General features: G+C 61.3%; 59 protein-coding genes (2 of these 59 cut by a window edge). 37 read left to right on the top strand and 22 right to left on the bottom strand.

Annotated elements, in window-relative coordinates:
• The 3 genes from KCG87_RS20320 to KCG87_RS20310 form a co-directional block, all read left to right on the top strand.
• Nucleotides 1-457, top strand: the 3' portion of a protein-coding gene (locus KCG87_RS20320; protein ID WP_210558759.1) for an SDR family oxidoreductase. The gene continues 332 nt to the left of window position 1, outside the view; only the last 457 of its 789 coding nucleotides appear in the window; its start codon lies off the left edge, out of view; its stop codon occupies nt 455-457.
• Between the two features lie 82 nt (nt 458-539).
• Nucleotides 540-1409 carry an alpha/beta hydrolase gene (locus KCG87_RS20315; protein WP_210558758.1) on the top strand — a complete coding sequence of 290 codons (870 nt, stop codon included), beginning with the start codon at nt 540-542 and terminating at the stop codon, nt 1407-1409.
• A 67-nt stretch (nt 1410-1476) separates the two neighbouring features.
• On the top strand, nt 1477-2475 hold the full coding sequence (locus KCG87_RS20310; protein WP_210558757.1) for an NADP-dependent oxidoreductase: 999 nt from the start codon (nt 1477-1479) through the stop codon (nt 2473-2475).
• A gap of 31 nt (nt 2476-2506) precedes the next feature.
• Here the strand turns inward: KCG87_RS20310 and KCG87_RS20305 are convergent, their stop codons facing one another.
• A complete protein-coding gene (locus tag KCG87_RS20305) occupies nt 2507-3703 on the bottom strand; it encodes an MFS transporter (protein ID WP_210558756.1) in 1197 nt (398 codons plus the stop codon).
• Between the two features lie 242 nt (nt 3704-3945).
• Between KCG87_RS20305 and KCG87_RS20300 the strand changes: the two genes are divergently transcribed.
• The 5 genes from KCG87_RS20300 to KCG87_RS20280 all read left to right on the top strand — a co-directional run bounded on the left by KCG87_RS20300 (nt 3946) and on the right by KCG87_RS20280 (nt 10074).
• Complete coding sequence (locus KCG87_RS20300; protein WP_210558755.1) at nt 3946-4878, top strand: AraC family transcriptional regulator; 933 nt, start codon at nt 3946-3948, stop codon at nt 4876-4878.
• An 88-nt stretch (nt 4879-4966) separates the two neighbouring features.
• Nucleotides 4967-5422 carry a (2Fe-2S)-binding protein gene (locus tag KCG87_RS20295; protein WP_027613020.1) on the top strand — a complete coding sequence of 152 codons (456 nt, stop codon included), beginning with the start codon at nt 4967-4969 and terminating at the stop codon, nt 5420-5422.
• The gene (locus KCG87_RS20290; RefSeq protein ID WP_210558754.1) at nt 5422-7674 is read left to right on the top strand and encodes a molybdopterin cofactor-binding domain-containing protein; all 2253 of its coding nucleotides are present in this window, start codon (nt 5422-5424) and stop codon (nt 7672-7674) included. The genes KCG87_RS20295 and KCG87_RS20290 overlap by 1 nt, the downstream gene beginning before the upstream one ends.
• Before the next feature lie 17 nt (nt 7675-7691).
• Complete coding sequence (locus tag KCG87_RS20285; RefSeq protein ID WP_134786651.1) at nt 7692-9044, top strand: cytochrome c; 1353 nt, start codon at nt 7692-7694, stop codon at nt 9042-9044.
• A gap of 10 nt (nt 9045-9054) precedes the next feature.
• On the top strand, nt 9055-10074 hold the full coding sequence (locus KCG87_RS20280; protein WP_134786652.1) for an XdhC family protein: 1020 nt from the start codon (nt 9055-9057) through the stop codon (nt 10072-10074).
• A 27-nt stretch (nt 10075-10101) separates the two neighbouring features.
• On the opposite strand, the gene KCG87_RS20275 is transcribed toward KCG87_RS20280, so the two are convergent.
• A complete protein-coding gene (locus KCG87_RS20275; RefSeq protein ID WP_097090345.1) occupies nt 10102-11112 on the bottom strand; it encodes an NAD(P)-dependent alcohol dehydrogenase in 1011 nt (336 codons plus the stop codon).
• Between the two features lie 168 nt (nt 11113-11280).
• Here KCG87_RS20275 and KCG87_RS20270 point away from each other — a divergent pair, with 168 nt between their 5' ends.
• Nucleotides 11281-12177, top strand: coding sequence for a LysR family transcriptional regulator (locus tag KCG87_RS20270; protein ID WP_178083245.1), 897 nt, complete (start codon nt 11281-11283; stop codon nt 12175-12177).
• Between the two features lie 52 nt (nt 12178-12229).
• On the top strand, nt 12230-12709 hold the full coding sequence (locus KCG87_RS20265) for a GNAT family N-acetyltransferase (protein ID WP_098964342.1): 480 nt from the start codon (nt 12230-12232) through the stop codon (nt 12707-12709).
• 116 nt (nt 12710-12825) lie between these two features.
• On the opposite strand, the gene KCG87_RS20260 is transcribed toward KCG87_RS20265, so the two are convergent.
• From KCG87_RS20260 to KCG87_RS20250, 3 genes are all read right to left on the bottom strand, one after another.
• Nucleotides 12826-13779, bottom strand: a complete 954-nt coding sequence (locus KCG87_RS20260) for a helix-turn-helix domain-containing GNAT family N-acetyltransferase (RefSeq protein WP_210558753.1) — start codon at nt 13777-13779, stop codon at nt 12826-12828.
• 217 nt (nt 13780-13996) lie between these two features.
• Nucleotides 13997-14338, bottom strand: coding sequence for a hypothetical protein (locus KCG87_RS20255; RefSeq protein WP_095136448.1), 342 nt, complete (start codon nt 14336-14338; stop codon nt 13997-13999).
• An 86-nt stretch (nt 14339-14424) separates the two neighbouring features.
• On the bottom strand, nt 14425-15069 hold the full coding sequence (locus KCG87_RS20250; protein ID WP_135296037.1) for an ATPase: 645 nt from the start codon (nt 15067-15069) through the stop codon (nt 14425-14427).
• Between the two features lie 170 nt (nt 15070-15239).
• On the opposite strand from KCG87_RS20250, the gene KCG87_RS20245 reads away from it, so the two are divergent.
• The 6 genes from KCG87_RS20245 to KCG87_RS20220 all read left to right on the top strand — a co-directional run bounded on the left by KCG87_RS20245 (nt 15240) and on the right by KCG87_RS20220 (nt 22198).
• Nucleotides 15240-15488 carry a hypothetical protein gene (locus KCG87_RS20245; RefSeq protein WP_027613011.1) on the top strand — a complete coding sequence of 83 codons (249 nt, stop codon included), beginning with the start codon at nt 15240-15242 and terminating at the stop codon, nt 15486-15488.
• Nucleotides 15489-15591: 103 nt separating this feature from the next.
• Nucleotides 15592-16749 (top strand): GGDEF domain-containing protein, encoded by a 1158-nt coding sequence (locus KCG87_RS20240; protein WP_098964345.1) that lies wholly within the window; start codon nt 15592-15594, stop codon nt 16747-16749.
• An 8-nt stretch (nt 16750-16757) separates the two neighbouring features.
• A complete protein-coding gene (locus KCG87_RS20235; RefSeq protein WP_098964346.1) occupies nt 16758-17252 on the top strand; it encodes a thioesterase in 495 nt (164 codons plus the stop codon).
• Nucleotides 17253-17360: 108 nt separating this feature from the next.
• Nucleotides 17361-18233, top strand: a complete 873-nt coding sequence (locus tag KCG87_RS20230) for an AraC family transcriptional regulator (protein WP_098964347.1) — start codon at nt 17361-17363, stop codon at nt 18231-18233.
• An 88-nt stretch (nt 18234-18321) separates the two neighbouring features.
• A complete protein-coding gene (locus KCG87_RS20225; protein WP_210558752.1) occupies nt 18322-19866 on the top strand; it encodes a class I SAM-dependent methyltransferase in 1545 nt (514 codons plus the stop codon).
• Nucleotides 19867-20068: 202 nt separating this feature from the next.
• A complete protein-coding gene (locus tag KCG87_RS20220) occupies nt 20069-22198 on the top strand; it encodes a TonB-dependent receptor (RefSeq protein ID WP_210558751.1) in 2130 nt (709 codons plus the stop codon).
• 31 nt (nt 22199-22229) lie between these two features.
• On the opposite strand, the gene KCG87_RS20215 is transcribed toward KCG87_RS20220, so the two are convergent.
• Nucleotides 22230-22598, bottom strand: coding sequence for a hypothetical protein (locus tag KCG87_RS20215; protein WP_098964352.1), 369 nt, complete (start codon nt 22596-22598; stop codon nt 22230-22232).
• A 41-nt stretch (nt 22599-22639) separates the two neighbouring features.
• Here KCG87_RS20215 and KCG87_RS20210 point away from each other — a divergent pair, with 41 nt between their 5' ends.
• The 5 genes from KCG87_RS20210 to argE all read left to right on the top strand — a co-directional run bounded on the left by KCG87_RS20210 (nt 22640) and on the right by argE (nt 26856).
• The gene (locus KCG87_RS20210; protein ID WP_096796409.1) at nt 22640-22870 is read left to right on the top strand and encodes a hypothetical protein; all 231 of its coding nucleotides are present in this window, start codon (nt 22640-22642) and stop codon (nt 22868-22870) included.
• Nucleotides 22871-23120: 250 nt separating this feature from the next.
• Nucleotides 23121-24440, top strand: a complete 1320-nt coding sequence (locus KCG87_RS20205; RefSeq protein WP_210558750.1) for an NAD(P)/FAD-dependent oxidoreductase — start codon at nt 23121-23123, stop codon at nt 24438-24440.
• A gap of 58 nt (nt 24441-24498) precedes the next feature.
• The gene (locus tag KCG87_RS20200) at nt 24499-24915 is read left to right on the top strand and encodes a RidA family protein (RefSeq protein ID WP_003225869.1); all 417 of its coding nucleotides are present in this window, start codon (nt 24499-24501) and stop codon (nt 24913-24915) included.
• A gap of 118 nt (nt 24916-25033) precedes the next feature.
• Nucleotides 25034-25711, top strand: coding sequence for a DUF1028 domain-containing protein (locus KCG87_RS20195; RefSeq protein WP_134786662.1), 678 nt, complete (start codon nt 25034-25036; stop codon nt 25709-25711).
• The gene (gene argE / locus KCG87_RS20190) at nt 25708-26856 is read left to right on the top strand and encodes an acetylornithine deacetylase (protein ID WP_210558749.1); all 1149 of its coding nucleotides are present in this window, start codon (nt 25708-25710) and stop codon (nt 26854-26856) included. The genes KCG87_RS20195 and argE overlap by 4 nt, the downstream gene beginning before the upstream one ends.
• 19 nt (nt 26857-26875) lie before the next feature.
• On the opposite strand, the gene KCG87_RS20185 is transcribed toward argE, so the two are convergent.
• Nucleotides 26876-27787, bottom strand: coding sequence for a LysR family transcriptional regulator (locus KCG87_RS20185; RefSeq protein ID WP_210558748.1), 912 nt, complete (start codon nt 27785-27787; stop codon nt 26876-26878).
• Between the two features lie 417 nt (nt 27788-28204).
• On the opposite strand from KCG87_RS20185, the gene KCG87_RS20180 reads away from it, so the two are divergent.
• Both KCG87_RS20180 and KCG87_RS20175 read left to right on the top strand, forming a co-directional pair.
• Entirely contained in the window at nt 28205-29620 is a 1416-nt protein-coding gene (locus tag KCG87_RS20180) for a cytosine permease (RefSeq protein ID WP_096796404.1), read from the top strand.
• 104 nt (nt 29621-29724) lie between these two features.
• Entirely contained in the window at nt 29725-30348 is a 624-nt protein-coding gene (locus KCG87_RS20175) for a glutathione S-transferase (RefSeq protein ID WP_098964358.1), read from the top strand.
• 3 nt (nt 30349-30351) lie between these two features.
• Here KCG87_RS20175 and KCG87_RS20170 read toward each other — a convergent pair whose 3' ends face one another.
• Together KCG87_RS20170 and KCG87_RS20165 are read right to left on the bottom strand one after the other, a co-directional pair.
• Complete coding sequence (locus KCG87_RS20170; RefSeq protein WP_115989532.1) at nt 30352-31014, bottom strand: M24 family metallopeptidase; 663 nt, start codon at nt 31012-31014, stop codon at nt 30352-30354.
• A gap of 83 nt (nt 31015-31097) precedes the next feature.
• Nucleotides 31098-31976, bottom strand: coding sequence for a LysR family transcriptional regulator (locus KCG87_RS20165; RefSeq protein ID WP_134787600.1), 879 nt, complete (start codon nt 31974-31976; stop codon nt 31098-31100).
• 103 nt (nt 31977-32079) lie between these two features.
• On the opposite strand from KCG87_RS20165, the gene KCG87_RS20160 reads away from it, so the two are divergent.
• The gene (locus KCG87_RS20160) at nt 32080-33471 is read left to right on the top strand and encodes an aldehyde dehydrogenase family protein (RefSeq protein ID WP_210558747.1); all 1392 of its coding nucleotides are present in this window, start codon (nt 32080-32082) and stop codon (nt 33469-33471) included.
• Nucleotides 33472-33603: 132 nt separating this feature from the next.
• Here KCG87_RS20160 and KCG87_RS20155 read toward each other — a convergent pair whose 3' ends face one another.
• On the bottom strand, nt 33604-35148 hold the full coding sequence (locus KCG87_RS20155) for an MFS transporter (RefSeq protein ID WP_210558746.1): 1545 nt from the start codon (nt 35146-35148) through the stop codon (nt 33604-33606).
• Between the two features lie 102 nt (nt 35149-35250).
• Between KCG87_RS20155 and KCG87_RS20150 the strand changes: the two genes are divergently transcribed.
• The gene (locus tag KCG87_RS20150; RefSeq protein WP_210558745.1) at nt 35251-36147 is read left to right on the top strand and encodes a LysR family transcriptional regulator; all 897 of its coding nucleotides are present in this window, start codon (nt 35251-35253) and stop codon (nt 36145-36147) included.
• A 3-nt stretch (nt 36148-36150) separates the two neighbouring features.
• Here KCG87_RS20150 and KCG87_RS20145 read toward each other — a convergent pair whose 3' ends face one another.
• Entirely contained in the window at nt 36151-37320 is a 1170-nt protein-coding gene (locus KCG87_RS20145) for a DUF1624 domain-containing protein (protein WP_210558744.1), read from the bottom strand.
• Nucleotides 37321-37502: 182 nt separating this feature from the next.
• Here KCG87_RS20145 and KCG87_RS20140 point away from each other — a divergent pair, with 182 nt between their 5' ends.
• Together KCG87_RS20140 and KCG87_RS20135 are read left to right on the top strand one after the other, a co-directional pair.
• Nucleotides 37503-38099, top strand: a complete 597-nt coding sequence (locus KCG87_RS20140) for a paraquat-inducible protein A (RefSeq protein WP_003225887.1) — start codon at nt 37503-37505, stop codon at nt 38097-38099.
• On the top strand, nt 38096-38785 hold the full coding sequence (locus KCG87_RS20135; protein WP_210558743.1) for a paraquat-inducible protein A: 690 nt from the start codon (nt 38096-38098) through the stop codon (nt 38783-38785). Before KCG87_RS20140 ends, KCG87_RS20135 begins: the two co-directional genes overlap by 4 nt.
• On the opposite strand, the gene KCG87_RS20130 is transcribed toward KCG87_RS20135, so the two are convergent.
• The gene (locus tag KCG87_RS20130) at nt 38718-41744 is read right to left on the bottom strand and encodes an FAD-binding and (Fe-S)-binding domain-containing protein (protein WP_210558742.1); all 3027 of its coding nucleotides are present in this window, start codon (nt 41742-41744) and stop codon (nt 38718-38720) included. The genes KCG87_RS20135 and KCG87_RS20130 overlap by 68 nt on opposite strands.
• A 159-nt stretch (nt 41745-41903) precedes the next feature.
• Here KCG87_RS20130 and KCG87_RS20125 point away from each other — a divergent pair, with 159 nt between their 5' ends.
• On the top strand, nt 41904-42788 hold the full coding sequence (locus tag KCG87_RS20125; protein ID WP_210558741.1) for a LysR substrate-binding domain-containing protein: 885 nt from the start codon (nt 41904-41906) through the stop codon (nt 42786-42788).
• Between the two features lie 191 nt (nt 42789-42979).
• On the opposite strand, the gene KCG87_RS20120 is transcribed toward KCG87_RS20125, so the two are convergent.
• Nucleotides 42980-43585, bottom strand: a complete 606-nt coding sequence (locus tag KCG87_RS20120) for a DUF6338 family protein (RefSeq protein WP_210558740.1) — start codon at nt 43583-43585, stop codon at nt 42980-42982.
• Between the two features lie 182 nt (nt 43586-43767).
• Nucleotides 43768-44103 (bottom strand): hypothetical protein, encoded by a 336-nt coding sequence (locus KCG87_RS20115; protein ID WP_003225912.1) that lies wholly within the window; start codon nt 44101-44103, stop codon nt 43768-43770.
• A gap of 186 nt (nt 44104-44289) precedes the next feature.
• On the opposite strand from KCG87_RS20115, the gene KCG87_RS20110 reads away from it, so the two are divergent.
• On the top strand, nt 44290-44529 hold the full coding sequence (locus KCG87_RS20110; RefSeq protein WP_098964368.1) for a hypothetical protein: 240 nt from the start codon (nt 44290-44292) through the stop codon (nt 44527-44529).
• 61 nt (nt 44530-44590) lie between these two features.
• Here the strand turns inward: KCG87_RS20110 and KCG87_RS20105 are convergent, their stop codons facing one another.
• Entirely contained in the window at nt 44591-44788 is a 198-nt protein-coding gene (locus tag KCG87_RS20105) for a DUF2188 domain-containing protein (protein WP_096796397.1), read from the bottom strand.
• 222 nt (nt 44789-45010) lie between these two features.
• On the opposite strand from KCG87_RS20105, the gene KCG87_RS20100 reads away from it, so the two are divergent.
• Complete coding sequence (locus tag KCG87_RS20100; protein ID WP_098964369.1) at nt 45011-45373, top strand: NUDIX hydrolase; 363 nt, start codon at nt 45011-45013, stop codon at nt 45371-45373.
• A gap of 4 nt (nt 45374-45377) precedes the next feature.
• Here the strand turns inward: KCG87_RS20100 and KCG87_RS20095 are convergent, their stop codons facing one another.
• The 3 genes from KCG87_RS20095 to KCG87_RS20085 form a co-directional block, all read right to left on the bottom strand.
• Entirely contained in the window at nt 45378-45620 is a 243-nt protein-coding gene (locus tag KCG87_RS20095; protein WP_003225919.1) for a DUF1652 domain-containing protein, read from the bottom strand.
• A 109-nt stretch (nt 45621-45729) separates the two neighbouring features.
• Nucleotides 45730-46629, bottom strand: a complete 900-nt coding sequence (locus tag KCG87_RS20090) for a polysaccharide deacetylase family protein (RefSeq protein WP_098964370.1) — start codon at nt 46627-46629, stop codon at nt 45730-45732.
• A 131-nt stretch (nt 46630-46760) separates the two neighbouring features.
• The gene (locus tag KCG87_RS20085) at nt 46761-47708 is read right to left on the bottom strand and encodes an ABC transporter substrate-binding protein (RefSeq protein WP_210558739.1); all 948 of its coding nucleotides are present in this window, start codon (nt 47706-47708) and stop codon (nt 46761-46763) included.
• Between the two features lie 292 nt (nt 47709-48000).
• On the opposite strand from KCG87_RS20085, the gene KCG87_RS20080 reads away from it, so the two are divergent.
• From KCG87_RS20080 to KCG87_RS20065, 4 genes are all read left to right on the top strand, one after another.
• The gene (locus KCG87_RS20080) at nt 48001-48987 is read left to right on the top strand and encodes an aliphatic sulfonate ABC transporter substrate-binding protein (protein ID WP_098964372.1); all 987 of its coding nucleotides are present in this window, start codon (nt 48001-48003) and stop codon (nt 48985-48987) included.
• A gap of 60 nt (nt 48988-49047) precedes the next feature.
• The gene (locus KCG87_RS20075) at nt 49048-49893 is read left to right on the top strand and encodes an ABC transporter permease (protein WP_134786671.1); all 846 of its coding nucleotides are present in this window, start codon (nt 49048-49050) and stop codon (nt 49891-49893) included.
• Nucleotides 49894-49941: 48 nt separating this feature from the next.
• Entirely contained in the window at nt 49942-50622 is a 681-nt protein-coding gene (locus tag KCG87_RS20070) for an SOS response-associated peptidase family protein (RefSeq protein ID WP_135296055.1), read from the top strand.
• A gap of 278 nt (nt 50623-50900) precedes the next feature.
• A complete protein-coding gene (locus tag KCG87_RS20065; protein WP_097090314.1) occupies nt 50901-51173 on the top strand; it encodes a hypothetical protein in 273 nt (90 codons plus the stop codon).
• A 41-nt stretch (nt 51174-51214) separates the two neighbouring features.
• On the opposite strand, the gene KCG87_RS20060 is transcribed toward KCG87_RS20065, so the two are convergent.
• The 3 genes from KCG87_RS20060 to KCG87_RS20050 all read right to left on the bottom strand — a co-directional run bounded on the left by KCG87_RS20060 (nt 51215) and on the right by KCG87_RS20050 (nt 52443).
• Nucleotides 51215-51370 carry a hypothetical protein gene (locus tag KCG87_RS20060; RefSeq protein WP_167734154.1) on the bottom strand — a complete coding sequence of 52 codons (156 nt, stop codon included), beginning with the start codon at nt 51368-51370 and terminating at the stop codon, nt 51215-51217.
• Nucleotides 51371-51433: 63 nt separating this feature from the next.
• The gene (locus tag KCG87_RS20055) at nt 51434-51745 is read right to left on the bottom strand and encodes an AzlD domain-containing protein (protein ID WP_166497451.1); all 312 of its coding nucleotides are present in this window, start codon (nt 51743-51745) and stop codon (nt 51434-51436) included.
• Nucleotides 51745-52443 (bottom strand): AzlC family ABC transporter permease, encoded by a 699-nt coding sequence (locus KCG87_RS20050; RefSeq protein WP_135296056.1) that lies wholly within the window; start codon nt 52441-52443, stop codon nt 51745-51747. Before KCG87_RS20050 ends, KCG87_RS20055 begins: the two co-directional genes overlap by 1 nt.
• A 152-nt stretch (nt 52444-52595) precedes the next feature.
• On the opposite strand from KCG87_RS20050, the gene KCG87_RS20045 reads away from it, so the two are divergent.
• Nucleotides 52596-52982 (top strand): DUF2784 domain-containing protein, encoded by a 387-nt coding sequence (locus KCG87_RS20045; protein WP_027612976.1) that lies wholly within the window; start codon nt 52596-52598, stop codon nt 52980-52982.
• On the opposite strand, the gene KCG87_RS20040 is transcribed toward KCG87_RS20045, so the two are convergent.
• The gene (locus tag KCG87_RS20040; protein ID WP_134786673.1) at nt 52979-53506 is read right to left on the bottom strand and encodes a DUF3087 domain-containing protein; all 528 of its coding nucleotides are present in this window, start codon (nt 53504-53506) and stop codon (nt 52979-52981) included. The genes KCG87_RS20045 and KCG87_RS20040 overlap by 4 nt on opposite strands.
• A gap of 223 nt (nt 53507-53729) precedes the next feature.
• Here KCG87_RS20040 and ppnN point away from each other — a divergent pair, with 223 nt between their 5' ends.
• Both ppnN and KCG87_RS20030 read left to right on the top strand, forming a co-directional pair.
• Complete coding sequence (ppnN, locus tag KCG87_RS20035) at nt 53730-55103, top strand: nucleotide 5'-monophosphate nucleosidase PpnN (RefSeq protein ID WP_027612974.1); 1374 nt, start codon at nt 53730-53732, stop codon at nt 55101-55103.
• Between the two features lie 308 nt (nt 55104-55411).
• Nucleotides 55412-55611, top strand: the 5' end (the start) of a protein-coding gene (locus tag KCG87_RS20030) for a transporter substrate-binding domain-containing protein (RefSeq protein WP_210558738.1). The gene runs 535 nt beyond the window's last position; only the first 200 of its 735 coding nucleotides appear in the window; the start codon lies at nt 55412-55414; the stop codon falls past the right edge of the window.

Raw genomic sequence — 55611 nt, 5'->3', positions numbered from 1 at the left:
CAACACCACCGCACTGGTGCGCCTGGCCAGCGCCATCGCTCCACGTCTGGTCAAGGCCGGTGACGGCGCGATCATCAACATCGGTTCGGTGGTGGGTCTGGCACCGGAGTTCGGCATGACCGTCTACGGTGCGACCAAGGCCTTCGTCCTGTTCCTGTCCCAGGGACTGAGCCTGGAACTGTCACCTCAGGGCGTCTACGTGCAAGCCGTACTCCCCGCCGCCACCCGTACGGAGATCTGGGATCGCTCCGGCATCGACATCAACACCTTGAGCGACATCATGGAAGTGGGCGATCTGGTGGATGCCGCTCTGGTCGGCTTCGATCGTCGCGAACCGGTGACCATCCCGCCGCTGCACGAAGCGCAACGCTGGGATGATCTGCAAGGCGCCCGTCAGGGCCTGATCGGGCAAATCCGTCAGTCTGCGGTTGCCCAGCGCTACCTCGACCCACAGTGATTGTCTGGTAGCGAACACGCGCGGCGGATTCGATACAGACGCAAGTCACTGCATCGAATCCGGCCCGCGATCCGGAGCAGAAATGAATCAAACCCTGGCAAATAACCACACTGGCGTGTCGACGCCATTCAGCAACGCGGCGAACCAGTCGATCACGGTCAACGGCGTGCGCTTCGCTTACCGCGACATCGGCCCCGCGATCGGCGTGCCGCTGGTGCTGTTCAACCATTGGGGCGCCGTGCTGGACAACTTCGATCCCGCGATCATTGATGGCCTGGCACGAACCCGACGCGTCATTACCACTGACTATCGCGGTATTGGCGGCTCTGGTGGAACCGCGCCACTGACTGTCGGTGAAATGGCAGACGATGCCATTCAGTTGATCCGGGCGCTGGGCTTGGAAACCGTTGATGTACTGGGATTCTCGCTCGGCGGCTTCGTTGCTCAGGACATTGCCCTGAAGGCGCCTGATCGGGTGCGTCGCTTGATTCTGACCGGTACCGGTCCGGCCGGCGGCAGCGGTATCGACAAGGTCGGTTCGGTGACGTGGCCATTGATCCTCAAAGGCTTGCTGACCTTGCGCGATCCCAAGGTCTACCTGTTCTTCACCTCGACAGCCAATGGCCGTCGATCTGCCGCGCAGTATCTGCAACGCCTGAAAGCACGCAAAAACAATCGCGACAAAGGCCCGACACCGAGCGCTTTTCTGCGCCAGTTGAAAGCGATCACCGCGTGGGGCCAACAGCCGCCGCAAGACCTCGGACGCTTGCGCATGCCCACACTGATCGTTAACGGCGACAGCGACATCATGGTGCCCAGCGTCAACTCGATGGCGCTGGCCAAGCGTATTCCCAACGCACAACTGGTGATTTATGAGGATGCCGGCCACGGCGGGATTTTCCAGCACTGCGTTGATTTTGTCGCCAAGGCGCAGGCATTCCTCGACGCCTGACGACACGGCGCAGCAACACCGCAACGCGCCAGCTACCCTCCTTACAACCGCCAAGAGCCGCACTACGATGAAAGCATTTCTGATTGATCGCTATGGAAAGAACACCGGGCGCATTGGCGAAGCGTCTGCCCCTGTGGTGGGTGTCCGTGATGTCTTGATCGAGGTACACGCCAGCAGCGTCAATGTGCTGGATTCGAAGATCAGCAGTGGCGAGTTCAAGCTGATTCTGCCCTATGCATTACCGCTCATACTGGGCAATGATCTGGCGGGTGTCGTGGTTGAGGTTGGCTCACAGGTGACGCGGTTCAAACCGGGAGACGAGGTTTACGCTCGCCCGCCGGAAACGCGGATCGGAACGTTCGCCGAATGGATCGCCGTGGACGAAAACGCGGTCGCACGAAAACCTGCCAATACCAGCATGGCACAAGCCGCGTCCCTGCCTTTGGTCGCGTTGACGGCGTGGCAAGTACTGATCGAAACCGCACAACTGAAAAAGGGTCAGAAAGTACTGATTCACGCGGGTTCCGGTGGTGTTGGCAGCATTGCCATCCAGTTGGCCAGACACCTCGGCGCCTTCGTCGCCACGACCACCAGCACCGCGAACGTCGAATGGGTCAAGGCACTGGGGGCCGATCTGGTCATCGACTACAAACAGCAAGACTTCGAAAGCGTCCTGCACGACTACGACGTGGTGTTGAACAGCCTTGGCCCGGACGTTTTGCAAAAATCACTCAAGGTCCTGAAGCCCGGCGGCCAGCTCATTTCCATCTCGGGCCCGCCCACTGCACAGTTCGCCCAAGAACAAGGCTTGTCCTGGCCATTGCAACAGGTCATGCGCCTGTTGAGCTTCGGTATCCGGCGCAAGGCGCGCAAGCAGGCGGTCAACTACACGTTCGTCTTCATGCGGGCCAATGGTGCGCAACTGCAAAAAATTGCCACGCTGGTCGAGGAGGCAATCATCCGACCGGTGATTGACCGCAGCTTCTCGTTTGCCTCGACGGCAGAGGCGTTGAAGTACATCGAGCAGGGGCGCGCCAAGGGCAAGGTCGTCGTTACGCTCAAATGACAACGAGCCCCCCGGCGGCCGGCTGAACTCGTCAGCCGGCCGCGTTCGACTCGACCAGATGAACTTCAGTCGCACTGCGACCGGCGCACCAGGCGAGCACCGACGCAATCACTAACACCGCCGCGCTCAGCTCGAAGGTGGCTTTATAACCGCTCAGATCAAACGCCAGGCCACCGACGATGGCCCCTCCGGCGATGGCCAGTTGCACGATGGCCACGAGCAAGCCTCCGCCGGCTTCGGCATCCTCCGGCAGCGTCTGCGCCAGCCATGTCCACCAGCCCACGGGGGCCGCCGTGGCGACCAGCCCCCAGAGTCCGAGCAGCAACGCAGTCAGCAACGGCGAAGCACCGAAGTTGACCAGCGCCAATGCAATGACCGCCATTATCAGCGGGATAACTGTCAGCGTGCGGTACAGGCCGGTGCCGAGGAATCTTTCGATCACAAAGGTCCCGATGAAACCGGCAAGCCCCAGCCCCAGCAGCATTAACGACAGGGTTGCAACGCTGACCCCGGTGACGACCTCCAGAAAGGGACGCAGGTAAGTGAAAAGCATGAACTGCCCCATGAAAAATACGCTGACGGCGACCATTCCCAAGGCGACCGGCCATTGCTTCATCAACCGCAGGGCATTACCGCTACCGGCCTGACGCTCAAGCTTGAAGGACGGCAGACTGATCAGCAGCCACACGGCCGCCAGCGCGGCGACCGGAACCACACAGAAGAACGCGCCGCGCCAGCCTATCAACGCGCCGAGGAAACTCCCCGCCGGAGCGGCAATTACCGTCGCCAGCGCGTTTCCGCCGTTGACGATCGCCAGTGCCCGGGACACTTGGTCAGGCGGCACCAGACGCATCGCGGTTGCCGCCGACAACGACCAGAAACCGCCAATGGCGATGCCGATCAGGGCCCGCCCGACCATGAACGACGGATAGCCCGGCGCGAACGCGACCACCGTCCCCGAGACGATCATCAGCAAGGTCAGACCCAGCAACAGCTTCTTGCGCTCGACGCGAGCAGCGACCGCTGCAATCACCAGGCTGGTCATCAGGGCGAATGCACCGGACACGGAAATCCCCTGCCCGGCCTGGCCCTCGGTGATGTGCAGTTCGGCGGCAATCGGCGTCAGCAGGCTGACCGGCATGAATTCTGAAGCGACCAGGGCGAAGGCGGCCAGCGACATGGCCAGCACGGCGCTCCAGCCGCGTTGTTCTGTAGAAAGAGAAGTCATTGGGATTACCTGTATTGCGATAGGCGTCCGGGCGATTGCCCGGACCCACTGTTTTTCACGGTGCGAGGATCGCGTTGTCGAATCGCGGCTCTCCTGTAATGGTTTGACACATTCTCCCGGTCGATTCACCTCTGCCCTAGTGCATTCCTCTTGAATGCTTGCCTGATCCTCTGAGGATGCAGGGTGGTGTATAGGAATCGCCTGTGCAGCGGATTAGAGTTCGTTCAACAGGAGTTGCCGACATGATCCCTACCCCGCTGCGCCACGAATCACCTTTGGCGTTGAACATTGACTCGCGCGTGAGCGTAGCGGGCGACTTCGCCACTTCGATAGCCGGCCTGTCGCTGTTTCGTCGCGATCAGCCGGCGCCACCGACCGTGTGCATGATCGAGCCGAGCCTGATTCTGGTGGGCCGTGGGGAAAAGCGTTTGTGGGTCGGCGGTGAGGGTTACCGCTACGACCCTTCGCGGTTTCTGGTCACCTCGCTGGATCTGCCCGCCAACTCCGAAGTGCTTGCAGCCAGCCCCGAACAGCCCTGTGTCGGGCTGGTGCTGAAGCTGGATGTCGGCATGCTCGCCGAGATCCTCAGCAAAGGTGGCTTGCCTGCGAAACGGCAGCCGTCGATGAACACCGGCGCTGGCATTGGCAACATGTCTTCCGCTCTGGAAGGCGCGCTCGAGCGCCTGCTGGCATTGCTCGACGAGCCTGAGGCGATCCCGGTGTTGGCGCCGCTGGTGCTGCGGGAAATCCACTATCGGCTGCTCCATACCGATCAAGGCGCGCGGCTGCGGCAGATCACGGCCGTCGATGGCCAGGGTTATCGCATCGCCAAAGCCATCGACTGGCTCAAGGTCAACTACACCGAGGCGCTGCGCATCGATGAACTGGCGGCGCGGGTGCAGATGAGCGCACCGACCTTTCACCATCACTTCCGCCAACTCACCGGCATGAGCCCGCTGCAGTACCAGAAGTGGCTGCGACTGAACGAGGCGCGCCGGCTGATGTTGATGGAGCGTCTGGACGTTTCGCGAGCGGCATTTGCGGTCGGTTATGAAAGTCCCTCGCAGTTCAGCCGCGAATACGCACGCCTGTACGGCACCGCACCCAGTCGGGACATCGCGCTGCTGCGTGGCGACCCCTTCGCCGCAGAAGCACTGGGCAACGCGGCCAGTTGAGCAAAGAACACGCTTTACCGGTGAGGCGCCACGCAGCGTTTCACCGCTTATAAAAATGCACGTCAACCGATGATCGAGCGGGTGAACCATGGAACTACGAATCAACCAGAAAACCTATCAGGTCGATGCCGACGCCGATACGCCCCTGCTGTGGGTGATCCGCGATGATCTGGGCATGACCGGCACCAAATACGGCTGTGGACTGGCGCAGTGCGGCGCCTGTTCCGTGCTGGTGGACGGCAACGTGGTGCGCTCGTGCGTCACGCCGGTGGCCGGCGTGGTCGGCCGCGAGGTCACCACCATTGAGGCGATCGAGGCCGATGATGTCGGTAAACGGGTGGTCTCGACCTGGGTTGATCTGCAGGTCGCCCAGTGTGGCTACTGCCAGTCCGGGCAGGTGATGGCGGCCACGGCGCTGCTCAAGCAAAACCCCAAGCCAAGTGACGCGCAGATCGAGGCGGCGATGGTCAACCTGTGCCGCTGCGGCACGTACAACGCCATTCATGCCGCCGTGCATGAGCTGGCCGGCAAGGGAGATGCCTGATGAACGTGCGTATCGATCCGTCCCAGGAAGCATCAGCACTGGCTCTGCATGAACCGATCAATGTGTCGCGCAGACGTTTTCTGACCGGCACCGCCGTCGGCGCACTGGTGCTCGGTTTCGGCCTGCCGCTGGGCACGACTCGCGTGCAAGCGGCAGTGGCGGCCGCGACTGCCGAGCGTGGCACGCAGGTACCGGCGTTTCTGGAAATTCGCCCGGACAACCGCGTGCGCCTGCTCTGCCCGTTCATGGAAGGCGGACAAGGTACGTTCACCGCGATGGCGCAGATCGTCGGTGAAGAACTGGATGCCGACCCGTCGACATTCCTGGTCGAAGCCGCGCCGCCCGGCGAAGCCTATGTGGTGATGGAAAACGGTATGCGCATCACCGGCGGCAGCATGTCGGTGCGCATGAGTTACCCGGTGATGCGCCGCCTCGGCGCCCTCGCCCGCGCCATGCTGCTGCAGGCCGGTGCGCAGAAACTTGGGGTGCCGGTGGGTGAACTGAGCACCGAACCCGGCAAAGTCGTGCACGCCAAGTCGGGGCGATCCTTGGCCTACGGCGAACTGGCCGAGCACGCCATGGATCTGCCGGTGCCCGATCCGGCCTCGGTGCAACTGCGTGATCCGAGCCAGTTCCGCTGGATCGGCAAACCGGTGAAGCGCGTCGATGCCTACGACAAGTCCACGGGCAAGGCGCTTTACAGCATCGATCTGAAGGTCGACGACATGCTCCACGCCGCCGTTCAACATGCCCCGCGTTTGGGCATGACCGTGGGTAACCTGCGCAACGAAGAGCAGGTCAAGGCAATGAAAGGCGTGCATTCCGTGCATCGCCTGCCGGGGGCCGTGGCCGTGGTCGCCGAGCGCTGGTGGCACGCCAAACGTGCAGTGGAAGCAATACAGGTCGACTGGCAGGAACCCACAGCCGACAGCCAGGTACGCTCGATGCCTGCGGACTTTTCCAGTGACGCCTGGCTTAAGCGCCTGGCTGACGACAAAGGCCCGGCCAGGGATGATGAAAATGAAGGCGACGTGGCTGCAACTCTGGCAAGTGCCAAGACCCGGATCGACGCCACCTACCACAACCAGTACCTGAACCATGGCCAGTTGGAGCCGCCGTCGGCGCTGGCCCGATTCAATCCGGACGGTTCGCTGGAAGTCTGGCTGCCGAATCAGGCGCCGGACATGTTCCGTGCCGACATCGCCAAACGCACCGGGCTGGACCCGTCGCGCATCACCTTGCATTCGCCATTGCTCGGGGGCTTCTTCGGTCGGCATTTCCTCTACGACGCCGCCAGTCCCTACCCGCAGGCAATCGAGTTATCGAAAGCGGTTGGCCGCCCGGTCAAACTGATCTGGAGCCGCGAAGAAGAGTTCCTGCGCGATGTGCTGCGTCCGGTGGCAGCGGTGAATTTCCGTGCGGCGCTGGATAATGACGGCTGGCCGCTGGCAATCGAAGCGATCAGCGCCACCGAAGGCCCGACCGAGGCGCTGGCCGGCAAACAGGGTGAAAAACTCGACCCGACGGCGCTTGAAGGCTTGTCGGGCAAGTCCTATGCGATCCCCAACAAGCGCATCGCGCAGATCTACGCCAAAGGCCCGGCGATGCTTGGTTACTGGCGTTCGGTGGGCAATTCGCTCAACGACTTCTTCTACGAATCGTTCCTTGACGAACTGGCCGACAAGGGCGGCAAGGACCCGTTCGAATTGCGCCTGCATCTGCTGCGCGACAACCCACGACTGACTACGCTGCTGCACGCAGTGGGCGAGCTGTCGGGTGGCTGGAAGCGTGGGCCGTTCACCGCGGCGGACGGCAGCAAACGTGCGCGAGGCGTGGCGATGGCTTCGCCGTTCGGGACCCAGACGGCGGTGATCGCCGAGGTCTCCATCGAGCACGGTCAGGTCAAGGTGCACGACATCTGGCAGGCGATCGACCCCGGTAGCATCGTCAATCCGGCGATTGTCGAAGCACAGGTCAATGGCGCGGTGGCGCTGGGCCTGTCGCAGACCCTGGTGGAGGAAGCCGTGTGGATTGATGGCAAACCGCGCGCGCGCAACTACGACTTGTATCCGATCCTGCCGCCTGCGCGGATGGCCCGGGTCCACGTGCGTGTTGTCGAGAGCGGGGAAAAAATGGGCGGCATCGGCGAACCACCGTTGCCCGCTGTCGCGCCCGCCGTCGCCAATGCGGTGGCAACGCTGACCGGGCAACGGGTGCGCAGCCTGCCCATGAGCCGACACACCTTCACTTGATCAGCGCCGGAGCGTCCATGAATAACAGCCGATTCGCAAGAACCGCTGGCTGGCTGGCAGTGCCGTGCCTGGTCGCGGCAGGCCTGCTGGCCTGGTATGTCACCCGCGAGCCTGTCTCGCGCCTTGAAAACAACCACACCGCCGTGGCCGATATCGACCCGGCGCTGGTCGCTCGTGGCGAATACGTCGCCCGACTCAGCGATTGCGTGGCGTGCCACAGCGTGCCGGGCGGTGCGCCGTTCGCTGGCGGCCTGGAAATGGCCACACCACTGGGCGCGATCCACGCGACCAACATCACCCCGGAGCCGGAAACCGGCATCGGTCGCTACAGCCTGGCGGACTTTGACCGTGCGGTGCGCCACGGCGTGGCACCTGAAAGCCGTCGTCTGTACCCGGCGATGCCCTACCCGTCCTACGCCAAGCTCAGTGACGACGATGTGCGAGCGCTGTACGCGTTTTTCATGAAAGGCGTGGCACCGGTCAAGCAGGCGAATATCCCGAGTGCGATTCCTTTTCCGTTGAACCTGCGCTGGCCGATTGCGTTGTGGAACGGTGTGTTTGCCGATACCGAACCTTACGTGGCCAAACCGTCGCAGGATGCCGTGTGGAATCGCGGCGCTTATCTCGTGCAAGGCGCCGGGCACTGCGGCAGTTGCCATACGCCGCGCGGTCTGGCGTTCAACGAGAAGGCTCTGGATGAATCCGCCACGCCGTACCTCGCCGGCGCCTTGCTCGATGGCTGGTACGCGCCAAGCCTGCGTGATGATCACAACACCGGTCTGGGCCGCTGGAGTGAGCCGGAGATCGTGCAGTTCCTCAAGACCGGGCGTAACAAACATGCAGTGGTTTATGGCTCAATGACCGAGGCGTTCAACAACTCGACGCAGTTCATGAGCGATGACGATCTGACCGCGATCGCCCGCTATCTCAAGTCATTGCCGGGGGATCCTCAGCGCGACGGCCAGCCATGGCAGTACCAAACGGTTTCGGCGACGGAACGTCTGGACGCGCCCGGTGCCCATACCTACGTCACGCGCTGTGCTTCGTGCCACGGTTTGGACGGCAAGGGCCAGTCGGAATGGATGCCGCCGCTGGCCGGCGCCACGTCGGCACTGGCCAAGGAAAGTTCCTCGGCGATCAACATCACCCTCAACGGTTCGCAACGGGTGGTGGCCGCCGGAGTACCGGACGCCTATCGCATGCCAGCCTTCCGCGAACAGTTGTCGGATCAAGAGATCGCCGAAGTGCTGACCTTCATGCGCAGCACCTGGGGCAATCAGGGCGGTGCCATTGAACCGCAGGCCGTCAACAAGCTGCGTGAACGTACGGATCCGGCCAGCAGCAGCCCGATCATCCTGCAAATGCGTTAGAGGAACTTTGATGGAAAGCATCGACTTGCTGGTCCTGCGCACCGCGCGGGACTGGCTCGCCGCCGGCGAGCAAGTGTTGCTCGCCACGGTGGCGCGCACATGGGGCTCTTCGCCGCGCCCGACAGGCTCGATGATGGCCTTGCGTAACGACGGGCGTGTGGTCGGCAGCGTGTCCGGCGGCTGCATCGAGGAGGACCTGATCGATCGCTACACCACCGCGCATGGCGGCAGCGGCCTCAAGGACAGTGCGCCCGAGGTGGTGCGCTACGGCGTCAGCGCCGACGAGGCGCATCGTTTCGGTTTGCCCTGTGGCGGCACGCTTGAGCTGATTCTGGAGTTCAATCCCTCATGGCAGGTGCTCGACGAGCTGCTGGTGCAACTGGATGCCGGGCAACTGGTGCGCCGCTGCCTGGCACTGGATAGCGGTCGCGTCACACTGCAAGCCACGGCAACTCCTGAGCAATTCAGTTTCGACGGCCAACAGATGCTCAATACCCTCGGGCCGGGGTATCGGCTGCTGATGATCGGTGCCGGCGCGCTGGCCGAGTATCTGGCGACCATGGCGCTGTTCAACGGCTTCAAGGTCGCGGTGTGCGACCCACGTGCCGAATACATCGACACCTGGGCGGTGAACGGTGTGGAGCGCATCATCGGCATGCCGGATGACGTGGTGCGCGACTTCGCGGTCGATCTGCGCACCTGTATCGTCGCCTTGAGTCATGATCCGCGACTCGACGATCTGGCACTGCTCGAGGCCCTGCACAGCCCGGCGTTTTACATCGGCGCCATCGGTTCGCGGCGCAACAGTCAGCTGCGCCGCGAACGTCTGATCGAGCATTTCGGTGAGACCCAGGCATCACTCGAACGGCTGCACGGGCCAATCGGCATCTACATTGGCAGCAAGACACCGGCGGAGATCGCGGTCAGCGTGATGGCCGAGATCCTGGCCGCGAAGAATGGCGCCAATTTGCCGAAGGCGTTTTCGATTGCCAGAGCCAAGGCGCAACAGGGTCTGGCGCAATCGCATTGAGCCCCGTTGCTTGGCCCTGTGCCTATATCAGGCGACTTTGATCACCACTTTGCCAAACGCGCCCTTCGCCAGATGCTCGTACGCCTCGCGCGCTTTCTCGAACGGATACACCTGATCGATCACCGGGCGAATCTTGTGCTGGTTGAGGAAGACGTTCATCCGGTCGAAGGATGAGCGCGGTGCCACGGCGATACCGCGAATGGTGGTCTGGCGGAAAATCAGCGGCATCAGATTGAGTGCAACGGTCTGCCCGGTCAAAAAACCGATCTGTGCAATGCGCCCGGAAGCCTTGGTCGCTGCAACCGACTGATTGATGCCGTTGCCACCGGCCACGTCGAGCAGCAGATCCACGCCTTTGCCGTCAGTCAGCCGCAACACTTCATCGGCCCAGTTCGGTGTCGTTCTGTAGTTCACGCCCGCGACCGCTCCCAGTTCCTTCACGGCTTGCAGATTGTGCTCGCTACTCGATGTGGCGATCACTTTGGCGCCCAGCGCCGTGGCGATCTGCACGGCAAAAATCGACACCCCGCCCGTGCCTTGAACCAGCACGGTCTGGCCGGGCTGGATCTGTCCAAAGTCGACCAGTGAGTACCACGCCGTGAGCGCAGCAATCGGCAGCGTCGCCGCCTCTTCGTCGCTCATGTTGTCCGGCGCGGCAACGGCGCTGTCTTCATGGATGATCATGTATTCGGCCAATCCGCCGGGCAACGGCGAACCAAAGCAGTAGTCCGGTTCATTCGGCCCCGGCTCGCCATCCAGCCAGCGGGAATACAGATGCGAGTTGACCCGATCGCCGACCTTGAAGCGGCTGACGCCGTCACCCACCGCGACCACGGTGCCCGCTGCGTCGCTCACCGGAATCAACGGTTTGGGCACCATGTGCGGCTCGTAGATGCCGTCAACAATCGCCTTGTCGCGAAAATTGAGGGACACGGCGCCGACCTTTACCAGCAATTCGCCGGACTGTGGCTGCGGGGTCGCTGTCTCTTCCAGGTGCAGATTGTCGAGGCCGAAATCTTTCAGTAACCAGGCTTTCATTGCGAATCTCCAAAAACGGATCAATGGCTGCAAACCACCAAGGGTTTGCCTGGGCACATCTTTCGCTGTTGGCCTCGCGCAATAAATACGCAAAAAGGCACATGATTATTCTATCCTCAAGCAACAATTGAATTCCGTCAGGTCCCGATCATGGAATTGCTGCAATCGATGCGACTGTTCGCTCGGCTTGCCGAGCTCGGCAGCTTCACCAAAGCCGCCGAATCGCTGGACATCGGGCGCCCCCAGGTCACCCGTTACATCCAGGAGCTGGAAACATCCCTGGGTGTGCGTCTGTTTCAGCGCACCACCAGAAAAGTCGCGCTCACCACCGAAGGCCAACTGTTCTATGAGCGAGTGCAGGAAATTCTCGCGGATATCTCGGCCGCCACTTCGATGTTCGACCGCAGCGGAGCAACGCTCGAAGGCCGGCTTCGGGTCGATATCCCGACCGCGTTCGCGCAACTGGACTTCATCAAAAACCTGAAAGCCTTCACCAGCGCCTTCCCCGGGATCGACATGGTGCTGGGCGTGACTGATCGGGCGGTCGACCTGATCGGTGAAGGTATCGACTGCGCGTTACGAATTGGCGAGTTACCGGACTCGACCTTGATCGCTCGCCCGATCGCCATGGCGACCATGGTCACGTGCGCAGCCCCCGAGTATCTGCAGGAACACGGCGAACCGCGGACACTCGACGATCTGAATGCCCATCGCGGGGTGAATTTTCTTTCCGGCCAAAACAACAGGACATTGCCCTGGCACTTCTCGGTCAAAGGCAAAGACCGCGCGTTCATCAGCAACGCCGGCATCACCGTCACCGAGTCGAATGCCTACGTGCAGTGCGGCGTAGCGGGCTTTGGAATCATTCAGGCGCCAGGCATCACCGTGGCCGAATACCTGGCCAGCGGCACCCTGGTGGAAATCCTCAGCGCCTATCGGCCCACCCCGCGCCCGGTATCACTGCTGTACCCCAGCCGCACGCACCTGGCTGCGCAAGTTCAGGTATTTGTCGAATGGCTGCAGCAGCACTTTGTGCAGATCTATCCTGACTGGCTGGAACAATAACGATCAACAGCGCCGTTCGCGGCTTGCGCGTAATCAAGGAGCACCGCACGACATGGAACAAATCACTTACCGCACCGCGACGGGCGCAGACGCGTTGAGCATGTGTGAGCTGGGGCAATTGCTTAACGACGTGCATCACACTGCCCGCCCCGACATCTATGCCCCGCCCACCGCGGAATTTTCCCGCGACCTGCCCCACTGGTCAGCGCTGTTCGAGAAACCCGGTCACGTTGTGTTCATCGCCCATGTCGACGATCAACCTGCGGCGTTTATCACGGCCAGCCTGTCGGCCAGTTCAGGGCCGTTGATGCAACCGCAGAATGTCGTTCGCATCGGCTCGGTGTGTGTCGCCGAACAGTTTTCGGGACAGGGTATCGGCCGTGGGCTGATGAATCTGGTGAAAAACTGGGCGATCGAACAGGATGCCCAGGATCTGCGTTTGACCGTCTGGCCGTTCAATAACCGTGCAGCGCGGATGTATGCGGAGTTCGGCTTTGAGACTCGGGCTGTCGAAATGGGCATGCGTTTGTAGCGGTTTGCCCTCGTCCAGACTTTTCCGGGACTGTGCGCAGCGATCTGGAAATCACGGCTTTCGCCAACCGGCTGGCGGACATGTTCAGCGCCTACGTGATGACGCTGAATCAACCTTCAACGTGAGGCGGCTGCACGGGTGAACTGCTGTTCCGTCACCACGCTGCCCCACTGACTGCCCGGCACTTCCATGGTCAATTCGAACCCGGCCGCTTCGTACAGTCGGCGCGCGGCGTCTAGGCCCTTGAAGGTCCAGAGCTGAATCGCATCAAAACCCTGCTGATCGCAAAACTCCACCGCCGCGCTCAGCAGTTGCCGGCCGACGCCACTGCCGCGGCAGCCGTCGTCGAGGATGAACCAGCGCAAATGCGCCTGATTGCTGCCCAGATCCTGGCCGTCGATTGCGATCGAGCCAACGATGCGCTCATCAAGCGTCGCCACCCAGATCTGGTTGCAGGGCTGATCGAGGCGCCCGACAAACTCCGCCACTCCACTGGCGACGCGGCTTTCAAAGATCGCGCCGAAACCGGAATGTCGCGAATAATAATCCGCATGCATTTGCGCCACGCGGCCGATCAGGCCGGGGCGATAGCCGGCGCTGATGTGCAGATTCGGCGCGAGCGGCCGGTCAGCACCCAGGCGGATGGTCTTGAGCGCATGCGCGTAGGTTGAAAGGCCCTGCGCCACGCTCTGTTGCTGCGACGGATTGAGCGTGTCCAGTGCCTTGCTGACCTGGGCCTGGCCGTAGGCATGAATGTCGGCGACGGTCTGCCGGCCCTGCGATGTCAGGTGCAGATGCTTGACCCGGGCGTCCTCGGCAGCACGCTCCTCGATCTCCCCGGCCTTGATCAGTTTGCCGACCATGCGGCTGACACTGGATTTTTCCAGGCCAAGGATTTGCGCCAGTTGCGCAGCGCTGACGCCGTCCCCGGCCTCGATTTCCAGCAAGGCGTGCACGCCGGAGGCGGAATAGTCGGTCGCCGCCAAGGTGGCGCGCAGGAAACCGAACTCACGCACCATCGTGCGCGACGCTGTACGGATTTCTTCGATCAAGGCTGAAGGGATACTCATGACACATCACCGCTGAAATTTAGTTGTACTACACAACCATGTTTCAATATGACGGTGCAAGAAGCCGACGACTCCGGGCGAGCGGTCGATTGTCGGCGTCGCCACAGCAGCAAACGTCAGACAAAAAAAGCCCCGCAACCGAATGAGGTGCGGGGCAAAGTATTGGTTGGTTGCGGCCAACCAAAGGAGCTCGGTTAAAACGGGTTGCGCAGCCGGGTCAGATGCAGTCCTGGGCGGCGCGTTCAAAACTGGAAGGCAGGAAGTTCGAAGCCAGCAAGTGGCGCTCGTAGATGAACACCTTGCCGCCGTTGCCGGCCTTGTAGGCTTCCAGCACGTTGTCTGCCGACACCTTGCTTGGCACCACGATCCGGTAGCTGCGCTGGGTCTGCGAAACGGTCGGGTTCAGCGCACTGCCCTGCAGCTTCGGCACCACGCAATCGGCGTATTGCGCCGGAGTCTTGTTGGTCTGCAAGGTCAGCGTCGGGTCGTTCGGTGCGGAGGCGCAACCGGCGAGCAGCAAGGAAGCAACGGCCAGGGTCGGGGCAAACAAAGCACGCATCGGGGTCATCCTGAAAATAAAGGTTCGGTTCATCTGGCAGCGATTCAGCGTCACGGCGCCGCCGCTGCCCTTTTGGTTTTGAGTGTTCAGCTGGAAGCCACCAGCGCCTTGAGCGAGGCATCGAACTGCTTCAAGGCATTGAGTTGCAGGTCACGTTGCTGCTCGATCTGCGCGGCAATCTCGTGCGCCGCTTTGTCGTGTACCCAGACCGACGAAATCTGTTTCTCCACCGAGCCCTCGGCTTTGCCGATGTACTGCAGGTCGGCATCGTAGAAACGCGCGATGAAATGCGCCTCGTACAGGCTGTTCTGCTGAGTCAGCAAGCGGTTGAAGGTGTCGAGTTTCACCACTATGTCCGGGTGTGCCTGAATCAGCGCATCAAGGTCGTCGTAAACGGTCACCGACAGAAACTGGCGTTGCAACGAGCTGAGCAACCAGTCGATCGCCAGTTCCGGGTCGGAGCTGCTGACAAAGGCTGCGCGAATTCGCGGATCCAGTGCATCCTTCGCCCCGTGCAGCGCCATATCGTGGTAGCGCGTCAGGTATTGCAGGTTTTCCCGGGTGTTTTCGCTGTACAACACACCCACGGTTTGTGAATGCTGCAAAGTCGCGCTGCTGCCGGCGATTGGCTGAAGATGACACGCACAGGCGTCGTCGGCGTAAGACGGTGCCGTGGCTACCATGCCGCTCATCAGCAGAGCGGTCAGCGCCAGTCGGGTCAGTGTCTTCATCGCGCAATTTCCTTGAGCTGCGTTTTCAATGAGGGCAATTTTCCGCCTATTGCCAGCAAAGCTGAACTTGCGTTTCGTGATGGTCACTATTACTTCTAGCGATAGTTGCGCACGATAAAGACGGGTACACACTCATCCCCAATGACTAAAACAACAGTGAGGAAGCCGATTTGAGAACCTTTGACCTGATCCGCGACGCGGTTTTGCCCGACTTTCGCGAGCGGGTGGCGGAATACCTGGTGCAGTACGAAAACGTGTTGCTGGACAAGGACATCACCGATGCGCAGCTCAAGCGCGATACCGCCAATCAGTTGCGTGGCTATCTGCGCGGGCTGAACACCACCCGGGTGCTGGGCATGGCGTACTGGGAAGAACTGGATCGACGGGTCGTCGACACCTGGCTCACGCCTCACGAATGAGCGTGGACGCCGGTCGGTGACGATCGTATGCGGCGCCTGCCAAAACGGCCCCGAACGCTTACAATCGGCGGCCTTACCGACCTTCTGACAGGCTCCCCCGGAAATGCCGCTCGACCCACCAACGATGCTGACCATCTCGATCGCTCTCGCAGCCGCTGCCGCGCTGTATCTGGCGGTCGAGTGGCGCAGCATTCGTGAGCCTTCGCTGCTGTTCTGGAGCGCCGGTTTCGCCACCATCACCGTCGGTTCCACCCTGGCTCTGCTGCGTAGCAACGGCTTTTTGCTGATCGGCATCTGGTTCGCCAACGGCTTGCTGGTGACCGCGCACTTCCTGTTTCTGCTGGGAGTGGCGCGCTTTACGCAGATCCGCCTGTCACGCGCCTGGTACCTGATTTTCGTCACCTGGCTGGTTTTGCTGTTGCTGCCGGACGGGCCGTTGTGGTCGAAAGTCATGCTGGCTGCCAACTCGCTGCTGGTTGCCGCCTCGACGCTCAAGGCCAGTTTGCTGCTGCGCCCGCATGGCAAATCGCTGAGCGTCGGTGCGGTGCAATTGCGCTATGTGCTGCTCGGTCACGGCATCTTCTATGTGGCCAAGGCCCTGACCGTGGTGATCCCCGGCACGCTGATCGACCTGGCTGCATTCCGTGGCGTCATCATCCAGATCTCGCTGGTCGAGGGCGCGATGGCGATCATGCTCATTGCACTGTCGATGACCGGCACCGAACGCTACCGGCGCGAGGAGCAGATCGCCCGACTGGCCGCCCGCGATCCACTGACCGCGCTCTACAACCGCCGCGCCCTCGACATGCGCGCGCCGGGCCTGCTGCGGGGCGTGTCTGCGGCGCATCCCGGCGCCCTGCTATTGATCGATATCGACAACTTCAAATCGGTCAACGATCAGTACGGCCACAGCGCCGGCGACCGTTTGCTGGTGGCGTTGAGCGAAATGATCCGCGCCGAGACCACCGATGAGGCGCTGGCCGCCCGTTTGGGCGGCGACGAGTTCGTGATTTTGCTGAGCAACGCGCCCAGTGATCACATCGTCAGACTGGGCGATGCCCTGCGCGATCAATTTCAGCGCAGCGCCGCCCAGACCTTCCCCACCGCCGAACCGGTGACGCTGAGCATCGGCGCCACCCTGTTCAACCAGCCACCGGCCAGCCTCGCGGCATTGATCGAACAAGGCGACGCCGCGCTCTACGAATCCAAGCGCGGTGGGCGCAACCGCCTGCGCCTGACCGGGCTCACCACTTCAGGATGATCAGACCCATGACCCGTTCCGAAACGCCTCTGCAAGACCTCGCCGCCCCCGAAGGCGTCTGCTACGGCTGCGGCAGCCGCAACCCCCATGGCCTGCACGTCAAAAGCTACTGGCACGAGGACGGCGTGCACGTCATGGCCGAACACCTGCCGGACGACAAATACTGCGGCTGGCCGGACCTGGTATACGGCGGCCTGCTGGCAATGCTGGTCGACTGCCACTCCAACTGGACCGCGATGGCTTACCACTACCGCGCCGAACAGCGTGCACCGGGCAGCCTGCCGCGCATCGACTGCGTCACTGGCAACCTCGGCCTCAAGTTCATCAAACCCACACCGATGGGCGTCACCCTGACCTTGCGCGCCAGGGTCGAAGGCGACGTCGGGCGCAAAACTCGGGTGATCTGCGAGGTGTACGCCGGAGAAGTGCTGACGGCGGTGGGCGATTCGGTGTTCGTGCGGGTCGATACCGGGCAACTGGCGGACGCGGCGCACGGCCGCTGACTCCACACGCGCCCCTGTCGGAGTGACACTTGAGCAAACCCGGCTAGGCGTGCCGACCCGGAAATCGACGAGGCTATAGCAGACCGCACTTCCAGGAGCTTTCAACCCGTGTCCGACCTGCCGACCCACCGCGCCTATACCCGGCGCTTCAACAGCGTGCTCGCCTACATCGATGCCCATCTCGAAGGTGACCTGTCGGTGAATACGTTGAGTCAGTTGGCGAACTTTTCGGTGTTTCACTTCCATCGGCAATTCAGCGCGTTCGTTGGCGTGCCAGTCTCGCGCTACGTGCAGCTGATGCGCTTGCGCCGGGCTGCACATCGGCTGGCCGCGCAGCCGGATCATTCGATACTGGAGGCAGCGTATGGCGCCGGTTTCGAAAGTCCGGAAGCGTTCAGCCGCGCCTTTCGGCGCGACTTCGGCATGACGCCGAGCGCCTTCAGGAAGCAACCGAACTGGCAGACCTGGAATGCGGTATTCGCCATCCCTCACTTTTCCAGGAGCGTCATCATGCAAACCAGAATCATCGACTTCCCATCCGTGCGGGTCGCCGCGCTTGAGCACCGCGGCGCGCCGGGGGAGGTTCAACAAAGCGTGCAGACATTCATCGCCTGGCGCGTGCACAGCGGGCAGTCGCCCGTGGCCTCGAGTCGCACCTTCGGCATTCCCTACAACAACCCCGACACCACACCTGCAGAGGATTTTCGCTTCGCCATCTGTGGCGAGATCGACGAAGCCGTGGCGCCCAACACCTTTGGCGTACGCGAAACGGTCATCCCCGGCGGACGTTGTGTGGTGGTTCGGCATGTGGGTTCACCGGATCACATTGGCGAAACCATCTATCCCGTCTACCGCGACTGGCTGCCGGCCAGCGGTGAGGAATTACGTGATCATCCGCTGTTTTTCCATTACCTGAGCGTCTTTCCACAGACGCCGCAGGAGCAATGGCAGACGGACGTGTACGTGCCTTTGCAAGGGTAAAGGTCACCGAGGTGTTTTTTCGCTTGTCGTGTGCAATGCCAAGCCCTTATAAGAGCGCTCTTTCTCTCTCGAAATAAAGGATGCGCACATGAGCAATGCCTGGAACGAAGGGTATTTCACCGACGAGGGCTACACCTACTCGTATAGCCGGGAAATCAACCCGGTGTTCCAGCGTTATTGTTTGTTGTTGCGCGGTTTTGCCACCCTCGAAGACACCGGCGGTTACCACTGCGAACTGGGCTTTGGCCAGGGTGTTTCCATCAACATCCACGCCGCCGCCAACCCGGGCAACTACGTTGGCACCGACTTCACGCCATCTCAGGCCGCGCATGCCATCGCATTGGCGAACGACTGGACCAGCCAGGCCCGTCTGTATGACGACAGCTTCGAGCAACTGCTGGCCCGCGATGATCTGCCGGCGTTCGACAGCATCAGCCTGCATGGCATCTGGTCCTGGGTCAGCCGCGACAATCAGCAACTGATCGTCGAGTTCGCCCGTCGCCACCTCAAGCCCGGCGGCATGTTATACGTCAGCTACAACTGCTTCCCGGGCTGGTCGCCTTCGGCGCCCCTGCGCAATCTGTTCAGCCTGCACAATCGCTTTGCCAGCCAGGCCTCGACCAGCCCGGCCAAACGCATCGATGCCGCGATGGAGTTTTCCGAAACGCTGCTGGCGGCCAATCCGAAGTACGCCAGAGCGGCGCCGGCCCTGGGTGCCCAGTTGCAGAGCATCAAGGGCCAGAACCGTCAGTACGTGGCCCACGAGTATTTCAATCGCAACTGGGACTGCATGTATTTCATCGACGTGGTCGATGCCATGACCGCAGCCAAACTCGACTACGCCACCACGGCCGTACCGCTGGACACCGTGGCTGCGCTGAATCTGAGTGCAGAAGGCATGGACTTTCTGGAAGGTATCGAGCACCCGATCATGCGCGAACAGGCGCGCGACTACTTCATCAATCAGAACTTCCGCCGGGATCTGTACGTACGTGGCGCCAATCGGCTGTCTGCCGCCGAGCAACGCGATGGCCTGCTGAGAAGCCGTTTTGTCCTGCTGCAAGCGATTGAGAGCATTCCCGGCACGGTCACTGGTCCCGCCGGCGAGGCTGCGCTGCAAACAGAGATTTACAGCCCGGTGCTCGAAGCGCTCGCCGCCAGTGCCTACGCACCGAAAACCCTGCAGCAGTTGTCGATGGCTGTCGGCTCCGTGTCTTACGACGACCTGGTGCAGGCTGTCACCGTGCTGATCGGCATGGGCGTCGCCGCCCCGTGCCAGAGCGAAGCCGCCGAAAGGCAGGTGCAGGAACGTTGCGACACCCTCAACCTGCAACTGTGCAAGCGCGCCCTGTTCAACAGCAACATTCAGGTGCTGGCCAGTCCGGTCACCGGCGGTGGCGTACCGATCAGCCGCGTGCAGCAGTTGTTCCTGATTTCGATCAAGCAAGGCATGACCGACCCGCAAGACTGGGCGCAGTTGGCGTGGGCCGTCATCGGTGATCAGGGCGAAGTGCTGCACAAGGGTGACCAGCCGCTGCTGACGGCCGAAGAAAACCTTGCCGAGATGACCGAACAGGCCCGGGCATTTGCCCAGACACCGCTGGACATTCTCATGGCGCTGAAAATTGCTTGAACCAGATATACGCCGGACGACTGGCCGCGATAGAAGCGGCCAGTCGTCTGCGTGTATGGCCCTGACTGCCGCCTCCTGAGCCATCCTGCCCCCACCTGCCACGCAGCGCCCCGTTAAAAAAGCAAAATTGCCATGTGTTTCCGTCGTTCCTTCTTGCGTCGCACTGTTCAATGCCCGTTCCTGTCTGCCTGGAGTTTCTTCGATGCCGTCGCCCACATCCCTGCCCTCTGCCCTGCTGGGCCTGGCCCTCGCCTGCCCGGTCATGGCCGAGGAACCCAAAAGCATGGAGTTGGGACAGGTGCTGATTTCGGCTGAAGAACAAAGTGACGCCGACGCCTCTGTAGCCGAGGCCCAATCGCGTCTGGCGCAGGTGCCCGGCGGCAGCAATGTGGTCGACATGCGCCAGCCGTTGCAGGGCCGTGTGGCGAGCAATCAGGATGTGCTGGCGTATCAGCCCGGGGTCTACGCGCAGTCGGCGGGTAATGAAGGGGTAAAAATCTCGATCCGTGGTTCGGGGATCAACCGCGCACCGGGCGCGCATGCCTCGGGGTTGTACACGATGCTCGACGGCCTGCCGCTGACCGGCCCCGGCGGTACGCCCTACGAATTGCTCGAACCGCTGTGGCTCGACCATGTGGAGGTGCTGCGCGGCGCCAACGGCTTTGATCGCGGTGCACTGGCACTGGGCGGCGCTGTCGATTACGTCAGCCGCACCGGCTATGACGCGCCGAAATTGCAGGTGCGCTATGCCACCGGCAGCCACGGTTATCAGCAGCGTCAGGTGAGTTCCGGGCAAGTGCTGGGCGACTTCGATTACTACGTGTCGCTGACCGATGCGAACGCCGACGGCTATCAGGATCACACCGCCAGCGAGAGCAAAGGCGTGATCGCCAACTTCGGCTATCGCTTCAATCCGAACCTGGAAACCCGCTTCTACTTCCGCTATCGCGAGACCGACAACGATCTCGCCGGCCGCGTGACCAAACACTCGATCGAGCACACTCCAAGGGCGGCCAACCCGGCTTACGTGGCGCGTGATGACAGCCGCAAACAACCGGGCAGCACCTTCATCGGCAACAAGACCACCTACTACATCGACGACGATTCCAGTATTCAGACCGGGCTGGTCTATCACGACTACCCGATGGACCTGCGCGAAGGCCCGAACCGTCTGAAAGTGGCCTACACCGACGTCAGCGGCACGTTCGACTACAAGCGTCGCGACACTTTGTTCGGCATGGAAAGCCGCAGCACCGTGGGCCTGCGCACCACCAAACACCTGCCCAACGACGGCGCCAGTGAATTCGTGCGCATCCCGTCCGGCAACACCGCCGCGTATGCGCCGGGCACCCGCATGCGCAACTTCACCTATCAGGGTTCGGACACCGTGCTGCACGTGGGCAACGACCTTGAAATCGCCGACGACCTGTGGCTGACCACCGGCCTCGCCGCCATTTACACCCGCCGCGAAAGCGCCGTCACCTACCCGCAAAGCGGTGGCAAGACCAGCCTGAACGACTGGGATTACGCGCCACGTCTGGGCCTGCGCTATCAGGTCTCGCCGGACCTGCAACTGTTCGGCAACCTCAGCCGTTCGGTCGAAGCACCGCACCCGTGGTCGCTGATCTACAGCTCGAACATCCGCTTCCCGGCCGGCAACGGCGCGGCGACCGGCACCCAGAGCGACCCGATCAAACTGCAGAACCAGACCGCAACCACCCTCGAACTCGGCGGTCGCGGCGACAGCACCCTCGGCCAGTGGAGCCTGGCGTGGTACTACGCCCAGGTGCGCCACGAATTGCTGTCGGTACTGCCGGACGCCAACGCCGTCACCCCGTACGAACTCAACGCCAGCCCCACCGTGCACCAAGGCGTGGAAGCCAGCCTGCAAAGCACGCTGTGGTCAGCCGCCGACGGACGTAAATTGAGCCTGCGCCAGGCCTACACCTTCAGCGATTTCCACTACCGCGACGACCAGCGTTTCGGCGACAACCGCCTGCCCGGCCTGCCGATGCACTATTACCAGGGCGAACTGCGCCACGACTGGCCGCAGGGCTTCTTCGCGGCGGTCAACACGCAACTGGTGTCCAAGGTCGCAGTGGATTACGCCAACAGCTACTACGCCGATCCCTACGCATTGTTCGGCGCCACCGTCGGCTACAACGCGCCGAAAAACGACTGGCAAACCTGGCTCGACCTGCGCAACCTGACCAATAAGCACTACGCCGCGACGGTCACGCCGGGGTATGACGACAAGGGCCTGGATGCGGCGCGGTCTACGCCGGGTGAAGGGCTGGGGGTTTATGTCGGGGTGTCGTGGAGTTTGCTCTGACGGCATGCCCTGACCAGACAAACGCAGCGGGTCAAAACGGCCCCTGCGTCATCACCCGCGTCTCGATGATGCTGCGCAGCGCAACGACCCGCTTCTGATACAGATCGGTCAAACAATCGAGCTTCGCGCCACAGGCCTTGCGGCCTTTGAGGAAGTCCTGCTGCTCACCGATCAGAGCATCACGCCCGCCCATCGGCAGCAGGCGTTTATCGAGGCTGAACAGCTCGCCCATGGTGACGTCCAGGTCGTTCAAGGCGCGGTTGGCGCAAACGGCTTTTTCGTCCATGGATTTTGCCTTGCCGCAGTCAAAACTGGCGGCTTGAGTTGAATTGGCAGCGATCAGCAACGCACAGCCGAGGGCGGCTGCGGTCACCCGTGAAATTTCTCGAACTCCCGTCATGGCTTCGTATCCAACGTTGTAGGTCAATGGAGGTATGAAAAATGAAAAGCACCGACGATATCAAGCCTGCAACACCTCATAACGCGCCACCGCTCGACTCCTCGGGCAAACCGGTGGATGTGGTGAACCGCGATCTGCAGGACAGCGACGACGACACCCGCGCCGTGGACGAGGTGATTACCCCCACCTCCACCCGCGTCATGGAACAGGACACCGAGGAGCTCAAGCGTAAGACCGATGCGATCGAACGCAAGGTCGCCGACGGTAACTGACGCGACGCTCCCCCTCCTTAAAGTGAATTTTCACCTTCCTGTCCCGGGTTTTCCTGCCCGGGACAACCCTCCCCCTGTCCTGCAAGCCGCGTTTTTACTGGCTTCGCCCCTTCTGCTTCAGCAATTTGTATTCACATCCCAGCTTAATAATATTTTACCGATACCCCCCTCCTGCCTAGTCTGACCGCAAGCAAAACGGACAAGCCTGAAGCGATCCGAATCCACTTGCCTTGCCAGGAAGGATGTAGAAATGACCACTGAAATAATAAAAACAGACACGCTTGTCGTGGGGGCCGGACAGGCCGGTGTGGCGATGAGCGAGCACCTGAGCAAACTCGGCGTGCCGCACCTGGTGCTGGAGCGCAGCCGCATCGCCGAACGCTGGCGCACCGGGCGCTGGGACTCGTTGGTAGCCAACGGTCCGGCGTGGCACGACCGCTTCCCGGGGCTGGAATTCGATGATGTCGATCCCGACGGTTTCGCCCATAAGGAGCGCGTGGCGGACTACTTCGAAGCCTATGCGAAGAAATTCAACGCGCCGATCCGCACCGGGGTCGAGGTCAAAAGCGTGGTGCGCAATGTCGGGCGTCCGGGCTTCACCGTCGAGACCTCCGAAGGCGTGATCGAGGCCAGCCGCGTGGTCGCGGCAACCGGCCCGTTCCAGCGCCCGGTGATCCCGCCGATCGCCCCGCAAGACCCGCGTCTGTTGCAGATCCACTCCGCCGACTATCGCAATCCGCAGCAACTGCCCGCAGGCGCAGTGCTGGTGGTTGGCGCTGGTTCGTCAGGCGTGCAGATCGCCGATGAACTGCAGCGCTCCGGCAAGCAGGTGTACCTGTCGGTAGGTGCGCATGACCGTCCACCGCGTGCCTATCGCAACCGTGATTTCTGCTGGTGGCTGGGGGTGCTCGGCGAGTGGGATCAGGCAGCGATGAAACCCGGCCGCGAGCACGTGACCATCGCGGTCAGCGGCGCGCATGGCGGGCGCACCATCGACTTCCGTGGTCTGGCCCATCGCGGCATGACCCTGGTTGGCGTCACCGAGTCGTTCAATAACGGCGTGGTGACCTTCAAGCAGGACCTGCGCGACAACCTCAAGCGCGGTGACGAGAACTATCTGGCGCTGCTGGATGCCGCCGATGCCTACATCGAGCGCAACGGTCTCGACCTGCCGGAAGAACCCGAAGCACGCGAAACCTATGCGGATCCCGATTGCGTGAAAAATCCGCTGCTCGATCTGGATCTGGCCAAGGCCGGGATCACTTCGATCATCTGGGCCACCGGGTTCGCCGTGGACTATTCCTGGCTGCAGGTCGCAGCGTTTGACGACAAGGGCAAACCGCAGCATCAGCGTGGCGTGTCCAGTGAGCCGGGGGTGTATTTCCTTGGGCTGCCATGGCAGTCGCGCCGTGGCTCGTCGTTTATCTGGGGCGTGTGGCACGACGCCAAACACGTGGCCGATCACATCGCCACCCAGCGCAAATACCTCGACTACCAGGATGCCGAGCAGCGTGAAGCCGCCCTGCATGCGCAGATTCACAGCAAAGCCGTCGGCACCGTCGACGCTTGATTGCCCTCTTTCGCGGCGGTGCCCGGTGCGCCGCTGAACACTCAGTCTGGAGCTGTACATGAGCAAGCCAACCCACACCCGCATCCGTATGTTCAACACCAAGGACACCTACCCGAATCAGACGCTGGATAACGACCTGTGCCAGGCCGTACGCGCCGGCAACACGGTGTACGTCCGAGGTCAGGTCGGCACCGATTTCGACGGTAATCTGGTGGGCCTCGGTGATCCGCGTGCGCAGGCCGAACAGGCGATGCGCAACGTCAAGCAACTGCTGGAAGAAGCCGGCAGCGACATGAGCCACATCGTCAAGACCACCACCTACCTGATCGACCCGCGCTATCGCGAGCCGGTGTATCAGGAAGTCGGCAAGTGGCTCAAAGGCGTGTTCCCGATCTCCACCGGGCTGGTGGTGTCGGCACTGGGGCAGCCGCAGTGGCTGATGGAGATTGATGTGGTGGCGGTGATTCCCGAGTAAGTCGGAAGACCGAGTCGCGGCCTTCGCGAGCAGGCTCACTCCTACAAGGGAACGCATTTCAAGGTAGGAGTGAGCCTGCTCGCGATGAGGCCAGTCAAGACACACAAGGAGTAAACAGATGACCTTTTCAATCGCAGCCCGTTGCCCCGAAACCGGCCAGTTCGGTGTCGCCATCAGTTCCTCCAGCATCGCCGTCGGCGCGCGTTGTCCGTGGCTGTTGCCGGGTGTCGGCGCGGTGTCGAGCCAGAACATCACTCTGCCCTCCCTCGGCCCGGAAGTCCTCGCATTGATGGAACAAGGTCAGGCGCCCGACGCTGCGCTGGACCAGGTGCTGACTCGCAACGGCTACAGCCAATACCGGCAAATCACCGCGATCAACCACCTCGGCCAGACCGCGCATTTCAGCGGCGCGCAAACCCTCGGCGTGCACAACGCGGTCTCCGGCGAACAATGCGTGGCCGCCGGCAACATGCTCGCCGGGCGTGCGGTAATCGAGGCGATGGTCCGCGCCTTTGAAGACGGCGAAGGCCAATTGGCCGATCGCCTGCTCAAGGCCTTGCACGCCGGCCAGGCCCTTGGTGGCGAGGCAGGTCCCGTGCATTCGGCAGCCGTGGTCGTGGTCGGCGAACAGACCTGGCCGATCGTCAATTTGCGCATCGATTGGGCCGACGAAGACCCGATCGGCCAGTTGCAAAAACTCTGGGACGCCTATCAGCCGCAGTTGCAGGACTACATCGACCGCGCACTCGACCCGGCCAAGGCACCGGGCTATGGCGTTGCCGGTGATGATCGATGAACAGCGTCGGGTTGCTCAGGACGCTGGTGGGCTTCGACACCACCAGCCGCGAATCCAACCTGCAACTGATCGAGTTCGTGCGCGACTACCTCGCTGGCTTCGATGTGCCGTGCGAGCTGATCTACAACGCCGAGCGCAGCAAGGCCAATCTGTTCGCGACCATTGGCCCGGCCGAGCAACCAGGCATCGTGCTCTCAGGGCACACCGATGTGGTGCCGGTCGATGGTCAACCATGGACAGTAGCGCCGTTTGAACTCAGCGAGCACGACGGCAAGCTGTTCGGGCGCGGCACCGCCGACATGAAGGGCTACATCGCCTGCGTGCTGGCCTTGGTGCCGGCGCTGGTCGCTGCAGACCTGCGCATGCCGGTGCACATCGCCCTGTCCTATGACGAAGAAGTCGGCTGCCTCGGGGTGCGCTCGTTGCTCGCCGAGCTGGAGCAGCGGCCGGTCAAACCGCTGCTGTGCATCATCGGTGAACCGACCGAGTTGAAACCGGTGCTCGGCCACAAAGGCAAACTGGCGATGCGCTGCGACGTGCACGGTCATCCGTGCCATTCGGCCTACGCGCCGCTGGGGGTCAACGCCATCGAGTACGCCGCCGAGCTGATCGGCGAGCTGGGGCGCATCGGCCAGCAACTGAAGGCGCCCGAGCATCACGACGCGCGTTTCGACCCGCCCTTCAGCACGGTGCAGACCGGGGTGATCAGCGGCGGCAAGGCCTTGAATATCGTGCCCGCCGATTGCCGCTTCGACTTCGAAATCCGCGCCCTGCCCTCGCAGGATCCGACCCTGGTCGCGCAGCAGTTGCAAACCTACGCCGAGCAGCAAGTGCTGCCGCGCATGCGGGCAGTGAGTGAGCACAGCGCGATTCGTTTCAGTGAGTTGTCGGCCTATCCCGGCCTGGCCACCGATGCGCAGAGTCAGGCGGCGGAGCTGATTGCAGCGTTCTGCGGCTCACAGGAATTCGGCACCGTGGCGTTCGGCACCGAGGGCGGGCTGTTCGATGCGGCGGGCATTTCCACCGTGGTCTGCGGTCCCGGCAGCATGGACCAGGGGCACAAGCCCGATGAGTTCGTCAGTCGTGCGCAACTCGATGCCTGCGATGCGATGCTGCAGCGGATGCTGGCCTTTATCCGCGCTTGAAACACGGCTCGACGCACGTTCAGGCGTACAGTCGGGCCAATTCCTCACGGCAATGATCAACGAACAACTGCACCGGTTTGGTCAGTTGCACCCGACGCAGCCAGGCTGCCGACAAGCCCGAGCCGGTCACGGTTTCCGCCAGCGGCACGCACACCACTTTCTGCCCGTCGTAGGTGTACTCGCCGAACGGCCGGGTCACCAGAATCGAAAAGCCGAACCCACGCCCGACCATGCCGCGCACCATCTCGATCGACGGCGAGCTGAAGACGATATGCGGGGTCAGTCCGCGTTCTTCGAAGATGCTCACGAAGTAGGTGCGGCTGGGCACTACGTCGAGCAGGATCATCGGTTCCAGCACCAGATCGTGCAACGAGACTTTCGCCTGTTGCGCAAAACGATGATCGGCGGGTAGCAAGGCGTAAGGCTGCTGCGGCGGCATCAGCGAAGTGGTTTCGATGGTGCTGTCGAGGTCGTGCTCGAACAGCATCGCCAGATCGATGCTGCCGGCGGTCAGCGCCTGCACCAGTTCCTGTTGTTCGCCATCGCGAATACGGATTTCCACCCCCGGCCAACGCTGCTTGAAACCGGCGATCAGACGCGGCAGGTACAACGGCGCTACGGTTTCGAAACAGCCGATATCGATCTGCCCCGAGACCACATCGTTGTCCGCCAGCGCGTTCTGCTCGAACTCATGCGCCACTCGCAGCAATTCCAGCGCCTTGCGATAGAAACGCGAACCACTGGGCGTCAGCGACACGCCCTGGGCGTGATGGCGGATGAACAGCTGCACGCCGAAGCTTTCTTCCAGATGCTTGATCGCGGTGGAGACCGACGGCTGGGCGATATAGAGCTTGCGCGAGGCTTCGGCGACGCTGCCGCAATCGGCGGTGGTGACGAAGTATTTGAGCTGGCGCAGGTTGTAGGCGGCCATATAAAAACCTCTGCAAGTGAGACAACGCTTTTGTGGTGAGGAGATTTATCTGTTGTCAGGGCATTTGTCTGTAGTTAGGGCATTCGTCTGTAGTCAGGGGGTCTGTGGTGAGGGGATTTATCCCCGAGGGGGCGCGAAGCGGCCCCTGTTTCTAAAGTCAAAAGAGGGGCCGCTTCGCAGCCCATCGGGGATAAATCCCCTCACCACAAAACTGTGTAAATCCAGGACAGAGTGAAGCCTGAACATACCGGAGCTACGCATTACACGCGGCATATATTTTTTAAGGTCTGAAGCAACAAACTTACTAATTTATCTATCCCGGGCCTTTGCACATGATCGCTTCAACAAGAAATGCGCCGTCCGTGTCGGCGCTTACCGAAGTACGTCCACGTACTCATCCTTGCCTTGGAGTTCGTCATGTCCACCTCTGCAACAACATCCGCGCCGCTCATTGAAAAACACACAATAGGATACGTGCCCCCCGAAGATCGCCACGGAAAGGTCAGGGATCTGTTCACGCTGTGGTTCGGCGGCAACATCGCGCCGTTGCCGATCGTCACCGGCGCGCTGGGCGTGCAGTTGTTCCACTTGAATCTGGTCTGGGGCATCGTCGCGATTCTGGTCGGTCATCTGGTCGGCGGCGTGCTGATGGCGCTGCACTCGGCGCAAGGCCCGCAGATGGGCATTCCGCAGATGATCCAGAGCCGCGCGCAGTTCGGCTCGCTCGGTGCTCTGCTGGTGGTGCTGATTGCCGGGGTCATGTACATCGGCTTCTTTGCCTCCAACATCGTGCTGGCCGGCAAGTCGCTGCACGGCGTGGTCGACAGCGTGCCGGTGCCGGTCGGCATCGTCATCGGTGCCCTCGGTTCGGGGATCATCGGCATCATCGGCTACCGCTTCATCCACGTGCTCAACCGCATCGGCACCTGGGTGCTGGGGATCGGCATCGTCGTCGGTTTCGGCTACATCTTCACCCACATTCAAACCGATGACTTCCTCACTCGCGGCAGCTTCAACCTCTCCGGCTGGCTCGCCACCGTGTCGCTCGCCGCGCTGTGGCAGATCGCGTTTGCGCCTTACGTGTCCGACTATTCGCGTTATTTGCCGGCCGACGTCAAAGTCTCGTCGACGTTCTGGACCACGTATCTGGGTTCGGCGCTGGGCTCGAGTCTGGCGTTCATCTTCGGTGCCGTCGCCGTGCTCGCGACCCCGGTGGGCATGGACACCATGGATGCGGTCAAGCTCGCCACTGGCTCGATCGGCCCGCTGATGCTGGTGCTGTTCCTGCTCAGCGTGATCAGCCACAACGCCCTCAACCTGTACGGCGCGGTGCTGTCGCTGATCACTCTGGTGCAGACCTTTGCCTATCGCTGGATTCCGACCGCCAAGAGCCGTGCGGTGATCTCGATCATCGTGCTGCTGGCCTGCTGCTTCGCCGCCGTCGGCGCGTCGAAGGACTTCATCGGCCACTTCGTCGACATGGTGCTGGTGCTGCTGGTGGTGCTGGTGCCGTGGACGGCGATCAACCTGATCGACTTCTACGCCATTCACAAGGGCCAGTACGACATCCAGTCGATCTTCCAGGTCGATGGCGGCATCTATGGACGCTACAACCCACAGGCGCTGCTGGCCTACGCGATCGGCATCGCGGTGCAGATCCCGTTCATGAACACCCCGCTGTACGTCGGCCCGGTGTCGGCGCACATCAACGGCGCCGACCTGTCGTGGCTGGTGGGCCTGCTGGTGACTTCGCCGCTGTACTTCTGGCTGGCCAGTCGTGACAGCGCCTATCGGCGGCGGATGATGGGCGGGAAACTGGTGGGCAGTCACTGAGATTGATTCGATGTAAAAAGAAGGCCCGCCATGCGCGGGCCTTCTGCGTTGTGGTGTGGTATTTCTTGATGCCCCGACAGGCACCCACGAGACAGGGAAAACTCATGCTGCGAATTCTGGGCAAGGCGTCTTCGATCAACGTGCGCAAAGTGCTGTGGACCTGCGCTGAACTGCAGATCCCGTTCGAGCGTGAGGATTGGGGCTCGGGCTTCAAACCCACCGACACCCCGGAGTTTCTCGCCCTCAACCCCTGCGCCATGGTGCCGGTGATTCAGGACGGCGATTTCACCCTGTGGGAATCCAATACGATCATTCGTTATCTGGCGGGCAACTATGGCGGCGCAGACCTCTACCCCGCCGAGCCGCGAGTTCGTGCGCGGGTCGATCAGTGGATCGACTGGCAGGCCTCGGAGTTGAACCGGTCGTGGTCGTATGCGTTCATGTCGCTGGCGCGTCAGTCACCAGATCATCAGGACAGCGCCGCGTTGCTCAACGGCATCGAGCAGTGGTCGCAGACCATGGGCATCCTCGATCAACAGTTGCAGAAGACTGGCGCCTACGTCAGTGGCGACCGGTTTTCCCTCGCCGATATCCCCATCGGGCTGTCAGTCAACCGCTGGTTCGAAACGCCGCTCGCGCATCCGGACTATCCCGCCGTCAGCGCGTATTACCAGCGTCTGAGCCAACGCGAAGGCTTTCGCCTGTACGGCAGAAACGGTACGCCGTGACAATCAGATCAACAGATCTTCATAAAACGCGCCGAACGGTCGCTGCGGGTGGGCGATCTGGATTTCCAGAATCCATACACCGGCATTTGGCGTCTGGTCGAAATCGCCGAGATTGCCGCCTCGATGGATCGCGTGAGGGAAATCGCTGACGCGGTGGCCCTTGATATCGAGATTGAGTTTCCAGCCCATGGCTTCAGCCTGATCGCTGGCATAGCGGTACAGTTCGACACCGCTCACGCCTTGGCGCCACAGTGCCTCGACACGCTTGAACAGCTCCTTGGACGCCGCCGCGCAGGCGATCATTTCCGGATCGGAGCCGGTGGTGAAGGTTGCGCCGGCATCGCCTTCGTGCCCCTGCCAGACCACGCCCATGTCAATGAAGAAAATATCGTTGTCACCGAGCACCGGATCGCCTTCGGAACGCTCCTTGAACGCCTTCAGCGTATTGGCGCCGAAGCGAATCAGCAGCGGATGCCAGATGCGGTCCATGCCCAGTTCGGCGAGAATCTGCTTGCCCCGCTCCTGGGCTTCGGACTCACGCATGCCGGGCTTGATCACCTGGGCGATGGCGTCAACGGCGTTCCAGGTCAGATTCTGCGCGTGGCGCATCGTCTCCAGCACAAACCGCTCACCGACTGCTTCTTTACCGCTCAGGGCTGCACTCATTTGCTTGTTCCTCATGGCTACGCTGTGTAGTTTTTTATATTGCGAAACGCCGATCAAGATACAGCCATGACACAACGTGTCAATTACTCTTCCGCACGCACCACACCGCGTTCTTCCAGCAAACGCACGAACATGCCCAAGCTGCGCGACACCGTGCCCCGGCGCCACACCAGCCACGTGGTCAGATAGCGAAAGTCCGCCGCCAGCGGCCACACGCTGACCGTCGCGCTGCCAGGCATGCTTTGCAGCATTTTGCGCGGCATCAGCGCCAGCCCGGCCCCGGCGCTGACGCAGGCGAGCATGCCGTGGTAAGACTCCATCTCGAAAATCTTGCCCGGCACGGCAGCGTCGGTGCTAAACCATTTTTCGAAGTGATGACGATAGGAGCAGTTGGAGCGGAACGCGTAGATGTTCTCGCCGTTCACATCCGCCGCGCGTTGCACCGGGGGGTGATTGAGTGGCGCGATGATGACCATCTCCTCCTCGAACGCCGGCACGCCTTCCAGCGCCGGGTGCAGCACCGGGCCATCGACGAAGGCCGCCGCCAATCGTCCGGAGAGTACGCCGTCGATCATTGTCCCGGACGGGCCGGTCGACAGATCCAGATCGACCTTGGGATGCAACTGGTTGTACGCCGCGAGCAGTTCGGGGATGCGCACGGCGGCGGTACTTTCCAGCGAACCGAGGGGAAACGCACCCTGCGGCTCTTCACCAGCGACCGTGGCCCGCGCTTCCTGCACCAGATCGAGAATGCGCCGCGCGTATTCGAGAAAACTCCAGCCGGCGGGCGACAGACGCAGACGACTTTTCTCGCGAATGAACAGGTCGACGCCCAAGTCCTGCTCCAGCTGTTTGATCCGCGTGGTCAGGTTCGATGGCACGCGATGAATCTGCGCCGCAGCAGCGCTGATGCTGCCGTGCTCGGCAACGGCCTTGAAGATTTCCAGCTGCACCAGATCCACAGTCATTCTCCAATCGTGAAAGAAACGATCTTTATTATTCAGTTTCCAGAAAACAAACGCCACCCTACTCTAGGCCCATCCACTGAACTCGCAGGAGCCAGCCATGAGCCAGATTTCCAGCCAAACCCACGCCATTTCGATCAACCCTGCCACCGGCGAACAGATCGGTCACTACGCCTTTGAATCCGCCGAGACCCTCGACGCTGCGCTGACCCGCGCCGCGTTCGGTTTCTCGAAATGGAAACGCAAGCCGCTGCAGGATCGCTCCCGCGCCCTGACCGCCCTCGCCGGCGCCCTGCGTGACAGCGCCGAAGCCATGGCGACCATGATCACCTTGGAAATGGGCAAGCCGATCGCCCAGGCCCGTGGCGAAATCGAAAAATGCGCCAAGCTCTGCGAGTGGTATGCCGAAAACGGTCCGGCGATGCTCGACGCCGAACCGACTCAGGTTGAAGGCGGCAAGGCGCGCATCGAGTACCGACCACTCGGGCCGATCCTCGCCGTGATGCCGTGGAACTTCCCGATCTGGCAGGTGCTGCGCGGTGCCGTTCCGGCGCTGATCGCCGGCAACACCTACGTGCTCAAGCATGCGCCGAACGTGATGGGCAGCGCCTACCTGCTGCGCGACGCCTTCAAGAACGCCGGTTTCGCTGACGGCGTGTTTGAAGTGATCAACGTCACCCCCGAAGGTGTTTCGACCGCCATCGCCGACTCGCGCATCGCCGCTGTCACCCTGACCGGCAGCGTCCGTGCCGGTATGGCCATCGGCGCTCAGGCCGGTGCCGCGCTGAAGAAATGCGTGCTGGAACTGGGTGGTTCCGACCCGTTCATCGTGCTCAATGACGCTGATCTGGACGAAGCCGTGCAGGCTGCCGTGATTGGTCGTTATCAGAACTCCGGCCAGGTCTGCGCCGCGGCCAAGCGCCTGATCATCGAAGAAGGCGTGGTCGAAGAGTTCACCCGCAAATTCGTCGAGGCCACGCGTCAATTGAAAGTCGGCGATCCGCTGTCCGCCGACACCTACATCGGGCCGATGGCGCGTTTCGATCTGCGTGATGAACTCGACCAGCAAGTGCGCGACACCCTCGAAGAAGGCGCCACCCTGTTGCTCGGCGGCGGTAAGGCGCAAGGCCCGGGCAACTACTACGAGCCAACCGTGCTGGCCGATGTCACCGACCGCATGACCTCGTTCAAACAGGAACTGTTCGGCCCGGTGGCATCGATCATCACTGCCCGCGATTGCGCCCACGCCATCGCCCTGGCCAACGACAGCGACTTCGGCCTGACCGCGACGATCTACACCGCCAACGTCGCACTGGCCCAGCAACTGACCAGCGAACTGGACACTGGCGGCGTGTTCATCAACGGCTATTCGGCCAGTGACCCGCGCGTGACCTTCGGTGGCGTGAAGAAAAGCGGTTTCGGTCGCGAGTTGTCGCACTTCGGCGTGCGCGAGTTCTGCAACGCGCAGACGGTGTGGCTGGATCGCAAATAATCAGGACTCCAACACGCACAGGTGGGAGTGGGCTTGCTCACGAAGGGGCCGGCATGTTCAGCATTGATCGTGACTGACCTGACGCCTTCGCGAGCAAGCCCGCTCCCACACTCGAAAATTCCGCACACACCGCTATAGCAAGTCGGGCGCTGTTTTTTGCGGCTGCGTAACCGCCCGATCCTTGCTCAACAGCCCAAGCACCACTGCCGCCGAAGCCAGCGTGATCACGGTCAGGATGTGCAGCAGGTACTGAAACGCCGAGGCATAACCTTGCACCAGACGCTCGCTGGCCAGCCCCGGAACCATGTTGAGCGCATGCGCCATGTCGCCCGTGGTAACCCGGTGAGCGGTCTCGGCAATCAACGCCGCATCGACACTGCCTGCCACTGCCCCCGTCAGATCGGTATGCAGCAGCGAAGTCAGCACAGCGCCCACCACCGCCAGCGCAATACCCTCACCCGCCACGCGCACGGTATTGAAGATCCCCGCCGCCATCCCCGCGCGCTCTTTCGGTACGACGCTGACCGACAGACCATCCATCAACCCCCACGGCAAACCGGTGCCAATCCCGATCAACAGCATCGCAATGACCAAGGCGGCTTTCGGCTCGCCGACGTTGTACAGGCTCAACCCGTGCAAGCCCAATGCAGCGATCAGAAAACCGATTCCCGACAGGATTCCCGCCGAGACAAACCGGGCCATCGACGCCGCCAGCATCGGCACCACCAGCATGGGCGCCGACAGCGCCAGCAACAGCAGGCCGGCGTCGATTTCGCTCAAGCCTTCCACGCCGATAAAGCGCAATGGCAACATCACCACCAGCACGATGTAGCAAAAACAGGTGCCGATCGGCAGCATCTGCACGCCGATGAAGCGCGGAAAACGCAACAGGGTCAGATCGAGCATCGGATGTTTGACGCGCTTTTCGATCATCACGAATAACCCCAGCAACAATGCCGAAGCACTCAGCAGACCGACCACCGGCGGGCTGCCCCAACCGCTTTCCGGCGCCTGAATCACGCCGAAGGTGAACAGCGCCAGCATCGTGCTGAAGGTGATCGTGCCCGGCCAATCCAGTCCCGTGGCATCCGGGTTGCGGCTTTCGCGCATGCGCGGCAGGCCGAAGACCATGGCGATTACGCCGATCAGCGCGGTGAAAACAAAAATCGCCCGCCAGTTGAACGCCTCGATCAATGCGCCGGCCAGCAGCGGCCCGAAAGCCAGACCAATGCCGAATGTGGTACCGAGTACGCTGTACGCGCGGGTCCGCGCATGGCCTTCGAATTCCTGCGCCAGCGACGCTGAGCCGCTTGCCAACGCTGCAGCACCCGCCACGCCCTGCACCGCACGCAGCCCATCCAGCCAGTACACCGACGGTGCCAGACTCTGCGCGATCGATGCTGCGGTGAACAACAACATGCCGAAGCTGAACAGGCGTTTACGCCCATAGACGTCGGCCAACGCTCCCGCCGCCATCAGCAAACTGCCGAATGACAACATGAACGCATTGGTGATCCAGGTCAGGGCCACGGGGCTGCCGCCCAGATCACGACCAATGGCGGGCGTCGCCACCGCGCCACCGGTAAAACTCAAGGGCAGTACCAATGCCGACAGGCACACGGCCGCGAGGATTAGCACCTTGTTATGCGCGCCTGGTTGATGAGCGACCGTTGTCATGCATTCATCCTTTAAAGAAATTGCCAGGCTGCGACTTTAAGGCCGTCAGATTGATGCGATAATCCCAGCAATTTTGCATGACTTTGTGAAAGGGATTCACAGATGAAATCACCCTCAGCGGCAGACCTTTGCGTATTTCTCTGTACGGCGCAGCACTTGAATTTCAGCAAGGCCGCCGTCGAACTCGGGCTCACCCCGTCAGCCCTGAGCCATTCGGTAAAGGCTTTGGAGAATCGCCTCGGTGTGCGTCTATTCAATCGCACCACCCGCAGCGTGGCGTTGACCGAGGCCGGTGAGCGCTTTTACGCGCGCCTGAAACCGGCGTTCCGCGACATTGACGACGCACTGGAAGACCTCAACCATTTTCGCGACAAACCCACCGGCAACCTGCGTATCACCTGCGGACGCCAGGCGTGCGAACTGGTCTTGCTGCCGATTGCCAGCGAGTTCTTGCAGACGTATCCGGACATTCGCATGGAGGTGGTCGAAAGCGAAGCATTGCTCGATATCGTCGCTGGCGGATTTGATGCGGGCGTGCGCTTTGGCGATCGACTGCAGGCCGACATGGTCTCGCTGCCGATTGGCCCGGCGATGCGGTCGGTGGTGGTGGCTTCGCCGGCATTCCTTGAACGCTATCCTGCGCCGCAAAAACCCGAAGATCTGCGCGATTTGCCGTGCCTGCGCCACCGCTACCCCAGTGGCGCCCTGTATCGCTGGGAATTCGAACGCGATGGCATTGCCCAGGAAATCGAGGTCAACGGCCCGCTGACCCTGGGCGACGTCAGCTTGATGGTCGGCCCTGCACTGCAAGGCCTGGGATTGGCGTATGTGTTCGATGACATGGTCAGCGAACACTTGGCATCGGGGCGTCTGATTCAGCTGTTGGCCGACTGGTGCCCCTACTATCCGGGCCTGCATCTGTACTACCCGAGCAGGCGCCACGTACCGGCGCCGCTCAAGGCTTTTATCGACTTCGCGCGCGAGCGCAGTGGTCACTAGGGCTTACAGATATTTCAGCCAGGCAATATCGCGGCGCCGCGATTTCAGCGCGGAAAACCAGCGCACCGCCGGGTACAGCGCCACCGCCAGCAGCACCGACACCAGCCAGATTGCCGGCACCGAGTCGAAGCCGAAATGGCTGCCCTGATTCAGTCCGAACAGCGCCAGCGCCATCAGGTACAGCACCTTCAGCACGTACAGATGCAGCAGATAAAAGAACATCGGCGCCGAACCGAAGACCGTCAGCCAGCGAATCCAGTGCCGCGTCTGTAGCCGTTCGAACGCCAGCAACAGCAGCAATCCGATGCTCACCGTCAGGCTGATGAACAGCAGCGATGGCGGATACTTGGTGATGTTGAAAAACGCCATCAGCGTTTGCACGGTCGTGTCTTCAACCGCCCAAGGCTTTTCGCCGTATCCGTTGAGCAACCGCAGCCCGACGAAACCCAGCAGTCCGGCGATACCAGCCAGCAACAGGCACTGCTGACGAACTCCGGCGTCGGCCGCACGGGCAAACCACGGGCCCAGCGCATAACCCAGACCGATCACGCCGATCCACGGCAACAGCGGATACGAAGTGCGCAAGCGCAGACTGTCACCGACCTCGATCCAGCCCCGATCATGCAGGATCGCCCATGGCACATGCAGTGCCGACTCCAGCGCGAAATGCAGCCCGTCCAGCAGGTTATGCCCGGCAATAATCGCCAGACTCAGCGTCAGCAACAGCCAGCGCGGCAACCAGACCAGCAGCGACAACGCGATCATGCTCAAGCCAATCGCCCAGATCACCTGCAGATAGATCACGCTCGGCGGCAACTGAAACGTCCATGCAAAATTCACCAAGGTGAATTCCAGCACCACCAGAAACAGCCCACGCTTGAACAGGAAGGCACTGACATCGGCCTTGCCCGCGTACTTCTCGCCGAACAGCCACGCAGACAATCCAGTCAGCAACACGAACACCGGTGCGCACAGATGCGCCAACGTGCGACTGAAAAACAACGCCGGCTCGGTGTTGGCGATGTCCATCGGGTCGGACACCTGACGGTGCAACAGGAACGTCTCGCGCACGTGATCCAGCAGCATGAACAGGATGACCAGACCTCTCAGTGCATCAATAGACAGCAAGCGGCCGGTCGGCGGCGGGTTGGAACGGGTACACACAATCGTCATGGAGATCTCGCCAACGAGCAAATGAATCAGGGGATCGCAACCGCACGCCCCGCCAAAAATTGGCGTTACTCTATAACATTAAGATGTCGATTCCCAACCCAAACGACATTTGCCCAATCACGTCAGGCTTCTATAGTGATCAGGCGCCCCCTGCGCTTTGCGCCTGCTGTCGAGCGTTGCCCATGACCTCAACCGAACACCTGATCATCTGCGAGCATTGCGACTGCGTGTACGAAAAGGTCGTGCTCGGCAAACACCAGAAAACCCTCTGCGTGCGGTGCGGCGGCGTGCTGCAGCGCTACAACGGCTTGACCGTCGAGCAGCGGCTGGCCCTGAGTTTCACTGCGGCGATGCTGTGGCTGTTCGCCAATTTCTATCCGGTGATGAGCATCAGCATGAAGGGCCTGAAGAACAGCGCGACGCTGTGGGATTCGGTACTGGCGCTGAGTCAGGGGCCGATCACCTTCATGGCGATGGTCGCGGCGATTTCGATCATCATCGCCCCGGCGTTTCAACTGGTGCTGCTGATCTGGGTGCTGAGTTTCGCCTTATCATCGCGCCGGGCACCGGGCTTCAAGCTGTGCATGCGCTGGCTGGAAACCCTGCGTCCGTGGAGCATGCTCGAAGTGTGTCTGCTGGGGGCGATGGTCGCGGTGTTCAAACTGGCCGGGCTGCTCGATGTGCTGCCGGGTATCGGTCTGTTCGCCCTGGCGGTGCTGAGTCTGATGATGATCCGCATTGCCGGCCGTGACATTCGTGATCTGTGGGACATTCTATGAAGCGACCCGCGACCGCCAGCGAACTGAATCTGTGCCTGTGCCACAGCTGTGGGCTGGCCTGTGACATGACCGACGAGCCGCACGAGTGCCCGCGCTGCGATGCGCCGCTGCATCGGCGCAAGACCAACTCCCTGACGCGCACCTGGGCCTATCTGTTCGCCGCGTTGGCGTTTTACGTGCCGGCCAATCTACTGCCGGTGATGAACACGGTGATGCTCGGCAACGGCGCCGACAGCACGATCATGAGCGGCGTGCTGGAGTTCTGGGAGGGCGGCGCGTGGGACATCGCACTGATCATTTTCATCGCCAGCATCGCGGTGCCGGGGATTAAATTCGTCGCCCTGTCGCTGCTGCTGATCACCGTGCAGCGCGACAGCGGCTGGGCGCGCCGTGAGCGTTCGAAGCTGTACCGTTTCGTCGAGCTGATCGGCTACTGGTCGATGCTCGACGTGCTGGTGGTCGCACTGGTCGCGGCGCTGGTGAAGTTCCAGGCGCTGGGCGATATCGAACCACGCCCGGGCATCCTGTTTTTCGGCATGGTGGTGGTGTTCACCATGCTCTCGGCGATGAGTTTCGACCCACGGCTGATCTGGGACAATGCCCCGGACGACGAACCGCTCAGCGACGCACCACCTCAAGCAGCACCTGCAACGGATGGCGCAGCGCCCGATCCGACTGGCGCTTGACCTGACTGCGGCAGGAATAACCGGTGGCCAGTGCTTCGCCCTGCTCCACCGGCGCCTCAACCTGCCGCGCCCACGATTGCTCGTAGATCACCGCCGAGGTTTCGCGGTTGCGCGCTTCATGGCCGTAGGTGCCGGACATGCCGCAGCAACCGGTGGCCTGCGTCGCCAGTTTCAATCCGGCTCGCTCGAACACTTGTTCCCACTGGCGAGTGGCGGCCGGCGCGTTGGTTTTCTCGGTGCAGTGTGCCAGCAGACGGAATGACCGGGCCGGATCGGCAGTAGCCTGCTCCGGCATCACCTTGAGCAGCCATTCCTGCACCAGCGCGACTTCCGGGCAGTGGTCCATGCCGGGCACTTTCAGGTATTCCTGGCGATAGACCAGCGTCATCGCCGGATCCAGCCCCAGCAGCGGTACGCCAACGTCCGCCAGCTCACGAAGTTGCTGCGCATTGCGCAACGCCGCGCGGTTGAACGCTGACAGGAAACCCTGCACATGCAGCGGCTTGCCATTGGCACTGAACGGTGCCAGATACACCTGATAGCCAAGTCGTGAAATCAACTCCAGCAGATCCGCCAGCAGCGGCGCCTCGAAGTAACGAGTGAAGGCGTCCTGCACCAACACCACACTGCGCTCGCGCTGGGCCGGGGTCAGCACCGACAGCGTGGAAACCGTCGCCGGCTGCACCTTCCAGCGGCGCAGCGCAGCGTGGAAATCAAAGCGACTGAGCAACGGCACATCGACCATGCCGCCAAGACGCTCCAACTGTTTGCGCACAAAGGTTGCGCCCATCAAACCGTTGTACAGTGCCGGAATCCGCGCCATGTACGGAATGCTGTACTCCAGCGAAGCAATCAGATAGTCCCGCGCCGGGCGCAGATAACGGCTGTGATACAGCTCAAGGAAACGCGAACGGAATTCCGGCACGTTGACCTTGACCGGGCACTGTCCCGCGCAGGATTTGCACGCCAGGCAACCGGCCATGGCGTCATACACCTCATGGGAAAAGTCTGCATCCTGCGCGCGGCTGTTGCGCCAGCGTGTCCACAGGTTGCGGAAAAATGCCGGATGACGGATCGCCTCCGACAGCACATCCACCCCTGCCTCGCCCTGCAAACGCAGCCATTCGCGGATCAGCGATGCGCGCCCCTTGGGCGATTGCGCACGCTCGCGGGTGGCTTTCCACGATGGGCACATGGCGTCGTCGGGATCGAAGTTGTAGCAGGCGCCGTTGCCGTTGCAATGCATGGCTGCGCCGTAGCTCTGCCAGACCTTTTCGTCGATCTGTCGGTCGAGTTCGCCGCGCAGGGTCACTTCGTCGATTTTCAGCAACGCCGCACCGGTATTGGCCGGGGTGGCGATCTTGCCCGGGTTGAACTGGTTGAACGGGTCGAACGCGGCTTTCAACGCTTGCAACGCCGGGTACAGCTCACCGAAAAACGCCGGCGCGTATTCCGAGCGCAGGCCTTTGCCGTGCTCACCCCACAACAGGCCGCCGTAACGCTGGGTCAGCGCCGCGACGCCGTCGGACACCGGGCGCACCAGCGCCGCTTGCTGCGGATCCTTCATGTCGAGAATCGGACGTACGTGCAGCACCCCGGCATCAACGTGGCCGAACATGCCGTACTGCAAACCGTGGCTGTCGAGCAGCTCGCGCAACTCGGCGATGTACTCGGCCAGGTGCTGCGGCGGCACCGCGGTGTCTTCAACAAACGGCTGCGGCCGCGCTTCGCCGGCAACGTTACCGAGAAGGCCGACCGCGCGTTTGCGCATGCCATAAACCTTGTTCACTGCCGCCTGGCCGACCGCCAGGGTATGGCCGAGGCGTTCGACGGTGGTGTCGCTGCTCAAGTGTTCGAGGAAGGCTTCGACCCGGCGCTGCAGATCCTCGGGATCGTCACCGCAGAACTCCACCAGGTTGATCCCCAGTGTCGGGCGCTCGGCGCTTTCCGGGAAGTATTCGGCGACGCCGTGCCAGACGATGTCCTGCATCGCCAGCAGCAACACCTTGGAATCCACGGTTTCAATCGACAGCGGCTTGAGCGCCATCAGCGCCCGGGCATCGCGCAACGCATCCATGAACCCGGCGTAGCGAATGTTCACCAGCATCGTGTGTTTGGGGATCGGCAGTACGTTGAGCTTCGCCTCCACCACAAACCCCAGCGAGCCTTCGGCGCCGCACAGCACGCTGTTGAGGTTGAAACGCTTGTCGGCCTCGCGCAGGTGCGCCAGGTCGTAGCCGGTCAGGCAACGGTTGAGGTCAGGGAACCGTTGTTTGATCAGCTCGCCCTGCTCATCAATGATCTGCCGCGCACAGCGATAAACTTCACCCACCCGATCTTCACGGGCGCACAGCGCTGTCAGTTCGTCTTCCGCAAGCGCTGCGCCGTGCAGGCGTTCACCGCCGCGCAGGACCATGTCGAGTTCCAGCACATGGTCGCGGGTCTTGCCGTAGGTGCAACTGCCCTGGCCGCTGGCGTCGGTGTTGATCATGCCGCCGACGGTGGCGCGGTTGGAGGTCGACAGCTCCGGGGCGAAAAACAGCCCGGCTGATTTCAGCGCGGCGTTGAGCTGATCCTTGACCACCCCGGCCTGCACCCGCACCCAGCGCTGCTCGACGTTGATTTCCAGAATACGGTTCATGTGCCGCGACAGGTCGACGACGATGCCATCGGTCAGCGACTGGCCGTTGGTGCCGGTACCACCGCCACGCGGGGTAATCACCACTTGCTGATACGCCGGCTCGGCAATCAGTCGTGCCACCCGCGCCACATCCTCCGCATCCATTGGAAACACCGCCGCTTGCGGCAGACGCTGATAGATCGAATTGTCGGTGGCGAGCACCACGCGACTGGCGTAATCGGCACTGATCTCGCCACGAAAACCACTGGCTTTCAGGGCTTTGAGGAACTTCTGGTAATCGGCGGTCAATGCAGTGGCGGGCGACAGCTGGGCAATCATCGGTGAGGAAATCTCGGTCAAAATCGGGCCGTGTGGCAGTGAACAGTTGTGCGCAATGAATGATTGCGTCACGCTCCCGCCATCTCATGGTGCTTATGTTCATTGCTTGGCGCCGTCGGGACAAACGTAAAATCGACCCGCAATCCATGACTAAAACGAATGAATCCGCGAACCCTCACCCCTTCCATGTCGCTGTTGCTGGCCTTCGAGGCTGCCGCACGCCATGAAAGCTATACCCGCGCCGCCCACGAACTGTCGCTGACGCAAAGCGCGGTCAGCCGTCAGGTGCAGATTCTGGAAAAGATGCTCGGCATGCGCCTGTTCAGCCGCGAAGGCCGGCAAGTGGTGCTGACCGATGTCGGGCGCATGTATCAGCGCGAACTCGCTGAAGCCCTCGGGCAGATCCGCAGCGCGACGTTGCAGGCCATGGCGTTCGGTTCCGGCATCCACAGCTTACGGCTGGCGACGCTGCCGACCTTCGGCTCGAAATGGCTGCTGCCGCGACTCAAGGACTTCTACACCGCACACCCCGGCATGACCGTGCACTTGCATTCGCGTATCCAAGCGATCGACTTCGACACCAGCGAAATCGATGCGGCGATCTGCGTCGGTGCGGGGGACTGGCCGGGCTTGAGCGCCCTGCCCCTGCACACTGAAGAACTGGTGGTGATTGCCAGTGCGCAGTTGTCATTGGCCGAGCGCGATGAAGCCGAACAGCACATCGCCGGGCAGTTACTGCTCAATGTCAGCAGCAATGCCCAGGCCTGGGCGGAATGGTTCACCCATCATGGTTTGCCACACCGCAGCATGCGCATCGGGCCGAGCTTTGAAATGACTTCGCACCTGATTCAGGCGGTCCGGGCGAATATTGGCGTGGGGCTGGTGCCACGGATTCTGGTGGAGGATGAATTGCTTAACGGCGAGCTGCAGCAACTGGGGGAGCCGATCACCAGCCGCCGCAGCTACTACCTGGTGTATCCGCCGCGTAATGAGGCGTTGCCGTCACTGAAAGCGTTCAGGGACTGGTTGGTGGATACGCTCTGACCAGTGACCCCACAAATGCCAGACATAACGAAACGCCGCTTGATGAGCGGCGTTCAGTCAATCCCGGTACTGGCGCTTTAGCGGTGGCGGCGCACTTGGCCCTTTGACAAGGGGCTTGGCCAGCAGCTTGCCGTCCGGGCCATAAAAGAGGCGCCTGACGCCAGGCGGCATGGGAGTAGGCTCTTTTGCGCTCATGATAAAACCTCTTCGACAGAACTGAATTCGACCCACTGAACTTTCGAGGAATCTATCACCAATAGTTCGGCGCCAAAAGGCAACGCCACGCCATCCTCCCCCAGCCAGCCTGGATTCAGCATGATGAACTGTCCTTCCAGAGGGCCTGAAGGCCACTCGACGGGCCAGCCGAACAATCGCCTTTCATCCGTCAAATGCAGCGTTACCAGGCGATTGTGCCGGGCAAAGGTGCTGTACCACTCGCTGGGGTATGAGTTTTTATTCGTTACATTTTTACTTCGTAACCATTTGTGCAGTTTGTCATTCGAGGCCAGAGCACACGACAACAAGCCGAGCCCCATGGAAACCATGAACGCCCACACAGCCTGGGCTTTGCCATCCCACTTTCCGACAGAAAAGCCTTTCGAGCCTACCCATAGACCAATAGCCCCGATCCCCAAAACCACCCCATGAATCACAAACGTGAAAATCAACGCCTGCACAATCTGCCCAAACGTATCAGGCCGCTTGAATGAAGTGAGCGTGTAAAAAATCCAGGTCGAGACAAATCCGGGAATGAGGTACTGCAACAACGGAATAACTTCTTTGACCAGATCATCCATGATCCGTGGCTCCTTGAAAGGCATGCCCCTCCGGTTACCGGGTGGCACTCAGAAGCCTAGCGCACACTGGAATACGCCTCGTGCCGATCTGTCACAGCGCATTTCGCAAAGCAAAAAAAGCAGAAACCATTGATCCGGTTTCTGCTTTTTGTGCGGCTGGTTTTTGCTGCGGAGGCTGGGCTTTACAGGCAGTCACGCACCGATTTGCGCAACGACCCGGACTTGGCCCATGGCGGTCCCTGATACAGGGAAACGCGACTACCGTCCTTGTATTTGATGATGTCGAGAATCTCGTCGGCGGTGACGAGGCTCGGCGCCTTGATCCGGTAGCCGTTGGAAATGGACGTCTGCGTGGTCTTAGGAATGTCCTGCTGCCACAACGGCAACAAGCACGCGGCATAGTCTTTAGGCGCTTTGGTGGTGGTTTTGCTGAGATTTGGCTCGCCCGGCACCAGCGATGCTGGCAATGAGCAACCCGCCAGCAATGCCAACGCCAAACTCCCGATCCATATCCGCATGGTGTTTCCCTGATCTTGAAAAACGCGAATGTAACGTGTAACCGGGTGTACATCCAGCGCGGCACGTCGCCCACAAGGGAGATTGGACAAATATTTACATGCATGCAGCCCGGTGGCAGACGAGCTGCGCATCATCGAAGAAAAATGCGACTACTCTGTTCTACCGAGAATGTTCCGGAGGTGATCATGCGGCTCAATGAATACGAACACGAACTTCAGCGCGACCTGCAAGCCGTCGCATCGGATCTGAGATGGTCGGCGGTCGACCTCAAACGCATCGCCGAACAGCTGCGCAAGAGCGGCAATGAAGCGGATGCCCAGGCGGTACTCAGGTCCTGCGAGGTGCTGCAAAGTGATGAAGAACGCTTGCAGCTGTATGCCAAGGAAGTGAAAACGCGCTCCATCAGCCGGATCAAAGTCCACTGATCCCCCCCTTTACCTCAACAAAAGCCCCGGCAATCACCGGGGCTCTTTCGTTACATTTGCTTCAACTTGCAGTGTGACTTCGCGCTCGCACCGAGCGTTTTCTGTAACCCGGCAACGCAGCGGCATAGGCCAGTGCTTCCTCTCTGCTACCGAACGACGCAAGCCGATCGCCTTGAGTACAAACACGCCACGGGCCGTTGTTCACGCTGAGTACGTCGTAGCCGTTCATGTGCATTTTGTTCAAGACCGGAATGCTCATGGGTACCTCCTTTTTGCCGACGGTGGATTCAGCTCTGCCTTTTTAACTTACACCCGGATGCCGCAGTTGTGCCGACCGGGTGTCGCCATCGCGATGCGCCAAGGCTCTGGCACTTTCCGCCAGGCCAAACACTCAAAACCCCGAGGGAACCTTTGAATCCGGGCCCGGCTCGAATATTGCAGTTTTATTTCATTTATGTGACACGCAGTAAACAGGTAACAGATGAAAGTACGCGCAACCGTTATTTGCGAGCAGGATCGACACGTTCTCCTGGTGCGCAAACCCCGCTGTCGCTGGACACTGCCCGGCGGCAAGGTCGAGCCTGGGGAAACCAAAGCCGGGGCGGCGACGCGCGAGCTGCAGGAAGAAACAGCACTGGATGCCGAGCAGATGTTGTATCTGATGGAACTGCACAGCGGCAGCACCCAGCATCATGTCTACGAGGCGTCAGTGCTCGATCTTGAGCAGTTGCGCCCGCAAAACGAGATCACCGAATGCATCTGGCATCCGCTGGACGCGGTGCAGAATCTGCCCACCAGCGACGCGACGTTACGCATCGTGCAGGCGTTTCAACGGCGCTTGTAAGGTATCAGCCGGCGAATGCCCGGCGCCCGGCACTCATTTCCGTGCGCAATTCGCCAATGAAGTTGGAAATGTCGCGGATTGTCACCAGATGTTCCGGTGAGACGCCATTGAGCAACAACTCGACTCGCCCGGAGTCAGGCTCATAAACCTTGATCCGCAACAGTCCCTGCTCCACTTGTGTGCATTCGCATTCAAGCGACGGAAAGCCGGATTCGACAATCCGGCAGATGTCGGCAATAGCTAGCATGGGCGCACGCCTCGCAGGCGATGAGTCGATCGACCCGTTGAGCATAGATGAGCCCTCAGCAACCCGCCACCCCGAGAAGTGCCAACCCGATCACATTTTTCGCGCAGCCTTAGTGGGCGTCATGATCCCAGATCCAGTTCCACATCCCCGGCAACTGCACCGGCTGCGAACTCTGCTGAACCGTACGCGCCAGGGCCGCCTTCAACAGCGCCGCGTGATCATCGTAGAACGGTTTGTCCGCCAGTTTCACGCCAGTGGCGGCGGCGCTGTCGAGCAGGATTTGCAGGTATTCGCGGGTATGCCGCGCGGTGTAGCGGTTGAGGTCATGAAAGGTCACCACCACCGGAATCACCCCGTCTACGGTCGGAAATTCGCCGAGGGCAATGCGCTCGCGGACTTCCGATAGCTGGCGCAGCATATTCGCCCGACGTCGGGGACTGGCGTTGAAGCCCCAGATCTTGCCGTCATTGGCGCTCAAATCGGTCAACAACACGTGCAAGCCATGCTGCTGATACGCGGCGAAGGTGCGCTTGTCGTAATTCCAGAATGGCGGACGCAGCAGGATCGGTGCTGCTCCGGTGATCGCGGCGATATCCGCCGTGCCGTTGCGCAACGACTGCTCCAGTTCTTGCGGATCGAGCGAGCGATGATTGGTGTGCCAATGGGTGGCGGTATGGAATCCGAGGATGTGCCCTTCGGCGTGCTCGCGCCGCATGATGCCGCGACCAATGTCACTGTTACCGGCGCGAGGCGCGCGGGTCTGGACGAAGAACACCGCTTTGATGTCCGGTTGCACCGGGTTGACCTTGAGGCTATCGAGCACGGTCGCCGACGGATTCCAGAAACTCGAGGCGCTGGGGCCATCATCGAAGGTCAGCAGAAAGCGCACCGGGGCCTGGGACTTGAGCCGAGTTTCGGTTTGCGCAGTCATCTCGATCGGCGCGGCAATGCAGCCGGCCAGCCCGAACGCGATGGCCGCTGCACAGAGAAGATTGAACGCGTATTTCATGTTTTGCCTTGCGCCTGACCGTTGCGGCCCTGTTGTCGACTGGCAAAACTCCCTCGCCCTGATCCATCCCTGCGCCCGGTTTCGCGAGCCAGGCTTGGATAGGGTACACAGGCTTTGGTTCCGGCGCTCGCTCAGTCAGCCAGTGCCTGTTGAAATGAAGTATCGATGATTCCGGCGGTGGCCAGCGGCGCCGGCAGTGCCTTGACCTTGAACAGGAAGTCCGCGGTGCCTTGCAGGTCGACCGCCGCCTGCTGATCCACCGGCCCGACAGTCATGTGCGCCTGACGCAACCAGTGCCGTGAAACCTGCTGATCGAGATTGGCTTTCTTCGCCCACAGGTCCGCGTATTCGTCAGTGTGGCTGTCGACCCAGGCCCGCGCCTGTTTCAAACGCCCGAGAAAATCGGCGATCGCTGCGCGTTTGCTGTCGATCGACGGCGCCGACGCGGCAATCGCGCTGAGGCCCGGCATCAGGTTTTTCGCGGTGAGAATCGGCCGCGCACCGGAGAACACGATTTGCTGGGAGATATACGGTTCCCACACCGGGAAAGCGTCGATGCTGCCCTGTGGCAATGCCGCCGCGGCATCAATCGGCATCAGTTTGACGAAGTCGACGTAATTTTCCGGCAGACCGCCCTGCTCCAGGGCGCGCAAGGTCAGTTGCTGGCTCCAGGCGCCGGGCCAGTAGGCGACTTTCTTGCCCTTCAGATCCGCGATGGTTTTCACCGGCGAATCTTTCGGCACCAGCAAGGCGATAGTGTCCGGGTTCTGCCGCGACACACCGATCAGTTTCACCGGCGCCTGTTTGGCGGCGAGAAACAGAAAACCCGAATCGCCAAGAAAGCCCAGATCCAGCGAGCCGGTCTGCAACGCCTCGGCCAGTGGCGCGGCGGCCTGGAAATGCTTCCAGTCGACGCTGTAAGGCGCGTCTTTCAAAACGCCGGAGGCTTCGACCGAAGCGCGGATGTTGTAGTAGTTCTGGTCACCAACATGCAGGACCAACGGCTCGGCGGCGTGGGCAAGCGGTGCGGTGAATAACGCGGTCATCAGTGTGCTGCGGAGCAAACGAGAGAGCTTCATGGGAGGTCCTGCGACGGGATTTTGCATAGACCATAACGCTGTTGATAAACCGATTTTAAATTCGATTAAGGCATAAGCTCAGCGCCCGGAATGCTCACTGTCCGTTGCGCAACAGTGCATTGCCACAATGTTTCCCAAGCAACAGTTGAAAGGCGCTAAAACCGGGGAAAACCCCGTAAACATGGGTCGAAACGCACATGGCACAGAGCCTGCAATATTCCATTCATGCAGGACGCAGCCGATAAAAATATATTTTTGGACATAACAACCAGTGCCTTTGCCGGAGCGCCCCATGACATCGTTCTTACCGTTTATCCGCCTCAAAACGCTGCTGGTCGCCAGCGCCATGGCATTGAGCCTGCAACCGCTGGCCGAAGCCGCCGAAGCGCCGCCCGCGGAAGTCCATCTGGATTACGCCTACTACTCACCTGTGAGTCTGGTGCTCAAACATTTCGGTTTTCTCGAAAAGGCCCTGCCACAGACCAAAGTCAGTTGGGTGCTGAGCCAAGGCAGTAACCGTTCGCTGGAATACCTGAACAGCGGTGGCGTCGATTTCGCCTCCAGCGCCAGCCTCGCTGCAGTGCTGAGCCGGGCCAACGGCAGCCCGATCAAATCGGTATACGTTTACAGCCGTGCCGAATGGACCGCGCTGGTAGTGCGCAAGGATTCGCCGTACCAGAGCGTCGCCGACCTCAAGGGCAAGAAAATCGCCGCCACCAAAGGCACCGATCCGTACCTGTTCACCCTGCGCAGCCTGCAACAGGCCGGGCTGAAGAAAGACGACGTGGAACTGGTGCACCTGCAACATCCGGACGGTCGCACCGCACTGGAAAAAGGCGATGTCGACGCCTGGGCCGGACTCGATCCGCACATGGCCGCCAGCCAGGTGCAGGCCGGTTCACGTCTGCTGTATCGCAACCCGGCATTCAACAGCTACGGCGTGGTCAGCGTCACCGAGCAGTACGCCAAGGAGCATCCGCAAACCATCGACACCGTGATCAAAGCCTACGAGCAGGCGCGGGACTGGGCGCTGAAAAATCCCGACGAGTTCGCCGCGCTGCTCGCCAAGGAATCCGGTCTGCCGCTGGACGTGGCCAAACTACAGTTGTCGCGCACCGACCTGAGCAGTCCGCAACTGACCGCCAACGATGTGCAGGCCTCGAAGGCGGCGGCACCGATTCTGGTCTCCGAGGAACTGGTGCGGCGTGGGGTGAATGTCGATCAAGTCATCGATCAGTTGCTCGACAGCGGAGTGCAGCAAGCCGTCGCCCGCCAGTAATCGACCAGACTCACAGCCCATCCGCGCCCGACGCGGATTCGCTGTGAGCGGAGCCCACGTATGAGCACTCGCAGTAACGAACTGCCCGCGCCGCCTCGCAGCTTGTCGAGGCCGCGTCCTTCATCTCTCAACCCGACATGGCGACGGCGCCTGAAAGGCCTGGCCCTGCCGCTGCTGATCGTAATCGCACTGGAGTTCATCGTGCGTCTCGGCTGGCTGCCGTCCTATCAGATGCCGGCGCCCAGCGAGATCGCCCTGACCCTCACCGACCTCGCCGAAGGCGCCCTGTGGAAACACATCAGCGCCAGCCTGTTGCGGGTGTTGCTCGGTTTTGCAATTGGCGCCAGCCTGGCGCTGGTGTTCGCCGCTTGGGTCGGCCTGAGCCGTGAGGCCGAGGCTTATCTGGAACCGACATTCGCCGCGCTGCGTTCGATTCCGAGTCTGGCCTGGGTGCCGCTGTTGCTGCTGTGGCTGGGCATCGATGAAACCTCGAAGATCGTGCTGATCGCCATCGGCGCGTTTTTTCCGGTGTACGTCAACGTGGTCGCGGCGATTCGCAACATCGATCGCAAACTGGTCGAGGTCGGGCACATCTATGGCTTCAGCCGCTGGCAACTGGTGCGGCGGATTCTGCTGCCCGCCGCCCTGCCCGGCCTGTTCACCGGACTGCGCAGCGGCATGAGTCTGGCGTGGATGTTTCTGGTGGCCGCCGAGCTGATCGCCGCGACCAAGGGCCTCGGTTATCTGCTCAGCGACGGCCGCGAAACCTCGCGACCAGACATCGTGCTGGCGGCGATTATCGTGCTCGCCTTGCTCGGCAAACTCAGCGACGGTTTGCTCGCGGTGCTTGAACGCCGCTGGCTGGTCTGGCGCGACACGTTCACCGGTCAGGAGGCGCAGGATTGATTGGCCAGAGCCAACTATGCTGAAAGCGTCCACCCAGAGATTCGGCGCATGTGCGGAAGACTCTCGCAATACCGCGGCATTCACGACTTTGTCGCGGTGCTGAGCATTCCCGATGCGCTGATCAATCACGTCGGCGACGCTGCGCTGGAGCGCTACAACGCGGCGCCGACCACGTCACTCGCGGTGCTCCATCAACATGATCAACGCCTGTATGCCGACAACCTGCGCTGGGGCTGGCGCCCGCACTGGGCCAAAGACCGCGCGGCGCCAATCAACGCCCGCGTGGAGAAAGTCGCCCATGGGCCATTCTTCCGGGCGATCTGGCGTCATCGGCTGATCGTGCCCATCGACAACTGGTTCGAATGGGTCGACGGCCCGGATAAAACCCGACAGCCGTGGCTGATCCGTCGTGCCGATCGCGGGCCGGTTTTCTGTGCCGCCATCGGACAGTTTCCAACACCCGGCAGCGATGCTCGGGACGACGATGGATTCGTGATCATCACCGCCGACAGCGTCGGAGGCATGCTCGATATCCATGATCGAAGACCAGTGGTGTTCCGCGCGGAGCTGGCTGCCGAGTGGCTCGACCCGGCAACACCGGCGGAACGTGCCGAACAGATGCTGCTGTTCGAAGGTGAATCCAGCGAGGCATTTGCCTGGCACAAAGTCGGCAAAGCCGTCGGCAATTCTCGTAATCAGGGTGCCGGACTGATTGACGAAGTGGCTTAAAGATCCGTGATCTCACGCGTTTACCCTGTAGGAGCTGCCGCAGGTGATTACAGGTAACACTCGATCTTTACAGCTGGTGTTTCATCGCTGAGACAGCCCGGAAAAAACAGTCGTTTGAGCGAACTAACCGCCTGTCTGACATTTCAACCGTCATACATACATTTACATGCACTACGGATAGCATGCGCGCCGCATTTCCATTTGGCATACCAGTTGACCAAAGAGTCAGCAAAACCAGGAATCCCCTACAACTTTAACAAGCCTTGCAGAGAACTAAGTTGCGCGACGATTTTGCAATCAAACAGGCCAACGGCCTGGAGTGTATTTATCTGTCCATGACAGAACGCTTTCAACTCGACTGTTTTATCGGCCACTACATCAAGACCCGAAACCTGCGTTCAGTGCCGGACATCGAACGCATCCTGCGCACCACGCTCGAAAGCTATCCCGGTCACCCGCCGGTGATGGTCAACGAGCTCAATGCATGGATCGACAAGACTCTGGGCTATCGGGCGTCACACCCGGACTTCCCGCACCTGGAAGACCTCTGAACAACAAAAAGCCCCGCTGCTGCGGGGCTTCTTGCATGTTGTCAGAGTTTCACGTCAGGCCCGGTGAGTTCCTTGCCATCGTCGTGCTTCCACGTCTGTTCCTTGCGTTTCTCACGCTCGATTTCTTCTTCGCTGGGCTCGTCTACTTCATCGTCTACATGTTCGTCTTCATCTGGACGCTTTTGCTCGGTCGTCATGTGCACCTCGCCTTGTCAAAAATAGTCATCCAACCAGCTTAGAACAGTTTTTTTACCGGTAACTTACAACCACCAGCGCAGCAAAAAGAAAAACGCCATGCTCAAGAGCATGCTGAGCAAGGTATTGCGGGTGTACAGCACCAGCCCGATCGCTACGAGCGAACTCAGCAAATACGGATTATCCCACTGTAAATTCAACTGTTTGTCCGGCATGAACACGATCGGCCCGCAGATCGCCGTGAGCATGCCCGGTACGGCAAACCCGAGAAACTGCCGAGCATTGCTGCTCAAGCGCAGCGGCAGGCGCGGTTCGAGAAACACGTAACGGTTGAGGAACACCAGAATCCCCATGCCGAAAATCACTGCCCAGACCATCATGTGCGCCCCCGATAAAGCTTGTTGCAGACAAATCCTGCGGTCATCCCGGCCAGCCCTGACAACACCAGCGCCGAGCCCCACTGCCAATAGCTGAACAACACCGAGCAGAACAGTGACACCGCCACGCACACCACGGTCGGCACGTTACGCACCACCGGGGTGATCAACGCGATGAAGGTGGCGGCAATCGAGAAGTCCAGCCCCAGGTGCTCGAGCCCCGGAATGCTGCTGCCCAGGACGATGCCGGCCAGGGTGAAGAGGTTCCAGGCGATATAGAACGTCAGGCCGACGCCCAAGGCGTACCAGCGGTTGAACTGCTGGCGGTCATGCTGGCTGGTCAGGGCGAACAGTTCATCGGTGAGCAAAAAGCCCAGGCCGATGCGCCAGCGTCCGGGCAGCGGCGAAATCACCGGGCGCATGCTCATCCCGTACAGCAAGTGCTGCGAGGTCAGCAGCAGCGTGGTCAACAGAATGGAGAAAATACCGGCACCGCCCTTGAGCATGCCGATCGCCACCAGTTGCGCGGCCCCTGCGAACACGATGCTCGACAGGCCCTGCCCCTGTAACGGCGTGAGATTGGCTTCGATCGCCATGGAGCCGGCCAGCAGCCCCCACGGCGCCGTCGCCAGTGATAACGGCATGATCGCCGCAGCGCCGCGAAGAAACGCACGGCGCGGCATAAGTGAGTCAGACATAACGCTCTTCAACCGAGGAAACGGTCGCAGACTCTGCCAGCAAATGCCCCTTCGTGGCTTGAACAATCTTGCGCACTTGCGCTAAATCGCAGCGCCCCAGCGTCGCTGTCGGCGTACCATGGAGGCCTTCACAACCACGTCAGGGAGACGACATGCTGTACCGAATCGCAGCCGACGGGCTGGTGCTGTTCCATCTGTCATTCATTCTGTTTGTGCTGTTCGGCGGGCTGCTGGTGCTCAAGTGGCCACGCCTGATGTGGCTGCATCTGCCGGCGGCTGCATGGGGCGTGGCGGTCGAGGTGTTGCACCTGACCTGTCCGCTGACCTACTGGGAAAACCTGATGCGCCACGCCGCCGGGCAGACCGAATACGCCGGCGGCTTCATCGAGCACTACATTTGGCCGATCATCTACCCCGCCGGGCTGACGCCGCAGATCCAGTTGGCGCTGGGCAGCGTGGTGCTGGTGATCAACCTGCTGGTCTACGGGCGTCTGGCCCGCGCGTGGAAACTGCGCCGCGCCAGCCGTATTCCGTTTTAACGAGCGGCGGGTTTCAAGGCTTGCAGCCAGGCCGGATCCAGGCGCTTCTGGTCGATCTCCAGACCCAGCGCCTGCATCCGCTCTTTGTGCGCTTCGACTTCCCGGCGCAACTGCGCATGATCGCTGGAGTTACCGTCCAGTTCGTGCATCTGGGTCAGCCCCAGATGATAGAAGCGCAGCACCTTCATCGCGGTCGGATCGTTCTGTTCCACCGCAGCGGTCACCTGATGCATCACGTTGGTCACGCTCATCAGGCTGCGCTTGAGCCGCCAGCTATAGACCGCCGGGGCCATCCACGCCTGCTGCCAGAACTGCCCGCGCATCAGCGCCGCTGTCAGCAGGAAAGCCACGAACACCCCGCCGACATTGAACCGCAGGTTATCGCCGCCAGGCTCGCCGAACAGTGCCACCGCGGCCGTCGAAAGCACCATCGCCAGCACCAGGAACAGCACGGCAATGATCAACGTGCTGCGGCGGGTCTGCTGGCGAAACGTTGCTGGGTCCATCGGCTGGATCTCGAACATCAGGCATGACTTCCTTGAGCGATAAAAAGGGCAACGGAAAAAACTCGCTGCGCATTATCGCCTCTCTCGGGGATTTAGCTATGCTGGGGGCCCTTTTCAACTTTTCAGCGTCCAACGGGGACATGGCGGTACAGCGCAGATCGTGCCATCTTCATTCATGGATACACACTATTCGGATGCCATTTGCCTGCCATTGGAATGACATCGTTTTAAGGATCATTGCATGACCCAACGACACGTAATCAACGCCTCGGTCAGCCCGAAAGGCAGCCTGGAAACCCTTTCTCAACGTGAAGTTCAGCAACTGAGCGAAGCCGGATCCGGCAGCACCTACACCCTCTTCCGCCAGTGCGCCCTGGCCATCCTCAATACCGGCGCGCATGTCGACAACGCCAAGACCATCCTCGAAGCCTACAAGGACTTCGAAATCCGCATTCACCAGCAGGATCGCGGCGTGCGCCTCGAACTGCTGAACGCCCCGGCCGACGCGTTCGTCGACGGCGAAATGATCGCCAGCACCCGGGAAATGCTGTTCAGCGCCCTGCGTGACATCGTCTACACCGAAAACGAACTCGACAGCCAACGCATCGACCTCAGCACCTCGCAAGGCATCAGCGACTACGTGTTCCACCTGCTGCGCAACGCGCGCACCCTGCGTCCGGGTGTGGAGCCGAAAATCGTCGTGTGCTGGGGCGGTCACTCGATCAACACCGAAGAATACAAATACACCAAGAAAGTCGGCCACGAACTGGGCTTGCGCAGCCTCGACATCTGCACCGGTTGCGGCCCCGGCGTGATGAAAGGCCCGATGAAGGGCGCGACCATTGCCCACGCCAAGCAGCGCATCCATGGCGGGCGCTACCTTGGCCTGACCGAGCCGGGGATCATCGCCGCCGAAGCGCCGAACCCGATCGTCAACGAACTGGTGATCCTGCCGGACATCGAAAAACGTCTGGAAGCGTTCGTGCGTGTCGGCCACGGCATCATCATCTTCCCGGGCGGCGCCGGCACCGCCGAAGAGTTCCTTTACCTGCTGGGCATCCTGATGCACCCGGACAACGCCGGCCTGCCGTTCCCGGTGATCCTGACCGGGCCGAAACATGCCGCGCCGTATCTGGAGCAACTTGATGCCTTCGTCACCGCCACCCTCGGCGATGCGGCGAAGCAGCACTACGAGATCATCATCGACGACCCGGCCGAAGTCGCGCGGCAGATGACTGCCGGCCTCAAAGCGGTGAAGCAGTTCCGCCGCGAGCGCAACGACGCGTTCCACTTCAACTGGCTGCTGAAGATCGACGAAAGCTTCCAGCGTCCGTTCGATCCGACCCACGAGAACATGGCCAACCTCAAGCTGCACCGCGACCAGCCGCCCCACGAACTGGCCGCCAACCTGCGCCGCGCGTTCTCCGGGATCGTCGCCGGCAACGTCAAGGACAAGGGCATCCGTTTGATCGAAGAACACGGGCCGTACCAGATCCGTGGTGACGCGGCGATCATGCAACCGCTCGACGCGCTGCTCAAAGCCTTCGTCGCCCAGCACCGGATGAAACTGCCGGGCGGCGCGGCGTATGTGCCGTGCTATCGCGTGGTGGCGTAACTCTCCCGCCACCGCATCCCCCTGTGCCTGCCCCCCATGCAGGCACAACAAAACCAGAGTGGGAGCGAGCTTGCTCGCGAATAGGCCAGATCAGCCACTTCAGATGTTGACTGATCCACCGTTTTCGCGAGCAGGCTCGCTCCCACAGGTTGTGTGCCAGCCACAAATGCCAGGCACACCACAATGTTTCTGCGTGCGCCGATGCTGCCAATCAGCCTTTGTTTCTGACACAAAAGCCCCGTACATTCCGCACGACAGCCATCCCCGGCCCGTACTAAGCTTCGCGCTCAATTTTTCAGGGACGATTCATGAAACGGATTGCCGCGTGTCTGCTGTCACTCCTGGCCCTGGCAGCCGATGCAGCAGATCTGCAACTGCTCACCGACAACCATCGCCCCCTGCACTTTCAGCAAGGCGATCACCTGGAGGGTTACGGCGTCGACGTGGTGCGCGCGCTGGCAGAGCAAACCGGTGACCGGATCGACCTGCAGCAAGTCCCCTTGCTGCG

It is taken from the genome of Pseudomonas sp. MWU347 (genome assembly GCF_017947305.1).
Classification (GTDB): Bacteria; Pseudomonadota; Gammaproteobacteria; order Pseudomonadales; family Pseudomonadaceae; genus Aquipseudomonas; species Aquipseudomonas putida_A.
Note: the sequence above shows the minus strand (reverse complement) of the source record. Positions and strands in the feature narration are given on the sequence as shown.

Coding starts and splice junctions, on each gene's coding strand:
- KCG87_RS20315 (WP_210558758.1), top strand. CDS start 540: ATGAATCAAACCCTGGCAAATAACCACACTGGCGTGTCGACGCCATTC.
- KCG87_RS20310 (WP_210558757.1), top strand. CDS start 1,477: ATGAAAGCATTTCTGATTGATCGCTATGGAAAGAACACCGGGCGCATT.
- KCG87_RS20305 (WP_210558756.1), bottom strand. CDS start 3,703: ATGACTTCTCTTTCTACAGAACAACGCGGCTGGAGCGCCGTGCTGGCC.
- KCG87_RS20300 (WP_210558755.1), top strand. CDS start 3,946: ATGATCCCTACCCCGCTGCGCCACGAATCACCTTTGGCGTTGAACATT.
- KCG87_RS20295 (WP_027613020.1), top strand. CDS start 4,967: ATGGAACTACGAATCAACCAGAAAACCTATCAGGTCGATGCCGACGCC.
- KCG87_RS20290 (WP_210558754.1), top strand. CDS start 5,422: ATGAACGTGCGTATCGATCCGTCCCAGGAAGCATCAGCACTGGCTCTG.
- KCG87_RS20285 (WP_134786651.1), top strand. CDS start 7,692: ATGAATAACAGCCGATTCGCAAGAACCGCTGGCTGGCTGGCAGTGCCG.
- KCG87_RS20280 (WP_134786652.1), top strand. CDS start 9,055: ATGGAAAGCATCGACTTGCTGGTCCTGCGCACCGCGCGGGACTGGCTC.
- KCG87_RS20275 (WP_097090345.1), bottom strand. CDS start 11,112: ATGAAAGCCTGGTTACTGAAAGATTTCGGCCTCGACAATCTGCACCTG.
- KCG87_RS20270 (WP_178083245.1), top strand. CDS start 11,281: ATGCGACTGTTCGCTCGGCTTGCCGAGCTCGGCAGCTTCACCAAAGCC.
- KCG87_RS20265 (WP_098964342.1), top strand. CDS start 12,230: ATGGAACAAATCACTTACCGCACCGCGACGGGCGCAGACGCGTTGAGC.
- KCG87_RS20260 (WP_210558753.1), bottom strand. CDS start 13,779: ATGAGTATCCCTTCAGCCTTGATCGAAGAAATCCGTACAGCGTCGCGC.
- KCG87_RS20255 (WP_095136448.1), bottom strand. CDS start 14,338: ATGCGTGCTTTGTTTGCCCCGACCCTGGCCGTTGCTTCCTTGCTGCTC.
- KCG87_RS20250 (WP_135296037.1), bottom strand. CDS start 15,069: ATGAAGACACTGACCCGACTGGCGCTGACCGCTCTGCTGATGAGCGGC.
- KCG87_RS20240 (WP_098964345.1), top strand. CDS start 15,592: ATGCCGCTCGACCCACCAACGATGCTGACCATCTCGATCGCTCTCGCA.
- KCG87_RS20235 (WP_098964346.1), top strand. CDS start 16,758: ATGACCCGTTCCGAAACGCCTCTGCAAGACCTCGCCGCCCCCGAAGGC.
- KCG87_RS20225 (WP_210558752.1), top strand. CDS start 18,322: ATGAGCAATGCCTGGAACGAAGGGTATTTCACCGACGAGGGCTACACC.
- KCG87_RS20220 (WP_210558751.1), top strand. CDS start 20,069: ATGCCGTCGCCCACATCCCTGCCCTCTGCCCTGCTGGGCCTGGCCCTC.
- KCG87_RS20215 (WP_098964352.1), bottom strand. CDS start 22,598: ATGACGGGAGTTCGAGAAATTTCACGGGTGACCGCAGCCGCCCTCGGC.
- KCG87_RS20210 (WP_096796409.1), top strand. CDS start 22,640: ATGAAAAGCACCGACGATATCAAGCCTGCAACACCTCATAACGCGCCA.
- KCG87_RS20205 (WP_210558750.1), top strand. CDS start 23,121: ATGACCACTGAAATAATAAAAACAGACACGCTTGTCGTGGGGGCCGGA.
- KCG87_RS20200 (WP_003225869.1), top strand. CDS start 24,499: ATGAGCAAGCCAACCCACACCCGCATCCGTATGTTCAACACCAAGGAC.
- KCG87_RS20195 (WP_134786662.1), top strand. CDS start 25,034: ATGACCTTTTCAATCGCAGCCCGTTGCCCCGAAACCGGCCAGTTCGGT.
- argE (WP_210558749.1), top strand. CDS start 25,708: ATGAACAGCGTCGGGTTGCTCAGGACGCTGGTGGGCTTCGACACCACC.
- KCG87_RS20185 (WP_210558748.1), bottom strand. CDS start 27,787: ATGGCCGCCTACAACCTGCGCCAGCTCAAATACTTCGTCACCACCGCC.
- KCG87_RS20180 (WP_096796404.1), top strand. CDS start 28,205: ATGTCCACCTCTGCAACAACATCCGCGCCGCTCATTGAAAAACACACA.
- KCG87_RS20175 (WP_098964358.1), top strand. CDS start 29,725: ATGCTGCGAATTCTGGGCAAGGCGTCTTCGATCAACGTGCGCAAAGTG.
- KCG87_RS20170 (WP_115989532.1), bottom strand. CDS start 31,014: ATGAGTGCAGCCCTGAGCGGTAAAGAAGCAGTCGGTGAGCGGTTTGTG.
- KCG87_RS20160 (WP_210558747.1), top strand. CDS start 32,080: ATGAGCCAGATTTCCAGCCAAACCCACGCCATTTCGATCAACCCTGCC.
- KCG87_RS20155 (WP_210558746.1), bottom strand. CDS start 35,148: ATGACAACGGTCGCTCATCAACCAGGCGCGCATAACAAGGTGCTAATC.
- KCG87_RS20150 (WP_210558745.1), top strand. CDS start 35,251: ATGAAATCACCCTCAGCGGCAGACCTTTGCGTATTTCTCTGTACGGCG.
- KCG87_RS20145 (WP_210558744.1), bottom strand. CDS start 37,320: ATGACGATTGTGTGTACCCGTTCCAACCCGCCGCCGACCGGCCGCTTG.
- KCG87_RS20140 (WP_003225887.1), top strand. CDS start 37,503: ATGACCTCAACCGAACACCTGATCATCTGCGAGCATTGCGACTGCGTG.
- KCG87_RS20135 (WP_210558743.1), top strand. CDS start 38,096: ATGAAGCGACCCGCGACCGCCAGCGAACTGAATCTGTGCCTGTGCCAC.
- KCG87_RS20130 (WP_210558742.1), bottom strand. CDS start 41,744: ATGATTGCCCAGCTGTCGCCCGCCACTGCATTGACCGCCGATTACCAG.
- KCG87_RS20125 (WP_210558741.1), top strand. CDS start 41,904: ATGAATCCGCGAACCCTCACCCCTTCCATGTCGCTGTTGCTGGCCTTC.
- KCG87_RS20120 (WP_210558740.1), bottom strand. CDS start 43,585: ATGGATGATCTGGTCAAAGAAGTTATTCCGTTGTTGCAGTACCTCATT.
- KCG87_RS20115 (WP_003225912.1), bottom strand. CDS start 44,103: ATGCGGATATGGATCGGGAGTTTGGCGTTGGCATTGCTGGCGGGTTGC.
- KCG87_RS20110 (WP_098964368.1), top strand. CDS start 44,290: ATGCGGCTCAATGAATACGAACACGAACTTCAGCGCGACCTGCAAGCC.
- KCG87_RS20105 (WP_096796397.1), bottom strand. CDS start 44,788: ATGAGCATTCCGGTCTTGAACAAAATGCACATGAACGGCTACGACGTA.
- KCG87_RS20100 (WP_098964369.1), top strand. CDS start 45,011: ATGAAAGTACGCGCAACCGTTATTTGCGAGCAGGATCGACACGTTCTC.
- KCG87_RS20095 (WP_003225919.1), bottom strand. CDS start 45,620: ATGCTAGCTATTGCCGACATCTGCCGGATTGTCGAATCCGGCTTTCCG.
- KCG87_RS20090 (WP_098964370.1), bottom strand. CDS start 46,629: ATGAAATACGCGTTCAATCTTCTCTGTGCAGCGGCCATCGCGTTCGGG.
- KCG87_RS20085 (WP_210558739.1), bottom strand. CDS start 47,708: ATGAAGCTCTCTCGTTTGCTCCGCAGCACACTGATGACCGCGTTATTC.
- KCG87_RS20080 (WP_098964372.1), top strand. CDS start 48,001: ATGACATCGTTCTTACCGTTTATCCGCCTCAAAACGCTGCTGGTCGCC.
- KCG87_RS20075 (WP_134786671.1), top strand. CDS start 49,048: ATGAGCACTCGCAGTAACGAACTGCCCGCGCCGCCTCGCAGCTTGTCG.
- KCG87_RS20070 (WP_135296055.1), top strand. CDS start 49,942: ATGTGCGGAAGACTCTCGCAATACCGCGGCATTCACGACTTTGTCGCG.
- KCG87_RS20060 (WP_167734154.1), bottom strand. CDS start 51,370: ATGACGACCGAGCAAAAGCGTCCAGATGAAGACGAACATGTAGACGAT.
- KCG87_RS20055 (WP_166497451.1), bottom strand. CDS start 51,745: ATGGTCTGGGCAGTGATTTTCGGCATGGGGATTCTGGTGTTCCTCAAC.
- KCG87_RS20050 (WP_135296056.1), bottom strand. CDS start 52,443: ATGTCTGACTCACTTATGCCGCGCCGTGCGTTTCTTCGCGGCGCTGCG.
- KCG87_RS20045 (WP_027612976.1), top strand. CDS start 52,596: ATGCTGTACCGAATCGCAGCCGACGGGCTGGTGCTGTTCCATCTGTCA.
- KCG87_RS20040 (WP_134786673.1), bottom strand. CDS start 53,506: ATGTTCGAGATCCAGCCGATGGACCCAGCAACGTTTCGCCAGCAGACC.
- ppnN (WP_027612974.1), top strand. CDS start 53,730: ATGACCCAACGACACGTAATCAACGCCTCGGTCAGCCCGAAAGGCAGC.